Raw genomic sequence first — 57,120 nt, forward strand, 5'->3', positions numbered from 1 at the left:
GTCTACTATGTCGGCGAGCAGGACATGTATGTGCCGCGCGACGAGAAGGGCAACTTCAAGTCCTATGATTCGCCGGGCGAAGCCTTCACCGAGACCGAAGAGGTGATGAAGAAGCTGATCCCCTCCCACGTCGTGTTCAACGGCAAGGTCGGCGCGCTCACCGGCAAGAACGCGCTGACGGCCAAGGTCGGCGAGAACGTGCTGATCGTGCATTCGCAGGCCAATCGCGACAGCCGTCCGCATCTGATCGGCGGCCATGGCGATTATGTCTGGGAGACCGGAAAATTCTCCAACGCGCCGGAGACCGGGCTCGAGACCTGGTTCATCCGCGGCGGCTCGGCGGGCGCGGCGCTGTACAAGTTCCTGCAGCCCGGCATCTACGCCTATGTCACGCATAATCTGATCGAGGCCGCCGACCTCGGCGCCACCGCGCACTTCAAGGTCGAAGGCAAGTGGAACGACGATCTGATGACCCAGGTGAAGGCGCCCGCGGAGATACCGGCTCCCAACACCAACTAGACGCGACAGGGGGCCGGTGATCACCGGCCCCCTCTTCCTTTCGGGGGACGACCATGCTGATCGCATTCAAGCTGAAACTGCTGCTCGCCTGTGCCGCCGGACTCGCAGGGCCGATCGCGATGGCGCCGCTGGTCTCGGACATGGCGGTCCATGGCACGGCGACGGAGCCTGCCATCGTCAGGGTCGCGCCGGGTAGTCTCTCCTATCGCGAGGCCGGCGATTTCACCCGCGCGGGGCTGCAGGCCGAAGTGCCGCTGCGCGCGATGCGCTTCAACCGGCCGCTGCACATCATGCGGCACCAGGTCTCGTCATCCGACTATCAGCTTTGCGTGCAGGATGGCGCGTGCCGCGCGCTCGATCGTGGCGTCGCAATCGCGTCCGATCGTCCCGCGGTCCAGGTGAGCTGGCACGATGYGCAGGCCTATGCGGGCTGGCTGTCGCGCAAGACCGGCCACACCTATCGCCTGCCGAGCGACGCGGAATGGGCCTTTGCGGCCGGCTCCCGGTTCAGGGACGACGGCGCGCCTGTGGACGCAGACGATCCTTCAAAGCGCTGGATCAGCCGTTACGAGCGTGAATCCGAGCGCGACCTCTCCGACACGACGGCCTATCCGTTCGGCAAGTTCGGCACCAACGAGCACGGTATCGAAGATCTCGCCGGCAATGTCTGGGAATGGACCTCGACCTGCTTCGTGCGCTCGCGGATCGACGCAGCCGGCAATGCGGGCCGCCCGACCGTGAATTGCGGCGTGCGCGTCGCCGAGGGTGCGCACCGCGCCTACGTCACCGACTTCATCCGCGACGCTCGCGCCGGTGGCTGCGCACAGGGCGTGCCGCCCGCCAATCTCGGCTTCCGCCTGGTGCGCGAGGAGCCGTCATGGGTCGCGAGCGTGTCGGCGCGGTGGGGCAAGGCGTGGGCGGCGAGGTCGTAGGTATCGCCGAGTAACCCGGATGGAGCGCAGCGCAATCCGGGATCGGACCATCCACGAGCACCCCGGATTTCGCTACGCTCCATCCGGGCTACGGCGCATCACATCGTTCGCGCAAACATGCGAAATCCGGGCGCGCCGATGATCGCCTCGAACGCGGGATCGCGCTTCTCTTCGACGAAGACAAATCCTGCCTTGGCGTAGGCGCGTTCGGCCGGCTGATTGCCGATCAGGAACGATATCGTCGCGCGGGCAAATCCGGCCGCTCGTCCCTTATCCAGAGCGTGCGCAAGCAACGCCTGCACGAGGCCGCGACCGCCATAGGCAGGATCGGTCGCGACGTGCTCGATCATCCAGTCGCCCTCGCCGCCCTGAACCCAGCAGGCGCGCGTGTAGGCGCCGCGGCGACGGATGGCTTCCAGCTCCGGCGCGGCAAGCCCGGTCGCGGCACCGACCTCCTCGATGGCACGCCAGGCGGCAGGTCCCGTGCCGGCCGCCGGCAGTGCGCACAACGCGGCAGCAGGCTTGCCATCGATCTCGGCGATCAGGAATTGCGAGACATGCCACATCGACACCGCGTGTGCGGTCGTGATGCGCGTGATGAAATCGCGGCACTGAGCCTGGGGCAAGCCGAGCGCGACGTCGAACCAGCCGCGCGGCCGATAGCCGCGCTGCGACGACTGGATGGTTTGTGCGATGAAATCGGCGTCTTCGGGACGCGCAGACCGTATCGTCATGCGCGCCCCCGTTGCGACGACCTTACGTGTTCTTCAGCGCGACGCGGAATTCGGCTTCGGTCTTGGCCTTGACCTCGTCGAGCGAGACGCCGTCGGCGAGCTCGATCAGCGCCATGCCGCCGTCGCCATGCTTGTCGATGGTGAAGACGGCGAGATCGGTGACGACCATGTCGACCACGCGCTCGCCGGTCAGCGGCAGATTGCACTTCTTCAGCAGCTTCGAGCCGTCTTTGGCCGAATGCTCCATCACGACGACGACGCGCTTGACGCCGGCGACGAGATCCATCGCGCCGCCCATGCCCTTGACCATCTTGCCGGGGATCATCCAGTTGGCGAGATCGCCGTTCTGGGCCACCTGCATGGCGCCGAGGATCGACAGGTCCATGTGGCCGCCGCGGATCATGCCGAAGGAATCCGCGCTCGAGAAATACGAGGTCGAGGGCAGCTCGCTCACGGTCTGCTTGCCGGCATTGATGAGGTCGGCATCCACCTCGTCCTCATAGGGGAACGGGCCCATGCCGAGCATGCCGTTCTCGCTCTGAAGGCTGACATCGACGCCGTCGGGGATGAAGTTCGAGACCAGCGTCGGAATGCCGATGCCGAGATTGACGTAGTAGCCGTCGCGCAGTTCCTTGGCGGCGCGCGCAGCCATCTGTTCACGGGTCCAGGCCATCTTAGTCTCCTGATCTCAAGCTGCCGTGCGCGGGCGGGTGTTACGGAATTCGATGCGCTTCTTGGCCGTACCGACCTCGACGATGCGCTTCACGAAGATGCCGGGCGTGTGGATGTGGTCGGGATTGAGTTCACCGGCCGGAACCAGATGCTCGACCTCGGCCACCGTGATCTTGGCGGCAGTCGCCATCATCGGATTAAAGTTGCGCGCGGTCTTGCGGTAGATGAGGTTGCCGGCGGTGTCGCCCTTCCAGGCGTGCACGATGGCGAGGTCAGCGAACAGGCCGCGCTCCATCAGGTACTTCTCGCCATCGAACTCCTTCACTTCCTTGCCTTCGGCGATCAGCGTGCCGACGCCGGTCTTGGTGTAGAAGGCCGGGATACCGGCGCCGCCGGCGCGGATGCGCTCGGCCAGCGTGCCCTGCGGGTTGAATTCGAGTTCCAGCTCGCCGGCCAGGAATTGCTGGGCGAACAGCTTGTTCTCGCCGACATAGGACGAGATCATCTTCTTGATCTGGCGGGTTTCGAGCAGGCGGCTGAGGCCGATGCCGTCGACGCCGGCATTGTTCGAGACGACCGTCAGGCCCTTGACCCCGGACTCGCGGATCGCGTCCGACAGCTCCTCGGCGATGCCGCAGAGGCCGAAGCCGCCCGACATGATCATCATATTGTCTTTCAGAACGCCTTCGAGAGCCGACTTGGCGTCGGGATAGACCTTGTTCATGCAAATAACCTTCGGGTGAACCTTCGGCTGGCAGGCGTCGCGCCTCATTGGCGGCGATTATTAGGCGAAATCCTCCAAAGCCGTCAATGATACGGGGTTCTCCGTTCCGCCCTCCGGTGATAGAAGCTGCCCACGCCGTGGGCAGACCTGTCCGCGGCCTTGAAAGCGACAAGAAAACCCATCAAGTTGCGGGGGTTGGGCGTGGGCACGCAGGTTTCCCGGTCCGCTCTTCTGGCTCCAGCGACCAACCCGATCAGGACATGCCATTGACCATGGCCCAAGGAATGAAGCGCCTCGGGACGCCGATCGCGGCGCTGCTCGGCCTCGTGCTGATCGCCCTGATCGCGACCTCCTGGCTCATCAACCGCGACGCGCTGCGCAAGGCGGTGGAAACGCAGATCCGCGACGTCACCGGGCTCGAGCTCAGCGTGGCAGGCAGCATCGACATTTCGCTGCTGCCGGCGAGCTACATTTCCTTCCATGACGTCGGTCTGAAGGGCGGCGGCACCAGCGATCCCGCGCTCCATGTCGACGTGCTCACCGCCAACCTTCGGCTGCTGCCGCTGCTGCTGCAGCGGTTCGAGATCGCCGACCTGACCCTGCTGCGGCCGCGCATCCATGTCAGCCTGAAGCAGGATGGCGAAAGCAACTGGACGCCCTTCATCCAGACCATTGCGCGCACCATGAAGCCGGGCGCCGAGAACCAGGTGTCGTTCTCCGAGATCAGGATCCAGGACGGTGTGCTCAATTACGAGGACGCCACCACCCACGCCGCCGAGAAGTTCGAGGACATCGACCTGTCGCTGGCCTGGCCCTCGATCTCGCGGTCCTTCGCCGCCACCGGACAATTCGACTGGCGCGGCGAGCGCGTCGACGGCTCGATCAGCTTCGCCGATTTCGTCGCCGCCCTCTCCGGCGACCGCTCCGGGCTGAAGGCGAGGATCGCCAGCGCCCCGCTCAAGCTTGCCTTCGACGGCAGCGTCGCCAACCGCACCAGCCCGATGATGGAAGGCACGCTCACCATCGACAGCCCGTCCTTGCGCAACGCGCTGCGCTGGACCGGTCAGCCGCAGCCCGGCAGCGGCGGCTTCGGCCGCTTCGCGCTGAAGGCGCGCGCCAATGTCGTCGGCGCCTCGATCGCGCTCACCAACGTCAATGTCGAGCTCGACGGCAACACTGCCGAGGGCGTGATGACCTACGCCAATAACGGCCGGCAGACGCTGCAAGCGACGCTTGCCGCCGACGCGCTCGACTTCACACCTTATATCTCGACCTTCCGCCTGCTCGCCAGCGGCGCCCGCGACTGGAACAGGCAGCTGTTCGATCTCAACGGGCTTTCGACCACCGACCTCGACATGCGCCTGTCGGCAGCCAGGCTGACAGTCGGGTCGTCGAAGCTCGGCCGCACCGCGATCGGCGCCAACTTGCGCAACGGCACGCTGGCGCTCTCGGTCGGCGAAGCTCAGGTCTATGGCGGCATCGCCAAGGGCTCGTTCGGGATCGCGCGCTCCGACACCGTCGCCGACGTCAAGGCGCAATTCCAGTTCACCGATGTCGATCTTCAGGCCTGCGCCTCCGAATTGTTCGGCCTCAACAAGCTGTCCGGCCGCGGCAACATCAACGTCTCGCTGCTGGCCTCCGGCTCCAGCCCGTTCGGCCTCGTGCAGTCGCTCGACGGCACTGCCACCGTGACCGGGCACGACGGTGCGATCTCGGGCTTCAACGCCGAGCAGCTCCTGAAGCGGCTGGAGCGGCGGCCGCTGTCGGGTGGCGGCAATTTCCGCAACGGCTCGACCCCTTATGACACCCTCACCGTCGCGGTGAAGTTCTCCGATGGGATCGCCACTGCCGAGGACATCCGCATCGAGGGGCCGGCTGCGAAGATCACGCTGACGGGCACTGCCTCGGTGCCGACGCGCGAATACGACATGAAGGGCGTGGCGAGCCTCAACACGACGTCCGGCTTTCAATTGCCCTTCATGGTGCAGGGTCCCTGGGACGATCCGCTGATCTTCCCCGACCCCGAAAGCCTGATCCGCCAGTCACCTGCGGCGTCCCCCTTCCTGGACCTCCTGAAGCGGCGCATCACCGGCGAGAAGCACCCTGCGCCGCCAGATTCGCCGACGGCCGAGAACGCCAAGGAAAACGCGAAGTCCAACTGAGGACGGCGATCGTCCGGCGCTGCCGGACCATCGCGAATTGATCCGGCCGAATTGATGCGGCGATTGGATCGATGCGCGGATTAAGCATCTCCGCTGGCCCGACACCCCACGACCTATGTCTGACAAGATGCCGCTAGATCGGCTGACGGCCATGCGCTAGTGTTTTATACGACCGGTTAAAAACACCGGCCGTTTGAGGGAGAAAAACGTGAGATCCAAGGTTATTGGCGCAGTTTCATTGGCGGTCGCTGCGGTTGGGCTTTTTGCGGCCACTGCACCCGCCTTTGCGCAGCAGAAAACGATCACGGTCTGGTGGGGCAAGGGCTTCTATCGGTCCGAAGACGACGCACTGATCGAGACGATCAAGAAGTTCGAAGCCAAGACCGGCATCAAGGTCGAATTGTCGCAGTACGCGATCCAGGACATGATTCCGAAGACGGTCGCCGCGCTCGATGCCGGCACTGTGCCCGATGTCGCCTATTCCGATTCCTACGACGTGCAGGCGCAGGGCAAGTGGGCCTATGAGGGCAAGCTCGAGGACCTCACGGACGTCATGGAGCCGATCAAGGGCCGGTTCGTGCAGAACACGCTGGACGCGTCGATCCTCTATAACGACGTCACCAAGAAGAAGGCCTATTACGGCTTCCCGCTGAAGCAGCAGAGCATGCATGTCGAGATCTGGAACGACATGCTGGAGAAGGCCGGCTTCAAGCTCGCCGACATCCCGACCGACTGGGCGGGCTACTGGACGTTCTGGTGCGACAAGGTGCAGCCGGGTATCCGTAAAGCCACCGGCCAGCGCATCTACGGCGTCGGCCAGCCGATGGGCGTGGAATCCACCGACGCCTTCCAGTCGTTCTACACCTTCATGGACGCCTACCACGTCAAGCTGGTCGACGACGACGGCAAGCTCCTGGTCGACGATCCCAAGGTGCGCGAGAATCTGATCAGCGCGCTGAAGGATTACACCGACACCTATATCAAGGGCTGCACGCCGCCCTCCTCCACAACCTGGAAGGACCCCGACAACAACGTCGCCTTCCACAACAAGACCATCGTGATGACCCACAACTTCACGATCTCGATCGCGGCGAAGTGGTTCGAGGACTCGCAGAACCAGGCTCTCACGCAGGAGCAGCGCGACGCCGGCAAGAAGGCCTATGAGCAGGACATCGTCACGGCGTCCTTCCCGAAGGCGCCCGACGGTTCGACCATCCGCTACCGCTCCGACGTCAAGACCGGGCTGGTGTTCACTGCGGCCAAGAACAAGGCCGAGGCCAAGCAGTTCATCAGCTTCCTGCTCCAGGAAGAGAATGTTCGCCCCTATATCGAGGGCGCGCTCGGCCGCTGGTTCCCGGTGACCAAGGAAAGCCAGGCCAGCCCGTTCTGGCAGGCCGACAAGCATCGCAAGGCGGTCTACGCCCAGTTCACCGGCGGCACCGCCGCGTTCGACTTCACCAAGAACTGGAAGTTCACGATCCTCAACAACGAGAACGTCTGGGCCAAGGCGATGAACCGGGTCGTCAGCGAAAAGGTCCCGGTCGACAAGGCCGTCGACGAGCTGATCGTCCGCATCAAGCAGGTTGCAGGCTAAATCTTCTTTCTTCCTCTCCCCGCTGGCGCGGGGAGAGGCGAAACGCTAATACCGGCCGCCTCGTGCGGCCGGAAGTCCTTTCAAAGAGTCCTGAAGAATGGCGATTACGCTCTCTGGCGATCAGTCGATGCCCGCTCCGCCCTTGTCGTCGCGGCTGACCCCGGCGCAGGTCTGGGGCATCGTGCTGCTCGCGCCCTATCTGCTCGTCTTCCTCGCCTTCGTCGTCTATCCCGTCTGCTACGGGCTGTGGCTGGCGCGGGCCCCGTCGAATTATGTCGCGCTGTTTCACGATCCGATCTTCGCGCGCGCCGCGGTCAACACGCTGATCTTCCTGGTCATCGGCATCAACATCAAGATGCTGATCGCGTTGTTCCTGTCCGGCTTCTTCGCGCAGCAGCGCACCTGGATCAAATGGCTCTCGGTGATCTTCATCCTGCCCTGGGCGGTGCCGTCGATCCCGACCATCCTGTCGGTGCGCTTCATGTTCAATCCCGAATGGGGCGTGGTAAACCACCTCATCTTCTCCCTCACCGGCGATGACGGCCCGAACTGGCTGAACGACCCCGCCGTGGCGCTGAGCATGGCCATCGGCGTGCACATCTGGAAATCACTGCCGTTCTGGACGCTGATCCTGATCACCGGACGCCTTGCGATCGCGCACGATCTGTTCGAGGCCGCCGAGGTCGATGGCGCGAGCTGGTGGCAGAAATTCCGCTACATCACCTGGCCGTCGATGCAGACGCTCTACATCACCTGCACGCTGCTCTCGATGATCTGGACGCTCGGCGATTTCAACAGCGTCTATCTGCTCACCGGCGGTGGCCCGGCTGACCTCACGCACGTGCTGGCGACGCTCGGTATCCGCTATCTCCGGCTCGACCAGCTCTCGCTCGCGATGGCCTCCATCGTCTGCGCGATGCCGTTCGTCCTGCCGCTCGTGTACTTTATGATGAAACGGTTGTCGCGATGAAGCTTCCCGGCGTAAGCGAATTTTCCTGGCGCGACGTCGCGATCGAAGCGCGGCTGCTGCTGATCGGTATTCCCGTCTTCCTGTGGACGATGATTCCGATCTACCACATGTTCCTGTTCGCGATCTCCCCGAAGGAGGACGCGTTCTCGGGCAAGCTGTGGCCGGATCACCCGACGCTGCACAACTTCGAGATCGTGTTCAAGCAGCAGCACTACTTCCTGCGCGACTTCTACATCCAGTTCTGGAACTCGACGGTGATCGCAGTCTCCGTCGGCGTGCTGACGCTGTTCATCGCCACCGCGGCGGCGTTCGCGATCTCGCGATTGAAGGTGCCGGGCGGCCGCACCGTGTTGAACCTCGCGCTCTTCACCTATTTCATCCCCGCGGCGTTCCTCGCCGTGCCGATGTACCGCACCATGGGCAATTACGGCCTGCTCAACAATCACTGGTCGCTGATCCTGGCCATGGTGACGATCGCCAGCCCCTACGCGATCTGGGTGCTCAAGCAGGCCTCCGACAAGCTGCCGGTCGAGCTGGACGAGGCCGCGGTGATGGACGGCGCCACGACGCTCCAGATCTTCCGCCTGGTCTACCTGCCGCTGATGATGCCCTCGCTGGTCGCGATCGGCACCTATGCGGTGCTGCTCGCCTGGAACGAATATCTCTACGCGTTCCTGCTTCTGTCCAATGACCGCGAGATCACCCTCCCCGTCGCGCTCGGCAACTTCCTCGCTGCCGACGATTCGCCCTGGGAGCTGTTGATGACCACCGGCTTCATTTACGCGCTGCCGCCGGCCGCGGTCTATTACGCCTTCCGCCGCTACATGGTGGGCGGGCTCACGGCAGGCGCGGTGAAGTCCTGACAATCGAGAGCCTCGTTCCGATGGAATCGGAACGGGGCTCTCGATTCTTGTTTTGACGCGTTTTCTTTACGCGAACCGGTATCCACTTCGCTCGAAATCGCTCCCGGACGCACCGCGTTGCCGCAAGCAGGGCGTTCGAGCGACGACGTGGACAATTGCGGGTTGTCCACGCCTGCTCTAACCTCGCAGCCCTGTCACGGGGCACGTCACCATGCGCGGCAACGACGCGATCCATCTCGGCCTGATGCTGCTGGCGTTCGCGGCGTCCTATCTGGTGCCGTTCGAACTGCTGCTGCTGGCCTATGTCGTGCTCGGCCCGGCGCACTACTTCACCGAGATCTCGTGGCTGCACGATCGCAGCTATTATCTGCCCCACCGCGGGATCGCGGCGGTCCTCGCGATCATCGCCGTGATCGCGGCGCTGATCGACAACGCCTCGTGGTTCGGCCTTGCGATGTGGGGCGCGCTGGTCGTCTGCGCCATGCTGGCAGCCACCACCTCCGCGATCGAGAGCATGCTGCTGTTCATGGTGGCGATCGCCCTGTCCGCGATCATGTATTCGAGCGGATCGTCGCTTGCGGTCATCGGCATCCTGATTCCGACCCTGATCCACGTCTCGCTGTTCACGCTGATCTTCATGGTGCTCGGCGCGCACCGGTCGGGCAGCCGCGTGCAGGCTGCCCTGGTGGTCGTCTATCTGCTTGCGGTCGCCACGATCCTGTTGCTGCCGCCAACGGCCGAAATCCGGATCTCGAGCTTTGCCCGGGTCGGGCAGGACTATTTCGGCAATGTCGGTCCGGCGCTGGGCCGGCTGTTCGGAGTCCCCGGCCTCGTCCTCGACACCCGGCTGACGAGCCTGCTCGCTTTCGTCTACACCTACCACTACCTCAACTGGTTCATCAAAGCCGACGTCATCCGCTGGACTGAGGTGCCCAAGGCGCGGCTGGCGGCGATGGCAGCCGCAAGCGCCGCCTCCACCGCGCTGTACTTCTACGACTACGCGTTCGGCTTCACCTTCCTGCTGGCGCTGAGCCTGATCCACATCCTGCTCGAGTTTCCGCTCGACAGCCTTGCGCTGCGGCAGCTCGGTGCCGCGATGCAGGGCGCGGTGCGCGCGCGATACGCGGGGCCCATCGCGGCCTCCGCGACGCGGTCGCGTTCTACGGGCACCAAGGCCGCGAAACGCGCAACCCGGTCACGCTGATCATCTCTCCGCGCTCTTGCGTCGATACGCGACCAGCAGGGCGATCGTCGAGCCGATGAAGTAGCCGGCGGTCGCGCCCGAGATGGCACGGCCGCCGACGATCGCCAGCGCGCGGTCGCCCGCATCGATCGCCGAGATCACGCCGACCGCATATTGCGAGGCGAAGACAATCAGGTTGCGGACCAGACCAAATGGACTGCCCGGACGGATGATCTGCCCGGTCGGGTGATCGACGTCGAACGGGCGCGGCGTCAGCACGCCAAGCGGCAGCAGCGCGAGCGCGGCCGCGATCCATGCGACCAGCGGCCAAACGCTGTCTTGGTGGCCGAAGCCGAGCCGCGAAATCCCCCAGACGATGAACACGACCGGCACGATCAGCGCGCGCCAGATCGGCGTCGTGCGCGGCTGCATCGCCTGAACGCCCTGCCACACCAGATAGGCGAGCAGCATCCAGACCCAGACCGGCGTGTGGATCAGGATCTGGTAGGCGAAAGTCATGATTGCTCCTCGCCTACAGCGGCGCCGCGCTCTCGCCCTGCGAGCTCGAGAGTTTCGAGGCAAGCGAGGCGATGACGATGACCACCGCGATCAGGGCGATCACCAGCGTGCAGATCGCGTTGATCTCGGGCTTCACGCCAAGCCGCACCTCCGAATAGATCCGGATCGGCAGCGTCGCCGAGCCGGGGCCGGTGGTGAAACTCGCGATCACGAGATCGTCGAGCGACAGCGTGAAGGCCAGCATCCAGCCCGCCACGATCGCGGGCGCGATCAGCGGCAGCGTCACGGCGACGAAGCCGCGAACCGGGTTGCAGCCGAGATCCATCGCCGCCTCCTCCAGCGAACGGTCGAGCGAGCCGAGGCGGGACTGCACGACCACCGCGACGAAGCACATCGTCAGCGTGGTGTGGGCGATCGTCACCGTCCAGAAGCCGCGCTCGGCGTTGAGCGCGACGAACAGCAGCAGTAGCGACAATCCGGTGATCACCTCCGGCATCACCAGCGGCGCGTAGAGCATGCCCGAGAACAGCGTGCGACCGCGAAACCGCTCGCCGCGCGACAGCGCAACGGCTGCGAGCGTGCCGAGCAGCGTGGCGATGGTCGCTGAGGAGACCGCGACCCGCAGGCTCATCCAGGCCGCCTCGATCATGGCGCGGTCGTTGAAGAACTCGTGGTACCAGCGCAGCGACCAGCCGCCCCACACCGTCACCAGCCGCGAGGCATTGAAGGAGTAGATGACGAGGATGAGGATCGGCAGATAGAGGAATGCCAGGCCCAATGCGAGCGAGGCGATGTTGAAGCGGGACAGGCGGGAGACCTTGCGCATCGCTTCAGCGCCCCTGTTCCAGCTGCCGCTTCTGCAGCCGCTCGTACAGCAGCAGCGGCACCAGCAGCACCACCAGCAGCACGATCGCCGCAGCGGAGGCCACCGGCCAGTCCTTGTTGGTGAAGAATTCGAGCCAGAGGGTCTGGCCGATCATCAGCGAATTGGAGCCGGCCAGAAGGTCCGGGATCACGAACTCGCCCACGATGGGGATGAAGCACAGCAGCACGCCCGCGCCGACGCCGGGCAGCGACAGCGGAAAGGTGACGAGCCAGAACACCTGCCAGGGCGGCGCGCCGAGATCAGAGGCCGCCTCCTCCAGCACCGGCTCCATTTTCGCGAGCGTGGCGTAGAGCGGCAGGATCATGAACGGCAGATAGGAATAGACGATGCCGATATACATCGCGGTGTCGGTCGAGAGCCACACCACCGGCTGGCTGACCAGATGCAGCGCGAGCAGGATCTGGTTCAGCAGGCCGTCATGCTGGAGGATGTTGATCCAGGCGTAAATGCGGATCAGGAACGAGGTCCAGAACGGCACTATCACCAGCACCATCGCCACCGCCTGCCAGCGCTTCGGCAACCGCGCCATGCCATGGGCGATGGGATAGCCGATCACGAGCAATAGCGCAGTCGCGGTGACGGCGACGGTGAGGCTGCGCACATAGGCGAACACGTAGATGTCGTCTGAGGCGAGCAGCTTGAAATTGTCGATCGACAGCGCGGCGAACGCTGCCTTGAGCGCCTCCCATCCCGCCATCAGGTCGAACACCGGCTCGTAGGGCGGCTGCGCGATCGCCGTCTGCGACAGGCTGATCTTGAGCACGAAGCCGAACGGCACCAGGAAGAACAGCACCATCCAGACATAGGGCGCGATCGCGGCAAAGCGCGCCGGCCTTGCGAAGATGCGGCGCGAGCTCATGATTGCAGCACCACACAGTCGTCGGGCGTGAACCAGGCGACGACACGCTGGTTCAGGCTGTAGGCGTCGACGTCGAGGCGCGCGCTGTTGGGGACCGACGCCTGCACGATTCCGCCTGCATCGAGCTTCACCTTGTAGGTGGTGGTGCCGCCGAGATAACAGATGTCGGCGACCACGCCGTCCAGGCTGTTGATCGCCGTCTCACGACCGGCCTCGCTCACCGGGCCACGGCGCGACAGCTTGACCTTCTCGGGGCGGATCGCGACCGACAGTTTTCCCGCGCCGACGCCTTCGCGCGGCTCGGCCACCACCAGCGCACCCGCATCGCGCGTGCCGATGATCAGACGATGGCCGTCGCGCAATTTGGACTCGCCGTCGAACAGATTGATGTCGCCGACGAACTCCGCGATCCATCGCGAGCGCGGCGCCTCGTAAAGCTCGCGGGGRCTCGCGACCTGGGCGAGCTTCCCGGCCCTCATCACGCCGATCCGGCTCGCCATCGTCATCGCCTCTTCCTGGTCGTGAGTGACGATGATGAAGGTCATGCCGAGCCGGCGCTGCAGCTCCATCAGCTCGCCCTGCGTGCTCTCGCGCAGCTTCTTGTCAAGCGCCGCGAGCGGCTCGTCGAGCAGCAGAAGCTGCGGCCGGCGCGCCAATGCACGCGCCAGCGCCACGCGCTGACGCTGACCGCCGGAGAGCTGGTCGGGCCTGCGCTTCTCCAGCCCCTCGAGCTTCACCAGCGCAATCATTTCCGCCACGCGCGTGGCGATGTCGGCACGCGCCATGCCGGCCCGCTTCAGGCCGAAGGCGATGTTGTCGCGCACGGAGAGATGCGGAAACAGCGCGTAGTTCTGGAACATCATGTTGATCGGCCGCTCATGCGGCAGCGCCTGCGCGATGTCCCGGCCGCCGAGCAGGATGCGCCCCTCGTCCGGCGCCTCGAACCCGGCGAGCATGCGCAGCAGCGTGGTCTTGCCGCAGCCGCTGGGTCCGAGCAGCGCGAAGAACTCGCCGGCCTTGATGTCGAGCGACACGCCGTCCACGGCCCGGAACGTCCCGAACGTCTTGGTGACGCCCTCAATGCGCAGCAGCGGCTGCCCCGCCGCGGGAAGCGCATCCGCGCCGGCGTCTATCTTGGGCAATTCGTCCGTCATGGTCCCTGCCAACCCCGATTCCRCCGCACGCTAGCGGCCGATCGTCCCCAGCTCAACCGGTTCGGGGCGCGTCGTTCACATCACATTCGCCGTGAACACGGCCAGCGCGTCGCGGTCCGCGGCCGGCATCGTCAGGCCGAGCTTGGAACGCCGCCACAGAATATCCTCGGGAAAACGCGCCCATTCGCGGGTCATCAGATAGCGCACTTCGGCGCCGGTCAGCTCGGGGCCGAAGGCGGGGCCGATCTCGTCGCGGGTCTTCGCTTCGCCCAGCACGGCCGGCAAGCGCGAGCCATAGGCCGCGACCAGACGCTGGGCCTGCGGCTCCGACAGAAAGCGCCAGCGGTCGCGGGCGAGGTCCACTTCAGTGTCGAAACGATCCCAGGCAAAGTCTCCGCCGGGCAACGCGGCGCGAGCCGTCCAGGGCGGCGACATCGGATAGAACGGCGTCAGCCTCGTCACCGCCCGCTCGGCGCGCAGGCGCGAGGTGGTGACGTCGCCGCCGAACATCGTGATCAGCGGCGCCTTGCGCCGGCGCGCGTGGAACAGCGTCGTCCCGTCGCGCCGCCGCACGGACGCCAGCGTCAGGTTGACACCGGAGACCGCGCGCACCACGTCGGTGGGCGCGACGCGCTCGCGGAAATAGCGGCTGGCGGCCTCGCAGAGATAGCTGACGTCAGCCCCAGGCATCGCCACGATCGCGGGATCACCGGTGAAATCACGAGTGACCGTGCCGATCAGCGTGAAATCGCGCTCGAAGGGGCTCGCGAAGATCAGCCGCCCATCCCTGTTCTGGAAGACGTAGACGTTATCGGACTCGAACAGCCGCGGCACGATGATCTGGCTCATCTGCATGGCCGCCATGGCAGGCTGCGGCTGGCGCAGCACGGTCTCTGCGACGATCGACGTCCAGCCGCCGGTGGCATTGGCCAGCGCCCGGGTCGTGACCACGCGGCGATGGCCACGATCGACCACCGCGAGGCGCCATGTGTCGGTTCGATCGGCGCGGACACAGCGCGCCCCGGTCCGGATCGCAGCGCCGCGTTCGGCGGCGTCCAGCGCCGTCAGCACCACCAGGCGGGAATYATCGACGACGCAGTCCGAATATTCGAAAGCCGTTCCGAACGGGCGCTTCAGCGCGTTGCCGACCGGATGATGCGTGATGTCGAGGGTCGTCGCGGCAGGCAGGCCGCTCCGACCGGTGAGGCCGTCATAGAGGTATAAGCCGGCGCGCAGCAGCCAGGGTGGACGCTCCTCGGAATGGGCCGGGATCACGAAGCGCATCGGCCGGACCAGATGCGGCGCGATGGCAAGCCACGTCCGGCGCTCGGCCAACGCCCGGCGCACCCGCCGAAAACCGCGGCGTTCCAGCACCGACAGATCGCCATGGATCAGCCGTGGCGTCGCGGATGACGCCGCGCCGCCGAGATCGCCCTGCTCCAGCAGAATGACCCGCAGGCCGCGGCCGGCCGCATCGCGGGCGAGGCTGACACCGTTCAGGCCACCGCCGATGATCGCAAGGTCGTAATCCGCCATGAAGCCGTCGAATGGGAGCTAGCGCCCGCCATCACTAGAGCCATTTCCATTCCGATGAAATCGGAACGAGGCTTTGGATTCTTGTTTTGACGCGTTTTCTTTGCGCGAACCGGTATCCGCTTGGCTCGATAACGCTCTAGCCGGTCTTCAGCGCAAGCTCCATGGTCTCGGCGCGGCCGACGAGGCCGGCATATTTGCCGATCGGCAGCGGCTTGCCGAGCAGGTAGCCCTGCACGCCGTCGCAGCCCTCCTTGGCAAGAAAGACGAGCTGATCGAGGGTCTCGACGCCCTCGGCGATGATCGACATTTCGAGGCCGTGGCCGAGATCGATCACGGCGCGGACGATAGCCGCCGATTGCGGGTTGCGGCCGAGATTCATGATGAAGGCGCGGTCGATCTTGATCTTGTCGAACGGGAACGCCTGGAGATAGCTCAGCGAAGAGTAACCGCTGCCGAAATCATCCATGGAGATGCGCACGCCGAGTGCCTTCAGCCGGCGCAGCAGGGCGAGGCCGCGGTCGAAATCCTCGATCAGCACCCCCTCGGTGATTTCCAGCTCGAGCCGGCCGGGTGCCAGGCCCGTCTCGATCAGGATTGAATGGACCAGCCCGACCACGTCGCCGTGCATGAACTGCGCCGGCGACAAATTGACCGCGACCTGGAGCGGCTTCGGCCAGGACGCCGCCTCGCGGCAGGCCTCGCGCAGGATCCACTCGCCCATCTCGACGATCAGGCCGCTCTCCTCCGCGATCGGGATGAACTCGGCCGGCGAGACCTGGCCGCGCACCGGATGCTGCCAGCGCGCCAGCGCTTCGAAGCCGATAATCTCGCTCTCGGCGACGCTGTGGCGCGCGATGCCCTGCGGCTGGAACGCGAGCGACAATTCGCCGTTCTTGATCGCTTTCGACAGGTCCTGGTGCAGCACGCGGCGGTCGCGGATCTGCTGGTCCATCTCCGGCTGGTAAAGGCCGATCGTGCCGCGCGACTTCTGCTTGGCGCGGAACAGCGCCGCGCCGGCATTGGCCAGCAGCGATGCGCCGTCGGCACCATTATGCGGGAAGATCGACATGCCGGTGGTGACGCCGGCGCGGACCGCCCGGCCGTCGATCTGAAATTCCTGGGCAACGGCCTCGCCGAGCTGCTGCGCCAGCGCAAGGCCCGCCTCCGGCTGCTTGCCGTCGATGATGAGGCCGAACTCGTCGCCGGACAGGCGCGCCACCACGCCGCCGCGCGCGGAATCCTGAAGCCGCTGGGCCACCTCGATCAAGAGCTTGTCGCCGAGCGCATGACCGAAGACGTCGTTGACCTCCTTGAGGCCGTCGAGGTCGAGGCAGAGCACGGCGAACTCCTCGCTGGTGCCTTCGCAGGCCTCGATCATCTGGGTCAGCGCCTGAAGGAAGGCGGCGCGGTTCGGCAAATCGGTCAGGCCGTCGTGATAGGCCATGTGCGCCATGCGCGACTCGGTCTGCCGGCGGTCGGTGACGTCTTCGTGGGTCTTGATCAGATATTGCGGCTCGCCGGCATCGCTGAGCACGGTCGCCCGCCGGGTCAGGAACAGCCGCAGGCCGTCCTTGGTGGAGATCGGGTGCTCCTCGGTAATCATCCCGCGCTTCTTGATCGCGGCCTCGTCGCGCGCGATGATCAGCTTGGCTTCCTTGGGATTGAAGATGTCGGAGGCGGTCAGGCCCGTGGCCTCTTCGCGCCGGCGGTTGAGGATCGTCTCCGCGCTGCGATTGGCGAGCAGGTAGCGGCCGTCCTTGACCTGCTCCACGATCAGCGCCACCGGAATGTTGTCGACCACAAGCTCCAGGAACTTCTTCGTGCTCTCCAGCTCCTGCGACAGCGAGCGACGGTCGGTGATATCCTCGAACACGAGCATCAGGAATTCGGGCTTGTTGCTCTCGTCGCGGACCACGATCCGGATCGAGGCAACCATGCGCCGTTCACCGGCGCGGTCGACCTCGAATTCATTGCGGAACTGGCCGTCCGGCGAATTCAGTGCCGCCTTGTCGGCCGCCTCGATGCTGGCCGTCGAGATGGGCGCGAACAGCTCCCGCGCATTCTTGCCGACGGCGTGGTCGCGCGAGAACCCCCAGAACCGTTCATAGGCGCTGTTGGCGAAGATGTAGCGACCGTCCTCGATGTTCTTCGCGGCGACGCAGGCCGGCACGTGGTCCAGCACGGTTTCCAGGAATTGCTTGGTGGAGGCGAGCTGCCGTGACAGCTTGCGCTGATCGCTGACGTCCAGATGCGTCGCGACCGAGCCGCCGTTCGGCAACACGAAATATTTCACCAGGATGGCGCGGCCATCAGGCAGTTCGGTGATCAGGCCGTTGGGGCTCGCCGCCTTCTCGTAGAACTCATCGTCGGAGACACCGCCGAGGACGTCGCGCTTGCGCCTGAGTTCGAGGATGTCGTAGCCGGTCATCCCGGTCCACAGATCCGAGCGCGCCAGGCCGTAGATCTCGAGATAGCGGTCGTTGCAGAACATGATGCGTCGTTGCGCATCCGTCATCACCACGCCCTGGTTGAGATTGTTCATGGCGGAGGAGACGAAGGCGTTGCGCCGCAGCTGCAAGCGCTTGGTGCGGCGCAGCGAGGAATGGATCCACAGCGCGATGGCGGCCAGGAACGCACAGACGACGATGCCGCCGATCAGCGCTTCCCAGACCAAATTGGGATCGAGCTTGCCTGGCGGCGCGAAGCTGTCCGAGAGCGCAAAGGCGCGCGCAGGCGCGACCGCGCTGCCCAGGCACACGACGGCCTGCACAGCAATCGGAAGCGTGCTGCCCACGTGCCAGTTCTTCTCAGCCATCAGCCACCCGCGCTTTCAACGTCGGATTGTCTGGCTTCACGGGTTTGGATCGGGTAAACGCCTGTACGCGCAACAGAAAAATGTGACGCCAAATACGGCAATTGCCCTGACATGATAAATGCTTCCTTAATGGAAAACGGCCCGGTGCCGTGGTTCTCAGGCCTGATGCCACCGTTGCTTTCAATGGATACACTGCACAACCATGGATAGGGTCGACTGCGTCGTCATCGGAGCCGGCGTGGTCGGGCTCGCGGTGGCTCGAAAGCTTGCCCAGGCCGGGCGCGAGGTGATCGTGCTCGAGGAAGCCGAGGCCATCGGCACCATCACCTCCTCGCGCAACAGCGAGGTGATCCATGCCGGGATCTATTACCGCGCCGGCAGCTGGATGGCGCGCATGTGCGTCAGCGGCAAGCATGAGCTGTACCGCTACTGCGGCGAGCGCGGCATCCCGCACAAGAACTGCGGCAAGCTGATCGTCGCGACCAGCGCCAAGGAGACCGAGAAGCTGCAATCGATCAAGGCGCATGCCGAGGCCAATGGCGTGCTCGACATGCAGCTGCTCACGGGCGAAGCCGCACGCGCGCTGGAGCCGGCGCTCGCCTGCGATGCCGCGCTGCTCTCGCCATCGACCGGCATCATCGACAGCCACGCCTACATGCTCTCGCTGCGCGGCGAGGCCGAGGCGGCCGGCGCGGCCTTTGCGTTTCACACCCCGCTGATCCGCGCCAAGGCAGCCGGCGATGTGATCGAGATCGAGGCCGGCGGCGAAGCGCCGATGACGCTGCAATGCGGCCTGCTCGTCAACGCCGCCGGGCTCTCGGCGACAACGGTCGCACGCCACATCGACGGCATGCCGATCGACCGGATTCCGCCGGCCTATCTCGCCAAGGGAAACTATTTCAGCTGCAACGCCAGGGCACCGTTCTCGCACCTGATCTATCCGGTGCCCGAGCCAGGCGGGCTCGGCGTGCATCTGACGCTGGACATGGCCGGGCAGGCACGCTTCGGCCCCGACGTCGAGTGGATCGAGACGATCAATTACGAGGTCGATCCATCACGCGCCGAGCGCTTCTATCCGGCGATCCGGAGATACTGGCCGACGCTGCCCGACGGCGCGCTGATGCCGAGCTATTCAGGCATTCGCCCGAAGATCGTGCCGCCGGCGGTGGCCACGCAGGATTTTCTGATGCAGGGCCCGCGCGATCACGGCGTCGAAGGCCTGATCAACCTGTTCGGCATCGAATCGCCGGGACTGACGTCATCGCTCGCGATCGCGGATCACGTCGCCGAGCTCGCAGGCATCTAGGGGATTTTCCATCGGAGCGGAAAGGCTCCAAGCGCCGCGCAAATAACTTTGCACGCTGCGCACCTTCATGCAGGGATGAGCGCAATAGCTCTCACCCCTGCATGAAAGGGTAAGTTCAACTCTACACTGTTACAGGGGTTACTAGTGGAGCGTGTCGCCGGTGTGCTTCAAACGCTCGATCTGGTCCTTGACCATCAACTTCCGTCGCTTCAACTCAACAATTTGCAGGTCGTCTGTTGAAAGGTGCACGAGAGCTTCGTGCAATTCGTTTTCAAGCGTTTTGTGCTTCCGTTCCAATTCAACCAGATGTGCCTGAATTGTCATTCGAAACCTCCTCGGTAGGGGGAAACCTTGGATTCGATCCGGACAAACAAGTGTACATCACCGATTCGTTCTGTCGATATGTATCCGTCGTCGCAGCGTCATTTTTGAAAATTCATATGTAACGAATCGTGAGTAAGGAACCACGCTGGAAAAATCCATGATATCAATGTGCTTGCGCAACGCCGCAACGAATCGTCGAAATATCTTGCGAGAGTTCGGTGAGCGGCGGCCCGAGATCGCTTGCGATCACGGCGCGCAAGGACGATAATTTCCACAGGGCATCCACAGCCTTGAATCTCACGCCCATCGGGTTTTCGGCCACCGCGAACATGACCAATGAAGACGAGCGTGAGCTCGAAGCCGAGCTCACCCGGTTGCAGCAAGAACACCGAGATCTCGACGCCGCGATCGATGCGATGCATCAATCGCCTGCCCCCGACCTGTTGCGGTTACAACGGTTGAAGAAGCGCAAGCTGTTGTTGCGCGACCGTATCGCGTTCATCGAAGACCAGATCACGCCGGACATCATCGCCTGAACCGCGAGGCCCTTTTCGTGGCAGCTCGCCGCATCCGAATCCGCTTGACTCGAAAAGAACAAAATAGGAACATTTGGGCATCCCACCGCCCCAAGAAACGCCCAGGAAACCTCCGAGGACAACGCAGATGTCGGCAACCGCCCTTCTCGACAACAGCCATTATGAACAGGCCTGCGACCAGGCGATCGCGATGTGCGACGGCAATCTGCGCAGCACCATCAAGGCGCTGATCATGGCCAACGAATATCTGGAAGCAGAGCTGGAAGAATTACAGGCGGCGATTTCAGCCGGCTGCATTCCCGAGACCGCACGCAGCAAGGTGCGGAGCAACAGCAGCGCCGCCTGAGTTCAACATCGGAGCAACGCCATGTCGGATGTGACCTACTACGTTGCAATGCCCTTCCTGATCGATGCCGACGGATCGCCTGTCGCGGGCGCCGCGGAGGAATGCCAGAGCTCGGCGGCCGCGTTGCGGCGCGCCGAGATCCTGGCGCACGGTGCCGGCCATATCGGCGCGGTTGCGTTCAGCCGCAGCGGCGATCCCATGACCGGCGAATTCGGCGACGCCACGCTGCTGCGCAAATTCGGCAACGTGCCGGAAGATCTGGCCACGCTGTAAGGGTTGTTGCTTGAGCATGATCTCCGCGCAACGCGGTCCGCGCTTGTCGCGAAGATCGTGCCCTAGTTGCTGACCAGCCTGATCAGCGGCTCGTGCCGCCGGTGCGCCTTGCGCACATACATGGCGGCATCAGCCTCCTCCAGCGCGCGGCCTGCATCGGACTGTGCCCCCAGCAGCGCGACACCTGCGGAGGCGCCCGCGGTCACGCGCTGACCGCGAAAGGCAAACGACAATTCGTCGATCGCCTGCTCGAAAGTCGCGGCCTTCGCCTTGGCGTCGGTCTCGCTGAGATTCCAGAGCAGCAGCGCGAACTCGTCGCCGCCAAGCCGGCCGACCACGTCCGAGGCGCGGACCTGCCGCGTCAGGGTGGCCGCAATCGCCTTGAGCACCTCGTCTCCGGCGGCGTGGCCGAAGGAATCATTGATCGGCTTCAGGCGATCGACGTCGAGGACGATCAGCGCGCCGCTGGCGCGGTAGCGCTTCATGTAGGCGATGGCGCGCGCGAGCTCGCGCTCGAAGCCGCGCCGGTTCGGAATCTCGAGCAGGAAATCGGTGTCGGCCGCAGCTTCCAGTTCCGCGACCCGCCGCGCCGCCTCCTTGAGCTTGCTCCGCAAGCCGCGGATGGTCGCCCTGGTGTCGGCGGCGGCCGGCGCTCCGCGCCGCGCCGGCTTGGCCGAGCGCTTCGCCAGCCGCCTGGGGGCGGCTTTGGAGCGGCTGGCGCTGGCTTTCCGGCCCTTTTTGGCCTTCGCAGCGCTTGCCCTTTTTGATTTCTTCATGGGCATCCTGCTCAATGAAGGCTTGCGGGGATTCACCAAGACAGGATAGTGCATTCCCTTCTCCTTGCCACCGCCTTGCGAGYCACCGGCCGGAACCGTTAATCTGGCCTATCTTTCTGTTTTCCGAGCACAATTGACGTCATGACCGCGCCGATCGCCATCATCATGGGAAGCCAGTCGGACTGGGAGACGATGCGGCATGCCGCCGACACGCTCGCAGCGCTCGGCGTTGCCGCCGATACCCGCATCGTTTCGGCACACCGCACCCCCGACCGGCTGTTTGCATTCGCCAAGGGTGCCAAGGCGGCAGGCTACAAGGTCATCATCGCCGGCGCGGGTGGCGCTGCGCATCTGCCCGGCATGGCGGCGGCGCTGACGGAACTGCCCGTGTTCGGCGTTCCCGTCGAATCCAGGACGCTCAAGGGCATCGATTCGCTCTATTCGATCGTGCAGATGCCCGCGGGCATCCCGGTCGGCACCCTCGCCATCGGCAAGGCCGGCGCGATCAACGCGGCGCTGCTTGCAGCTTCAGTGCTCGCATTGTCCGACCCGGCCCTGTCCGACCGCCTCGCCGCCTGGCGCAAGGCACAGACCGAGGCGGTTGCGGAGCGCCCGGAGGACAAGGCGTGACTGACGCAAAGCAGGTGAAGCTGAAGCCCGGCGACACCATCGGAATCCTCGGCGGCGGACAATTGGGGCGGATGCTCGCCATGGCTGCGGCGCGGCTCGGCCTGCGTTGCCAGGTATTCTCGCCCGATCCGGACTCGCCCGCCTTCGACGTCGTGCTGAACGCGACCTGCGCCGAATATGCCGACGTCGAAGCGCTCGAGCTGTTCGCCAACGACGTCGACGTCATCACCTACGAATTCGAGAACGTGCCGTCTGCCGCCGCGATGGTGCTGGACGCGCGCCGCCCGGTGCTTCCCAACCGCAAGATCCTCGAGACCACCCAGGACCGGCTCGCCGAGAAGGATTTCGTGACGCGGCTCGGCATCGGCACCGCAGCCTATGCCGACGTCACCTCGGTCTCCTCGCTGCGCGAGGCGATCGCCCGGATCGGCCTTCCGGCCGTGCTGAAGACCCGCCGCTTCGGCTATGACGGCAAGGGCCAGGCCATCATCCGCGAGGGCGACGACATCGCCAAGGTGTGGACCAGCCTCGCCACCAAATCGGCGATCCTGGAAGCCTTCATCCCGTACGAGCGCGAGATCTCCGTGATTGCGGCGCGCTCGGCGACCGGCCAGGTCGAGTGCTTCGACGTCACCGAGAACGAGCACCGCGACCACATTCTGAAGATATCCCGCGCGCCCGCACAGATTCCGGATGCGCTCGCGGAAGAAGCGCGCAGCATCGCCGGCAAGATCGCCGGCGCGCTCGATTATGTCGGCGTGCTTGCGGTCGAGATGTTCGTGCTCGCCAACGGAACCGGGCCGAAGGTGCTGGTCAACGAGATCGCCCCGCGCGTGCACAATTCCGGACACTGGACGCTCGACGGCGCCTCGGTCTCGCAGTTCGAGCAGCACATCCGCGCCATTGCCGGCTGGCCGCTCGGCAAGGCCGTGCGCCACGGCGAAATCGTCACCATGACCAATCTGATCGGCGACGAGATCAACGATTACGAGAAGTGGCTGAGCGTGCCGGGCGCGACCGTGCACATCTACGGCAAGGGCGCACCGCGCCCCGGCCGCAAGATGGGCCACGTCACCGAAGTCAGGCCGACGAAGGGCAAGTAGCGGGACCGCGGCGCATGCCGCAATCCCGCCTCTCGATCAGGCCGTCTTCACGCCCGCGACGACGCCAGAGGGCTCCTCGCTGAGCCAGCGATAGAGCACCCCGCCCAGCGCGCCGCCGATCAGCGGCGCGACCCAGAACAGCCAGAGCTGCGCCAGTGCCCAGCCGCCGACGAACAGTGCGGGCCCCGTGCTGCGCGCCGGGTTCACCGACGTATTGGTGACGGGGATGCTGACGAGATGGATCATCACCAGCGCGAGCCCGATCGCGAGCGGGGCGAAGCCTGCGGGCGCGCGGCCATGGGTGGCGCCCATGATGACGAACAGGAACATCATGGTCATCACCACCTCGGTGACGAAGCAGGCGATCAGGCTGTACTGGCCGGGCGAATGCGCGTCGTATCCGTTCGACGCAAAACCCTTGCTGACGTCGAATCCGGGAGCACCGCTGGCGATTATGTAAAGCAGCTGGGCGGCAACGATCGCGCCGCAGACCTGTGCGATCACGTAAGGCAGGATCTGTCCCGCCGGGAAGCGTCCTCCGGCGGCAAGCCCGACGGTGACGGCCGGGTTGAGGTGGCAGCCCGAGATGTGCCCGATCGCATAGGCCATGGTGACGACGCTTAAGCCGAACGCAAGGGACACGCCGACCAGGCCGATTCCGACCTGCGGAAAGCCGGCGGCGATCACCGCGCTGCCGCAGCCTGCGAATGTGAGCCAGAATGTGCCGATCGCCTCGGCAGCGTATTTCTTCATATCCATGTGACGTCTCCCCTAATTCCAGGAATTTCCGGAGCAAAGCTCCGGGAACTGCCCCACCCTTGGCGCCGAATCACCCAAATCGGGGCCGCACGGAGGTATTTTCGCCTTATTTAATGGCTGAACTTGGCCCGAAAACCTGCTTGGCAGGTGGACATCGCGGGTTTTGTCTGATACATCCGCGCCCTCAAGGTTAAGGGCTTGTGCGTTTCGCCATCCCCTTTGACTTACCAGAATTCAAATCCGATCCACTGAAGAGGATGCCGCGTGCAGGTTCTCGTTCGCGATAACAATGTCGATCAAGCCCTCAAGGCGCTGAAGAAGAAGATGCAGCGCGAGGGAATTTTCCGCGAGATGAAGCTCCGCGGTCATTACGAGAAGCCCTCCGAGAAGAAGGCCCGTGAAAAGGCCGAGGCCGTGCGCCGCGCGCGCAAGCTGGCTCGCAAGAAGCTGCAGCGCGAAGGCCTGCTGCCGATGAAGCCGAAGCCGGTGTTCGGCGCCGGTCCCGGCGGTGATCGTGGCGGCCGCAGCGGCCCGGGTGCAGGTGCAGGTCCGCGCGGACCGCGCTGATTCCGCCTGACTTGCAAGACTTCAGTTTTCGATGACGCGGGCCCTTGGCCCGCGTTATTGTTTTGTGAGCGGTGCCTTCTCTGGGACGGGGGCACTACCGATGCGGCACCAGCGCGAGCGAACCGTAGATGGCCTCCCCTTTCCCCGAACGCCGCTTGGCGCGGCTACGCCAGATCTGGCGACAGCCGTTCGCGCTCGGCTTGATGGGGATCGTGCTGTGCGGCTGCTCCTTCGACCTCGGCTCCATGATGCCCGAGAAGGAGAAGCCGCAGGAGGCGCCCAAGGCGGCTGCGACGGCCGCCGACAGCGCGGTCGTCGCCGGCAATGTCAGCGAGGCCCAGGCTCACACCGCAAAAGGCCAGACCCTGGCAAAGGCGGGGGAGACGGCTGGCGCGCTGGACGAGTTCAACCGGGCCGTCGCACTCGATCCCTACAACGCACAGGCACTTTATGGTCGCGCCCTGATCTATCAGGGCAACAACGAGCATAATTTCGCCATCGCCGATTTCAGCGCCGCCAACGGGCTCAATCCGCAAAAGGTCGAGCCGTTGCTCGGCCGCGCCATCAGCTATCTCGCCATCGGCAAGGTCAAGGAAGCGGCGGCCGATCTCGATGAGGCCTCCGAGGTCGATCCGCACAACGCGCAGGTGTGGACCGCGCGGGGACAGGCCTATGAGCGGCTGGGTGACAAGGCCAAGGCGGCCACGTCCTACAACAAGGCGGTCGTGCTACGTCCACGCGACGATACCGCCCGCAGCGGCCTCGCCCGCGTCGGCGGCTGACAGCGCGGCTAGAGCTTCTTGTTTTGACGCGTTTTCTTCACGCGAAGCGGTGTCCACGTCGCTCGAAAACGCTCTCGGCCACCGCCTTAATCGGGGGTGGCGCTCTTCGGCAGGACGGAGTGGAACATCGACTTCATGCCCGACAGCATCTCGTCGGCGACATTGGTCTTCTTAGGCCGCGGCATGGTCGCGCCGGCATCGGCACGGAGGTCGAGTGGCGGGGCGATCACCGGCACCGGAATGTCGGCCGGCGGCGTCATCCGGTTCGGATCGTCGTTGCCGATCGAGGCGGTGTAGGGCGGATTGACCGGCGACGCGCTGCCATTGCCATAGGCTTCGGACGAAGGCGTCGACACCGTGATCGGCGGCGGCAGCGGACGGAGCGCGGACGGCTCCGCAGGAATGACACGCGGGGCTTCCGGGGTACGGGAGGCTTCCCGAACCGCAGGCTCCGGCGACCTCTCGGCCGACTTGGTTTCAGCCGGCCGGGTTTCCGAAGGCTTGGTTTCGGAAGATCTGGCCTCGGCGGCCTTGCCCTCAGGCGACTTGCGCAGGCGCTCGATCGCGGCGCGCGCGAGATCGTTGGCGTCGGGCGTCGCAGCCGGGGACGCCGGTGCCGAATTGGCCTCGACCACCGGGGTGGTGGCGGGAGCCGTGACAGCCGGAGCGGACTTGGCGGCCGCCTTCTCACGCGCCGGGTTGCGGCCGCGCGGGCCGGCCTCGGCGGGAGCAACGTCCGCGGCCTTGGTCTCGGCCGGGTGTTCGCCGGATTTGTCGGCCGGCTTCTCGGCCGCCGCCTTGTCGGTCACGCTCTTCTCGGAGACGCCTTTGGCCTTGACGCCGGGCGCCGGGAGGTTGGCCACATCGGAGGGCTTGCCGCTCTTGCCGGCATCGGCAGGCGCTACCACGGCCGCGGGGGCATCGGCCGCCGGCTTGGCGTTGATGTAGTGGTTAACGATGTACGCCCCGATGATCGTCGCGAGCACCGAGGGGAGAATATCCATCGAGATTTTAGCGAGGTATTTCAGCATTTCTCGGCCACTCCCCGCGCGATCAGATGCGGGAACTTTGGGGCATTGTAAGGGATCAACTGCGACGGATCGATGGCAAAGGGTTCGCCCGCCTTACGGCTTCAGCTCGATCTCAAGGAACACGATCTCGGTTGAGGTTTCGTTAAGTACGTCGTGTTGGACGCCGGCCTTGCGAAAGTAAGATTTTCCGGCCGCGAGCTGCGCCTTGGAACGCTCGCCGCCGGGCGCCACGATGGTCATCTCGCCGGCGACGACGGGAACAATGACATAGTCCATGCCGTGGGTGTGATGCCCGGTCGCGCTGCCCGGGGCGAGCCGCCACTCGGTCACCCGGACCTGCTCGTTGTCGATCTGAACCTCGGATTTGGCGGCAAGCATCGGGCAATTCCTTCTACGGCACGAAAACCATGAACACGTAGACGGCAAATACCACCATATGGACCAGCCCGAACAGGACATTGGTCCTGCCGGTGCCGAAGGTCAGCATGCTCAACAAGAATGTCAGGAACAGGAGTGCGGTGTTCGCCGGGTTCAGGCCCAGCACGAGCGGCTGGTCGAGCAGGTAGGTGGCGATCCCGACCGCCGGAATGGTCAGGCCGATGGTTGCGAGCGAGGACCCGAGCGCCAGGTTGATGCTCTTCTGGAGGTCGTTCTTGCGCGCCGCCGCAATCGCCGAGACACCCTCCGGCATCAGGATCAGGAGGGCGACGAGGAGGCCCGCGAACGCCGGCGGGGCGCCGATCTGAACGGCGACCGCGTCCACCACCAGCGAGAACTTCTTGGCGAGGAGGACGACCGCCAGCAGCGAGATCAGCAGCAGCACGATGCTGAGCACCAGCATTCTGCCCGACAAATGCGCCTCGCCGCCCTCGCCGTCCGCCCTCTCGTGGACGAAGTAGTCCTTGTGCAGGACGGTCTGGGTGTAGAGGAACACGCCGTAGAGCACGATCGTTGCGAGATCGACGAAGCCGAGCTGGAGCGTCGAATAGATCGGGCCCGGCGTCGTCAGCGTGTAGTTGGGCATGATCAGGGTGATGGTTGCCATCGCAATCAGCACGCTGAGATAGACGTTGGCGCCCGAGACCTGAAAGCCCTGCTCGCGATAGCGCATGCCGCCGATGAAGACGCAGAGGCCGACGAGGCCGTTGCAGACGATCATCACGACGGCGAACACGGTATCGCGGGCGAGCTCCGGAGCCGGCTTGTCGCCCAGCATGATCGTGGTGATCAGTGCGACCTCGATGATGGTCACCGCCAGCGTCAGCAGCAGCGTGCCGTAGGGCTCGCCGATGCGCTCCGCGATCACCTCGGAATGATGAACGGCCGCGAACACGGTGCCGAACAGGATCACCAGGAGCACGATCGCGAACAGGGCTCCGCCCGCCGTTAGCGTAAAGCTGTAGCCGGTCGCGGTCACGATCAGGAACAGCAGCACCGCCAGAGCGGGGAAGATGCAGGACGACCGCGGCATCGGTCCGTGTGCGCTCATGCGGGCGATTCCTTCAAATGGGAGACCGATTATGCGCGAGAAGATCGCATCCGTCAGCCCTCAGGACCCATTGATGAAGTTTCGTGCGATCTCGATGGCACCAAAGCTGCCGAGATCGTCGTGCCCGCCGCCGGGAATGCGGACGAACTGCTTCGGCTCGCGGGCCAGCGCAAACAATTTCTCGCCGAATGCGATCGGGATGGTCTGGTCCTGCGCGCCATGCATGATCAGGAGCGGAGCCGTGACGCGTGCGATGCGCTCATCCGAGTGGAAGGGGTCGCGGATCAGGAGGCGAACCGGAGCGAACCAGAAATGCGCGGCGGCGACGTCGGCGATCGACGAATAGGGCGCCTCGAGGATCAGCTTCCCGACCGGATGTTCGGAGGCGACGGCGACCGCAACGCCAGTCCCGAGCGAGAAGCCCCAGGCGACGAGGCGCCGGGCGTCATAGCGCGCCACCGCGAACGCGTACGCGGCCGCGCCATCGCGCAGCAGGCCATCTTCGCCCGGCGCGCCGCTGGAGCCCGAATAGCCGCGATAGGACAGCGCGACGAGACCGGTGCCGTCAGCCGTGATCGCCTTGAAGTGGCCGGCAAGGCCGGCCAGAGAATCGCCGTTGCCGTGGAAGAACAGCACCACGGCACGGCCAGGCTTTGGCGGCACGTGCCAGACGATGACCTTCTCGCCGTCAGACGTCGTCAGGACATGCTCTTCGGCGTCTGGAAGTCCCGCGGCGGCAGGCGCCGTGCGCTCGGCCGTCGGAATCGGAAACAGCATGGCGCGCTGTTTGGCAAACARCAGGACGAGACCGGCGAGGTAGCCGGCCGCGAGGATGGTGGCGGTCCATTTCAGGAATGTCATCGCGGCCCGCCATTCCGGAGTTCAGGATTTGCGGCGGCTCGTGAGCAGTTTGAGGACGTCCGGCCGGATGCTCAAGGGAATCTCGCGGCAGCCGCACGCCGCCGCATGGGCGGCGTGCCATGCGACACGCTGCTCGCGTGTCGCCGTCGGTGGCATGCGATGGGACCGGTGCCACTCCTTGTTCAGGGCCACGGTCCGCTCGCCTACCCGCCCTACATCGCCTTGACGATGTTCTCGGTGACCTTCTTGGCGTCACCGAGCAGCATCATGGTGTTGTCGCGATAGAACAGCGGATTGTCGATACCGGCATAGCCCGAGGCGAGCGAGCGCTTGATGAACATCACGGTGCCGGCCTTCCAGACCTGGAGCACGGGCATGCCGTAGATCGGCGAGGTCTTGTCCTCTTCGGCCGCCGGATTGGTGACGTCGTTGGCGCCGATCACGAAGGCGATGTCGGCCTGCGCGAATTCGGAGTTGATGTCCTCGAGCTCGAACACCTCGTCGTAGGGGACGTTGGCTTCGGCGAGCAGCACGTTCATGTGCCCGGGCATGCGGCCCGCGACCGGATGAATGGCGTACTTCACCTCGACGCCTTCCTTCTTCAGGATGTCGCCCATTTCGCGCAGCGCGTGCTGGGCCTGCGCCACCGCCATGCCGTAGCCGGGCACGATGATGACCTTCTGCGCGTTCTTCATGATGAAGGCGGCGTCGTCGGCCGAGCCGAGCTTGGCGGGCTTCTGCTCGCCGCCGCCAGCGCCGGCCGCCGCGGTCTCGCCGCCGAAGCCGCCGAGGATGACCGAGATGAAGGACCGGTTCATCGCGTGGCACATGATGTAGGACAGGATCGCACCGGACGAGCCGACCAGCGCGCCGGTGATGATCAGCGCGGAATTGCCCAGCGTGAAGCCGATGCCAGCCGCGGCCCAGCCGGAATAGGAGTTCAGCATCGAGATCACGACCGGCATGTCGGCGCCGCCGATCGGGATGATCATGAGCACGCCGAGCGCCAGCGCGATGATGACGATCAGCCAGAAGTCCAGCGCGCTGCCCGACATCACCAGCCCGACGATGAAGACGACGAGCAGAACTGCAAGCACGATATTGATGACGTGGCGGAACGGCAGGATGATCGGCGCGCCGCTCATGCGCGCGGACAGCTTCAGGAACGCGATCACCGAGCCGGTGAAGGTCAGCGCGCCGATGGCGACGCCGAGCGACATCTCGACCAGGCTCTGCGGATGGATGTTGCCGGGGGTGCCGATGTCGAAGGCTTCCGGCGCGTAGAACGCGCCGGCGGCGACCAGCACCGCGGCCATGCCGACCAGCGAGTGGAAGGCGGCGACCAGTTCGGGCATCGAGGTCATCGGCACGCGGCGGGCAATCACCGCACCGATCGCGGCACCGATGGCGATGCCGACGATGACGAGCACCCAGGCGAGGCCGTCTGCCGGCGGATGGTTGGCGAGCGTGGTGGCGACCGCGATCGCCATGCCGATCATGCCGAACAGATTGCCCTGGCGCGACGAAGCCGGGCTCGACAGCCCGCGTAGCGACAGGATGAACAGCACTCCCGCCACGAGATACAAAAATGCAGAGAGGTTGGCGCTCATCTCAGGTCCCCATTGATCCCATCAGCCCGAGGTGGCCGCTTACTTCGACTTCTTCTTGTACATCGCCAGCATGCGCTGGGTGACAAGGAAGCCGCCGAAGATGTTGATGCAGGCGAAGATCAGCGCGACGAAGCCGAAGGCGCGTGCCCAGCCCGAGCCGCTCGAGACATTGGCGACGCCGCCGGCGAGCAGCGCGCCGACCACGATCACCGAGGAGATCGCGTTGGTCACGCTCATCAGCGGCGTGTGCAGCGCCGGCGTCACCGACCACACCACGAAATAACCGACGAAGACGGCGAGGACGAAGATCGACAGCCGGAAGATGAAGGGGTCGACGACCTGTGCTGCATGCTCCATGGCGGCTCTCCTTAAACCTTCGGCTGGAAGTTCGGGTGGATCACGACGCCGTCCTTGGTCAGCGCAGTCGCCTTCACGAGTTCGTCGTCCCAATTCACGGCAAGGGCTTTGCTGCCCTTGTCGATCATGGTCTCGATGAAATTGAACAAATTGCGCGCGTAGAGGCTGGAGGCCGAGGCTGCGACACGACCGGCGACGTTGGTGTAGCCGACGATCTTGATGCCATCGACGTCGGCGACCTCGCCCGGCCTTGCGCCCTCGACATTGCCGCCGCGCTCGACGGCGAGATCGACCAGCACCGACCCCGGCTTCATCGACTTGACCATTTCAGCACTGATGAGCTTCGGCGCCGGCCGGCCCGGAATGAGCGCAGTGGTGATGACGATGTCCTGCTTCTTGATGTGCTCGGCGGTGAGCGCGGCCTGCTTGGCCTGGTATTCCTTGGACATTTCCTTGGCGTAGCCGCCGGCGGTCTGCGCGTTCTTGAACTCCTCGTCCTCGACGGCGAGGAACTTCGCACCGAGCGATTCCACCTGCTCTTTCGTTGCGGGCCGCACGTCGGTCGCGGTGACGATCGCGCCGAGACGGCGCGCGGTCGCGATCGCCTGCAGGCCGGCAACGCCGACGCCCATCACGAACACCTTTGCGGCGGGCACGGTGCCGGCGGCGGTCATCATCATCGGGAAGGCACGGCCGAAGGCCTCGGCCCCCTCGATCACGGCGCGGTAGCCGGCAAGGTTCGCCTGCGACGACAGCACGTCCATCACCTGCGCACGGGTGATGCGCGGCATCAGTTCCATCGCGAAGGCGGAGACGCCGGAATCGGCGATCGTCTTCAGCGCGGCCTCGTTGCCGTAGGGGTCCATGATGGCGATGACGAGCGCACCGCGCTTGTACTGCGCGAGCTCGGAGGCTTCGGGACGCTTCACCTTGATGATGATGTCGGCGTCCTTCAGCGCATCGGCGCTGACGGTGGCGCCCACGGCGGTGAATTCGGAATCCGGCAGCCCCGATTTGAGGCCGGCGCCCGGCTCGACGGCGATCTCGGCGCCCAACGCCTTGAACTTCTTCACCGTATCAGGCGAAGCGGCAACACGCGGCTCCGACGGATCGATTTCCTTGGCAACGGCGATCTTCATAGGCCCTCCGGCGACGCGGGACAGCGCGCGCGCAAACTTAAGCGTTACTCCCGCAGCGTTCGATACCGGTTTTGGGACCGGCTTGGATGCAAATTTTGTAGGCGGCAGCTGCTGCTGGCGTGTGCAGCTGCCGATAGGTCAGGTCAGGAAGATCGCCATCAGGATTACGATGAGCGCGACCGAGGCCGTGCCGTACTTCACCAGCTTGATGAAGCCCTCATAGGTCTGCTCGTGGGCAACGTAGTCGTTGCCGTCGGCGGTGGTGTACGCCACTTCGCTATGGTCAGCCATGTATTGTCCCCAGTCGAAAGTCGAATTCTTGGGCTGGGATACCGCAAACCTTCGGGCAGGGCAACGGCACCGATGGCCGGTTTTCGGGCAAATCAGGTGATTTGGAATTCCGATTGCCGGGAATCCGGCTGTCGCGCTGCTCAGCCCTGATCGATCATCGTGGCGGTGACGCTCGCAGTTTGCCGCCGAGGTACCGGAAGACCGAGCGCCTCGCGGACCGCGTCGATCGCCGGCTCGCCCGCTTCAGTGAATCGGGCCATATGCGGATCGACGCCGGACCCGACCGCGACCGGATTGTCACCGGACAGGAAACCGTGCGCCATGTGGAAGCCCAGCGCGCGGTAGACCTCGAACTGCTCCTCCGAGAAGAACTGGTCACCCGTGGTCTCGTGCGGGAAGCGGTCGTTTCGCCGCGCGTAGTCCCGGATGTAGTCGTTCTCGTCGCCATTGAGCGACGATTTGACGTAAACGAGATAACCCTGCTCGTCGCCTCCGTAGTCGATGGTGCCGATCGCGACGTGGACGTGGTCTCGCGCAATGTCGTCGCGCTCGTCGGCCGCGCCGGGATCACCCGCCTTGTCGGCATTGCGCGCCATCAGCGCACGCGTGCGCTCGCGAATCGGCGTCCATGGCAGGTCGATGCGGACGCCGAGATCGATGCGGGCGTAACGCTGCAACGTCATCAGGGAACCGAAATTCATCGGCGCATCGGCTTCCGCATCGACCGCGATGATCACCTTGCAGCGGCGGCGCAACAGCTCGTAGACGCCGAGATTCTCGATATGACCGCCGTCCGTCAGATAGACGCTGTCGCTGTTCTCGTACAGGCGCCCCGAGATCTCCGACCAGAAATAGATCGGCGTGGAGCGGCGCTGCGGCCGGACACGCTCATCGACGTAACGCGGGTTCTTCAGCCAATAGCCGAGCCGGACGTTGAGGAGCGCAAGCGTGGGCGTCAGCGCCTTGATCGAGCTCGAACCCATGTTCGAGGAGGCCGCGGCTCCGGAAATCGCCATTGCGGTGGCGAGATCGAGACTTTGCTCGTCGTCCTGCACCAGATCGGTGGGCGCATAGCCCGTCGCCTCGCTGCCGACGTTCAGGGCGGAGAACACGAAGAAGTCCGCGTTGCGCCCGCGCCGGTTGGCAAAGTCGGAGCCCTGAATATTCAGCGCCGTATTGATGAGCTGATAGGGCGCGTGCAGCTTCGGCGCAGCCGGCTGCCCTGGAATCCGGGCCGTCGCGGCCGGAGCGGCGTAGAGATCCGTCAGCTTCATGCGATCGAGCGCCTTGAAATCGCGCCCCTGGTCGAGACTGGCTTCGGCGGGCGCGACGCGCCCGTCGGCCGAACGCGTCGGATCGAACAGGAAGGCCTTGCTCAGGCGATCGCGATAGAGCCGGTGCAACGAGTTCGCATTCGGCGTCAGGCAGAACGAGATGGCGAACAGCAGGGCGCCGGCGAACGTGTAGAGGATCACCATGTGCAGGCTGTAGGAGTAGGCGAGCTCCGAAGCATTGCCCTGGAACAGGCTGGGAAAACGAACCTGAACCACCTGCCCCGCTTTCTGAGCCAGGAACAGGAGCCAGGCGGGCGTGTGCCAGATCGGCGTCAACTGCTCGGCATCTGCCACGACCTGCGGTGCGGCTTTCGGCGTGATTTCCGCCGACAAGGTCCCCTTGCTGACATCGAACTGAATCCTGCCTGCGAGGCTTCCGGACGGCGCGTTCGATTTGGCATTGACCAGGCACTCTCGCTGGGAGGTTGCGCCCATAACGGACGGGCACCTCTCGAACAGATCGTTGGCGATGCCCCAATAGGATAGATAGAGGTATGCGACCCAGATGACGAGCGGAAGCGCAAGGCCCGCGATCCATAGCGCGACCTTGGCCACGACCGCGAGCACAAGCGAACCCCATTGCGAGGATGCGCTGTTGCCCTTCAGCAATTCCACGAATTGCTGCCTGAACGCGGTGACGAAGACACCGATTGGCGCAGCCACTGCCGCGAGCGACTTGATCCAGGTGATCGCAACCGCAGCAGCCGGTCCACCGATTGCGCTGCTCTCGGCGACATCGAACATCTGCTCCAGCATGAAGGGTTGAAACTCGAAGAAGGCGATCACCGCCAGCAGCACCAGGAAGGTCGCGCCCATGCTCGGCCAGTGCGAACGGAACTCCTGCCGCTTGCCGGGGCTCGCGAGCGACTGCTTGAGCGCCCATCCGAAGAACAGGACGCCGCCGATGATTGCGATCGACAGGCTCAGCGCAAAATGCTGGACCTTGAGAAACCTCGCGAAGTCGCACGCGACGCCCAGCAACAGCGCGATCCCGCCAATATAGGCGAACACGACACTGGGACCGCTGCCGCGGACCGAGCGGGAGGTGAAATAGGCGAGCCCGCTGCAAGCGAACATCACCAGCGCGACGACCAGGCCGAATGTGCTGAAACCGTAACGATCGATGTCGCTGAAATCATGCAGCTCGCACAACGACCTGTTGTTGAGACTGATGCCGAAGATGTTCGCATCCGTCAGGCAGCTCCGCAGCGGCGTTGACCAGATGGTGATGGCGGCAAGCAGCAGCACGATGGGCAACGTCAACCCGATATTGGCGACCAGTCCCCGCACGACGATCGCAACTCCGGTCAGGAGATCGCGGGCACCGGCGGGGATCAGATAGTTGGAATAGTTGCGCAGGTGTCCGACCGACGGCGTATCGCTGATCTCGGCGGACGTGACGGTTCCGCCGGCGGGTCTCTCGCCGAACACAAAGCGCCGTGCGGTCGTCATGGTGGCGCTGAGCGAGGTGCCGATATAGCCGCCGCCCGACACCGTGGAGAGATAGTCGATCCGGCCGATCAGGTTGTGGTGGTTCAGTGCCTGGAGCACGCCGAGGCAAACGGCCGACGAGCGAATGCCACCGCCGGACAACGCAAGTCCGACGACGTCGAGCAACTGGCAGGGTTGCAGGCCGTCGGCGTCGAGGCGCCGTTCCGGCTCGCGGCGGGTGTTGATCGCCTCGATCTCATCGCAAACGATCTGATGGTGCTTCTCGCACCAGGGCGTTTCCTGATCGACGGCGGCAGCATTTCTCGCCATCGGAACCGGCGTGGCGGGCCCTTGATGGAGCATGGGTGCCTCCCCAGGGAGAAACCGATCAATCCACAATCAATAGTAGAAAATCATTTCCGAGTATCTGTTGAGTTAGTCTTGCGGGCCGCGCGAACGTTCAATCGCACGTAGCGAATTGCCGGCCTCCGCCGCGAAGGTCGCCCGCGCGCATGGATGGAACTGGGGGCCACAAAAACTTGCGACACCCGCATTCCGTGCGCCGGGAAGGAACTCGCGCTTTACCTCAGCCCATCGCCTCGAGCTCGTCGATCATCCCGGCGATGACCGAGAGACCGCCGTCCCAGAATTTGGGATCCTTGGCATCGAGCCCGAACGGCCGCAGCAGCTCGGAATAATGCTTGGTGCCGCCGGCGGCGAGCATGTCGAGGTAGCGCTCGGCAAAGCCCCCGGCCGCATTCTCGTAGACGGCGTAGAGCGAGTTCACGAGACAATCGCCGAAGGCATAGGCGTAGACGTAGAACGGCGAGTGGATGAAGTGCGGGATGTACATCCAGTAGTTCTCATAGCCCGCCTTGATCTCGATCGCCGGCCCGAGGCTCTCGCCCTGCACCGACAGCCAGATCTCGCCAAGCCGCGTCGCGGTGAGCTCGCCGTTCTTGCGCTCGGTGTGGACCGCGCGCTCGAACGAATAGAACGCGATCTGCCGCACCACGGTGTTGATCATGTCCTCGACCTTGCCGGCGAGCAGCGCCTGGCGCTGCCTGGCGCTCTTGGTCTGCGCCAGCAGCCGGCGGAAGGTCAGCATCTCGCCGAACACGCTCGCGGTCTCGGCCAGCGTCAGCGGCGTCGGCGCCATCAGCGCGCCGTTCTTCGCGGCCAGCACCTGGTGCACGCCATGGCCGAGTTCATGCGCGAGCGTCATCACGTCGCGCGGCTTGCCCTGGTAGTTCATCAGCACGTAAGGATGCGCCGACGGCGTGGTCGGATGCGAGAACGCGCCCGGCGCCTTGCCGGGGCGAACCGGCGCGTCGATCCAGCGATCGGTGAAGAAGCGCTCGGCGATATCGGCCATTTTTGGCGAGAAGCCGCGATAGGCCGTCAGCACCATGTTGCGCGCATCGGGCCAGCCGATGACGTCGGTCGCAGCGAACGGCAGCGGCGCGTTGCGGTCCCAATAAGCCAGCCGCTTCTTGCCGAACCACTTCGCCTTCAACGCATAATAGCGATGCGACAGCTTTGGATAGGCCGCGCGCACCGAGGCGACCAGCGCGTCCACCACCTCGCGCTCGACGCGATTGCTCAGATGCCGAGAATCCGCGACGTCCTTGAACCCGCGCCAATTGTCGGAGATGTCCTTGTCCTTGGCGAGCGTGTTGGTGATCAGCGCAAAGGTGCGCTCATTGGCCTTGAAGGTCTTTGCCAACGCTTCGGCCGCAGCCTTGCGCTTTGTGCCGTCACGGTCCTGCAGGAAATTGAGCGTCGGCTCGATCGCGAGCTCTTTGGCGCCGACCTTGAAGCGCAGGCCGGAGATGGTCTGGTCGAACAGCCGGTTGAAGGCGGAATAGCCGGTCTGTGACTTCTCGAGGAAGAGCTGCTCGAGCTTGTCGTCGAGCTGGTACGGCTTCTCCTTGCGCAGATCCTCGATCCAGGGACGGTAATGCGCGAGCTCCGCGGCCTGCATCGCGCGGTTCAAAATATCGTCATCGACGCGGTTGAGCTCGAGCGCGAAGAACAGGAGATGCGTGGACGCCGCCGTCAGCCGCTCCGAGACATCGCCGTAAAACTTTGAAATCTTGGGATCAACGCTGTCGCCGGCATGGACGAGACCGGCATAGGAGCCGAGACGCCCGGCGAGATCGTCGATCGCCTCATAGTGTCGCACCGCCTCGGCGAGCCATTTTCCGCCATCTTCGTTTGCTGTCCCTGTGGCGAGCTTGCCCTTGTAGTCGGTCTCGAACGCGACGCAAYCGGCGTCCATCCTTTCGAGATCGCGCGCCACTTCCGGCGCATCGATCCCGGAATAGAGGTCGGCGAGGTTCCACTCCGGAAGCCTGCCGGTCTTGCCCGCAGGCTTTGCGGGCAAAGATTTGGAGGACTTTGCCTTGGCGGCGGATTTCCTGGTGCTTGGCTTGCGGAGAGCGGGCTTGCTGGAGGCAGACTTCTTGAGAGCAGATTTGGGGCGCGAATTCATTGTGTGGGAAACCTGTGTTCAACAAGCGCGACGGCGGGCGGGGGCATCAAGGTTTAAGAGTGCGTTAATCGGCTTCGGCCAGAGTGACCCGATTCGAGACAGATAGTAGTAGCGTGCGGGGAACACCATGGCTGCCTGTATTTTGATCGCCGACGACGACGCAGTAGCCCGCCGGCTGGTCGAGAACATGGTGCAGAAATGCGGCTATGAGACGGTCGTCGTGGACTCCGGCGACGCCGCGATCGCCGCCCTCACCGCCCCCGATGCACCGGCGATCGACGCCGTCATCCTCGATCTCGTGATGCCCGGCCTCGACGGCATGGGCGTGCTGGCGAAAATCCGCGAGGCCGGCCTCGGCGTCCCCGTCATCGTGCAGACCGCCCATGGCGGCATCGACAACGTGATCTCGGCGATGCGCGCGGGCGCGGCCGATTTCGTCGTCAAGCCGGTTGGCTTGGAACGGCTCCAGGTCTCTCTGCGCAACGCACTCAATGCCTCCGCGCTCAAGGGCGAGTTGCAGCGTATCCGTCACAGCCGCGAGGGCCGGCTGACTTTCTCCGACATCATCACCCGCGCCGAGGCGATGGCGGCCGTGATGCGCGCCGCGCAGAAGGCCGCGGGCTCGTCGATCCCCGTGCTGATCGAAGGCGAGTCCGGCGTCGGCAAGGAGATGTTCGCACGCGCCATCCATGGCAGCGGCGAGCGCAAGACCAAGCCGTTCGTCGCGGTCAATTGCGGCGCGATCCCCGACAATCTGGTTGAGTCGATCCTGTTCGGCCACGAGAAGGGCGCCTTCACCGGCGCCACCGAACGACACACCGGCAAGTTCGTCGAGGCTCATGGCGGCACGCTGTTCCTGGACGAGGTCAGCGAGCTGCCGCTCACCGCGCAGGTCAAGCTGCTGCGCGCACTTCAGGAAGGCGCGGTCGAAGCAGTCGGCGGGCGCAAGCCGTTGAAGGTCGACGTCCGGATCATCTCCGCGACCAACCGCAGGCTGCYGGAGCGGGTGAAGCAGGGCCATTTCCGCGAGGACCTGTTCTATCGGCTCCACGTGCTGCCGCTGACGATCCCCTCGCTGCGGGCGCGGCGTGAGGACATCCCGCATCTGCTCCGGCATTTCCTGGCGCGCTTTGCCGCCGAGGAGAACCGCCTCATCACCGGCATCAGCGGCGAGGCCGTGGCGCACCTCGCCCAGCTCGACTGGCCCGGCAACATCCGCCAGCTCGAAAACGCGGTCTACCGCGCGGTGGTGATGAGCGAGGGCGACCAGCTTGACCTTGCCGACTTCCCCCTGCTCACCCCGCAGCCGCATCTCGAGACCGACATCCCGACCGCGCCGCTGATGCTCGAGCCGATCGCGGCGCCCTCGGTGGTGTCGGGTGGTGAAATACCGATCGCGCCGCTGCCGCTGGCGGGCACCCTTTCCATGCTGACCCCCACCGGCGACGTCCGCCCGCTGGACGACATGGAGAACGAGATCATCCGTTTCGCGATCTCGCATTATCGGGGACAGATGTCCGAGGTCGCCCGCCGCCTCAAAATCGGCCGGTCCACGCTCTACCGCAAGCTCGACGAAGCCGGGGTTCCCGGACATGGCGGCAAAAGCGGTGAGGAGACGCCCTGAGCCTCATGCGAACGGAGGTTCGCCTGGCGTTGCGATGACGCCGCAAGCCCTTCGCATTACGGCAAAATCCGGCTGCGACGTGAACCGTGACTTGGAAGTGACAGACACATGGAAAAGCGTCTGCCAAAGCCGCACAATCCGTTGCAAACGGGCTTTCTTGAAGTCAGTTTGTCGTGAGTTGTCCCGGGTAGCGCTGGCCGCCCAAACGGGGCCTGTATATCGTCTGCGTAGGATTCGTTCGTCCGCGTATGAATCGTTGCGTGCAGGCGTGCAACTTTCGAGCGGCCGGCGCAGTTTAGCCCGAAGCTCATTAGGCGATAATGAAGCTGTTCCACGAGGGACAGTTCACCCGAGGGGTGCGACACAATGCGTGACTGTTTGAACCACCGTGCGGGCTTTGACCGCGTCTTGATGACGGTCGCGGCGACCTTCCTCACGGTATCGGCCAGCTCGGCCCTGGCGCAGGATCAGGCGCGCAGCAGCGCCGCCGAACTCGCGATCGAAGCCGCGATCCCGCGCCCCGAGCCCGCCAACGTCCCGCCCCCGACCGCATCCGACATCAAGCTCGACACCACCGCGACGGTTCAGGATTCCGCAAAGGAGCCGACCAAGGAACCGGTGAAGGCCGAAGCCGCACCGGCCCCCGAAAAGGTCGAGACCAAGCCTTCCGACGTCGCCACCACGCCTGCACCTGAGGCGCCGAAGAGCGAAACCGCCAAGATCGAGCCCGCCAAGACCGAGCCCGCCAAATCCGAACCGGCAAAGGCCGACACCGCGACGGCAACGCCGGCCGGGCCTGCGGCCCCCGCTGCGGCTCCGGCCGCCGAGCCCGTGAAGGCCGCGAGCAACGTTCCCGCTGCCGACCAGCCGGTCGCCGACAAGCTCAAGGACATCATCGGCGCCAAGACCTCGCGCCATTTCGACCGCAAGAACGAGCGCGCCGCGATCGAGAAGTTTTACGGTGCACGCGACTTCGCGCCGGTCTGGACCCAGGCCGGCAGCCTGACCGCCGCGGCCAAGGGCGTGATCGCGCGGCTGAAGGATGCGGCCTCCGATGGCCTCAATCCCGCCGACTACCCGGTGCCGGATTTCGCCGCCGCCACGACGCCCGATGCGCTCGCCGATGCCGAGCTGAAGCTCACCGCCAGCATGTTCGACTATGCGCGCCAGGCCCAGAGCGGCCGCATGCACTGGTCGCAGGTCAGCGGCGACATCCTCTATCCCGAGCATCCGGTCGATCCGAGCGACGTGCTCGCCAAGGTCACGACCGCAGCCGATGCCTCCGCAGCGCTCGACAGCTACAACCCGCCGCAGAAGCTCTACAAGGAGCTGAAGGCCAAGCTCGCCGAGCTGCGCGGCCAGGGCAGCGGCCCGGTGATCGAGATCGCCGACGGTCCGGCGCTGAAATACACTCCGGCCGGCAAGAAGCAGGCTGAGATCGTCGTCGAAGATCCGCGCGTGCCGCAGCTCCGCGCCAAGCTCGGCCTCGCCGAGAACGCCAGCGACACCCGCTATGACGCCACCGTCGCCGAAGCCGTGCGCAAATTCCAGAGCGGCGTCGAGATGAAAGCGACCGGCATCCTCGACGACAAGACCGTCAAGGCGATCAACACCCCGAAGCGCGACAAGCAGATCGACACGGTGCTGGTGAACATGGAGCGCTGGCGCTGGCTGCCGCGCGACCTCGGCGTTCCCTCGCTGGGCGATGCCTATGTCATCCTCAACATTCCCGACTACACGCTGAAGGTGATGCAGCGCGGCCAGCAGGTCTGGACCACCCGCGTCGTCACCGGCAAGCCGGGCACGCATGCGACCCCGCTGCTCACCGAGACGATGAAGTACATCACGGTCAATCCGACCTGGAACGTGCCGCCGTCGATCGTCTACAACGAATATCTGCCGGCGCTTCAGCAGGACCCGACCGTGCTCCAGCGCATGGGCCTCAAGCTCGAGCAGAACCGCGACGGCTCCGTGCACATCTCGCAGCCGCCCGGCGAAGCCAACGCGCTCGGCCGCATCCGCTTCAACTTCCCGAACAAGTTCCTAGTCTATCAGCACGACACGCCGGACAAGAACCTGTTCGCCAGGGACGATCGCGCCTTCAGCCATGGCTGCATGCGCGTGCAGAACCCGGATCAGTACGCCTCCGTTCTGCTCAACATCGCCATGCCGAACGAGAAGTACACGCCGGAGCGCGTGCGCAGCATGTACGGCAAGAGCGAGATCGACCTGAAATTCCCGACGCCGATTCCGGTCAACATCACCTATCAGACCGCGTTCGTGGACGATGGCGGCAAGCTGCAAATCCGCAAGGACGTCTATGGCCGTGACGCGACCATGATCAACATCCTGAAGAACAGCCGCGGCAAGGATCTCGAGAACGTCGTCGCACACTCCCAGCCGAGCTATTCGCGCCCGGCGACGACGCTGCCCTCGGGCGTTGCGGTCGCCAACAACGGTGGCGGCGGCTTCGGCTCGTCGGGTCCGAACTTCTTCGAGCGGCTGTTCGGGGCGCCGACCCCGCCGCCGGCTCCGGTCGGCCGCCGGCCGCAGCAGCAGCGGGTGTTTACCCGCTGAGGCCTCCCCGATCGGTCTTTGTCGGAAATTCTCTAGTAAGATCAGTGACCTCATCCCCCTGGATGGGGTCGCTTAACGTTAACCATTCTCCACCCGAACTCCGGCAGCGGGCGTTTTTTTGCCACACTGAACCGCTTAGGTTCGTACTCTGACTTGGTTTGGGGTCGAAAAGGTCAACCTCGAATTAACCTTCTCGCTTTAAGAAAGCGTTCATCCTCTTTCGCGCGCTAACGGGGTTGCCGGGAGAGTCCATTTTGAACGCTCGTCGACTGGGTGGGCTCATTCGTGCTGACAGGTTTCGCACGCAAATTCGCAGTGCTGTCGTTGTCCCATGCGGGAGTGAAGGCCGGATCCCGGATTGGCCTCGCTTCCGCACTGCTGCTTGCTGCCRCGGGCTCGGTCCATGACGCCGCCGCGCTGAACGAGACCAAGACGCTCTCGTTCCACCACACCCATWCCGGCGAAGACCTCACCGTCACCTTCAAGCGCGATGGCCGCTTCGACGAGGCCGCGCTAAAGCAGCTCAACCACTTCCTGCGCGACTGGCGGACCCAAGACGAGACGGTCATGGACCGTCGCCTGTTCGACATCCTCTGGGAAGTCTACCGCGACGTCGACGGCAAGCAGCCGATCCAGATCATCTCCTCCTACCGTTCCCCCGCCACCAACGCGATGCTCCGCCGCCGCTCCTCGGGCGTGGCGCGCTTCAGTCAGCACATGCTCGGGCATGCGATGGACTTCCACATTCCGGGCGTGCCGCTGGAGCAGATCCGCTTCGCCGGCCTGCGCCTGCAGCGCGGCGGCGTCGGCTTCTATCCGACCTCCGGCTCGCCCTTCGTCCATCTGGATACCGGCAGCATCCGGCACTGGCCGCGCATGACGCATGACCAGCTCGCCCGCGTGTTCCCGGATGGCCGCACGGTCCACGTTCCGACCGACGGCACGCCGCTGAAGGGCTATGAGCTGGCCAAGGCCGACATCGAGCGCCGCGGCGCTGGCGACGATTCCGGCAGCAAGCCGAATTTCTTTGCCGCCCTGTTCAAGAGCAAGTCGGCTCCGGCCGCCACGAGCAACGACGAGGATGACGAGGGCGCGCCCGCCCCCGCCGCGAAGCCTGTTGCGCCGACCGTGGTTGCCGCCGCGGTCAAGCCGGCCGATCCGGTACCGACACCGCGCGCCAAGCCGCAGATCGCCGCCGCGATCCAGCTCGCTTCGGCCGATGCACAGCTCGTTGCACCGCCCAAGCCGAAGCCCGCGCCCGTGGCTGACAAGCCGACAGCCGGCAAATCTGTTGAGGGCAAGCCCGAGACCCCGGCCGACATCATCAATGCACGCGGCTTCTGGGATACCCCTGCGACCCCGCAGCAGGCGACGCCAGCTCAAGTGGCTGCGCTGAAGGCCCGCCAGGCGCTCGCCGCCGCCACCGAGCCGCAAGCGACCGCGAGCGTCTCCAGCGCGGCCTATCAGGCGCTGGCCTATGCGCCGGCGTCCGCCTCCCCGGTCGACCGCGCCAACGTCGTCGCCGCCTCCGCGCCGCTCCCGCGCACAGGCCGCCCCGTTGCCGCGACGCGCGGCCTTGCGCCCGCGACCGAGATCAACACGGTGGTCGGCAAGAGCATCGACGGCAGGATCGCAACCGCGACCCGCCTCTCCGCCGCCAGGGGCGAGAGCATCTGGCTCAAGATCGTGATGCTGTCGCCGAGCGCCAGCCGCGCGATGTCGGTGACGCTGATGGGCGAGCTGGATACCGTTGCCCTGCGCGGCTATTTCGTCAAACCGCAGGCCGTGATCGCGATGGGCTTTGCCGACGATCCGATGCAGGGCCTGTCCTGCGACAGTTTTACGGGCAGCGCGACCGCGAAGCTCGAGACGACGTCGTTCGTCATGCGCACCGCGGCGCTGCGCTGAGATCTTTCCCCTCACGCCGTTCGGTAGTCCCGCAAGCCGGGATGAAGCGCAGCGCAATCCTGGGGCACGACAGCGCCACACGCTCAAGTGTCGTCCCGGCCTGGTGCGCATCCGCACTAAGGGAGATTCCCCCACTTCCAACGGGTAATCCACCCGGTATCGCTACGCATTCCAAACGCGCATTGTGGCAATGCGCCCAGAACGGACGCGATGACAAAGTCCGAGGACGCGATTGCGTTTGCCTTGGTGTTCCGCGTTTCCGCAGCGGCGCCGCATCTCAAGGGAAGTCGCCACAGCGAAGTAGGAGCATGCGATGTCAGTTCCATGCAAGTCTGAGCTCAGCCTTCTGAATCACGACGAGCGCGAAGTCATATTGAGTACGCACCATCCCGTGGTCGGAGAGATGGAGCGCGATGGACTTGAGAGCCTTCGCGCCCGACTTCGGGATCTGCGCGACAGGGAGCGTACATTGTCGCGGCATCGACGCCGCGAAACAAAGGGAACAGCCGACCCGCGCGGCAAGAGTTTCTCCGGCACGGCAGAGCATGCAAACCGGCGCCAATCGGTTTTCGCTGCCGCCATCAAGCGCGTCAAGAACGAGCTGAGGCGCATCCGAAAGTTTGAAGCACGACGGGAGCTCGGGGAAGCGGCGCGACGGGCGTTAGCACTCCGTCGGGCGCGTCAGTTTTCTCGCCCGCAGACGACCCCAACTTCGCATGACGGCATGCGGTCCATCCAAAGCCGTCGCCGGATCAAGAAACTCCCACCGGAAAAAATCGGAAGAGTCTCGCAGGCCAACAAGCGGGCGCAGGCCCGACGAGACGCCAAACGCGGACGCGGCAATTGAGACCGAGACCGACAATCCTGCGGATCGAGGCTGCGTGCCGGACCGGCGCAATGGCGTCCTCGCCACTTCCAAGACTACAGTGTCGAAGCCTGCAGCTTCTATCTCGCTTTCCTGACCCGCCGATCCAGATGATATGTCAACGCCAGCGAGAGGCAGACGGTGAGCTCCTGCTTCGGYAGCGCGCCGGATAGGGGCAACAGCAAAGCCCTGGTCTGCCGATATTCGAACTCATCGGGAAAGCGCTCGCGGAACGTATCGACCAGCGTCGTCTTGCAGTTGAACAAAATGGCGGCGTGCTCGGAGTCCTTGAGGCGGCCGAGCCGGATCGTGCTGCCGCTGCCGGTCTCATCGGTCAGGTAAGCCGGCTCGCCCCATTTCAGGGTCTCGGTGAGCTCGCCAACGGCTTTATGCGCCGCAGCGGTCGCGAAGATCAGCGCACGCACCTGGAGCAGCCGCTTGCCGATCGGCGCCGGAAGAGCGCCGAAGGCACGGTTCACCTCGCGCGGCAGCGGCGGCGCAGTCACGACGGTCTCCGTTCACAAACGAAGTGCAACACGCCACGCTTGTAGCCCGGATGGAGCGAAAGCGTAATCCGGGGACTACCCGGATTTCGCTGCGCTCCATCCGGGCTACGGCAGCAGTGCTAGAGGCGCATCGCCTCAGAGCATCCCCAGCGCCTGCATATAGGTCTCGAGGATGGTCTCGGCCTCGGCGCGCTCGTTCGGGTCCTGCTTGCGCATGCGCACGATGGTGCGCAGTGCCTTGACGTCGTAGCCATTGCCCTTGCTCTCGGCATAGACGTCGCGGATGTCGTCGGAGATCGCCTTCTTCTCTTCCTCCAGCCGCTCGATGCGCTCGATGATGGATTTGAGCTGGTCCTTGGCAAATTTCGTCGCGGGCTCGTCGTCGCGGACGGCGGCGGTGGTGGCCATCTTGGTACTCCAAATGGAACTGGCAAAACGAGGTGACGCCGGCATCCTCACCGCGCGTGCTGCCAGAACCCTTAGGGTTGGCGCCGACTGCGTTCAAGCAAGCATCGCGCTCGTCCACAGCGCGCCCACACCTTCCTGCGGCGAGGCCAAGAAAGAAGTTGTGTGGTGCGACTCACCGCCGGACTGCCGGCGAGGCCGTTCAGTGCCCGGGGTGAACCTTCTTCATCGCCTCGACCTGCTCGGGCGTGGCCGTGCCCTGGTATTTCGACTTCCAGGTCTCGTAGGGCATGCCGTAGACGGCCTCACGGCTCTCGTCCTTGCTTAAGCTCACGCCCTGCGCGTCGGCGGCGTCCTTGAGCCAGTTCGACAGGCAGTTGCGGCAGAAGCCGGCCAGATTCATCAGATCGATGTTCTGGACGTCGGTCCGCGTCTTCAGATGATCGACCAGGCGCCGGAAAGCGGCCGCTTCGAGCTCCGTTCTGGTTTTGTCGTCGATTGCCATGGCTGGATCCCTTCGGCCTGAATTGGTTCTGCCCCCGATGGGGGTCACCCTTACGGGATCAGGTGGGCCCTTGTCACAGATTTTGCCATATCACGGCGCAAACGGCGCCAGAGCCAACCCGAAGGCCGGTTCCCCGGCCCTACGCCAAATCGTCAATCATCTGGTATACGTTCCGCGACAATGATCGCCGAATCTCCCCGCGTCCCCCTTCGCCTGCTAGCCCGGTTGGTCCCGGTGCTGGTGGTTGGCCTGCTGTGCCTCTGGGCCAGCCCGGCCTCCGCCGACTTCCGGCTTTGCAACAACACCTCGAGCCGGGTCGGCATTGCGCTCGGCTACAAGGACGCCGAGGGCTGGACCACCGAGGGCTGGTGGAACATCTCGTCCCGCTCCTGCGAGACCCTGCTGCGGGGAACGCTGGTCGCCCGCTACTATTACATCTACGCGATCGACTACGACCGCGGCGGCGAATGGTCGGGCCAGGCCTTCATGTGCTCGCGCGACAAGGAATTCACCATCCGCGGCACCGAGGATTGCCTCGCGCGCGGCTACGACCGGACCGGCTATTTCGAGGTCGATACCGGCGAGCAGCGGGCCTGGACGGTTCAGCTCACCGACGCCAACGAGCAGCCGTCACAGCAGCAGCGCGTGCCCGGCCTGCCGGGCCCTGTCGGCCCGGGTGGTGGCGTTCCGGGTTTGCCCAATAGTCCGCCCGGTGGTACGCCCCCCGCCGCGCCTGGCCTTCCGCCAGCCCCCTCGCCACCGTCTGGAAATAAGCCATGAGGCGTCTTCGCCGTATCAAGATTCTCGCGACCCTGGGACCTGCCTCTTCGGACCTCGCGATGATCCGCCGCCTGTTCGAGGCCGGCGCCGATCTGTTCCGCATCAACATGAGCCACACCCCGCATGACAAGATGCGGGAGCTGGTCGCGACGATCCGCAACGTCGAGAGCAGTTATGGCCGGCCGATCGGCATCCTGGTCGATCTCCAGGGCCCGAAGCTTAGGCTCGGCGCCTTCGCCGAAGGCGCGGTCCAGCTCCAGAACGGCCAGATCTTCACGCTCGATTCCGACAAGACGCCGGGCGATGCCACGCGCGTCAATCTCCCGCATCCGGAGATCCTGGCAGCACTCAGGCCCGGCCATTCGCTGCTGCTCGACGACGGCAAGGTGCGCCTGATCGCGGAGGAGACCTCGAAGGAGCACGCGGTGACGCGTGTCGTGGTCGGCGGCCGGATGTCCGACCGGAAGGGCGTCAGCCTGCCCGACACCGATTTGCCGGTCTCGGCGATGACGCCGAAGGACCGCGCCGACCTCGAGGCCGCGCTGGTGACCGGCGTCGACTGGATCGCGCTGTCCTTCGTGCAGCGCGCCGACGACGTGATCGAGGCCAAGAAGATGATCCGCGGCCGCGCCGCGGTCATGGCCAAGATCGAGAAGCCGCAGGCGATCGACCGCCTCGCCGACATCATCGAGGCCTCCGACGCGCTGATGGTGGCGCGCGGCGACCTCGGCGTCGAGCTGCCGCTGGAACGCGTGCCGAGCCTGCAGAAGCAGATGACGCGCATGGCGCGCCGCGCCGGCAAGCCGGTGGTGATCGCGACCCAGATGCTGGAATCGATGATCCAGTCGCCGGTGCCGACCCGCGCCGAGGTCTCGGACGTCGCCACCGCCGTCTATGAAGGCGCCGACGCCATCATGCTGTCGGCGGAATCGGCGGCCGGCAAATTCCCGGTCGAGGCGGTCTCGACCATGAACCGCATCGGCGAAGAGGTCGAGCGCGACCCGATTTATCGTTCCGTGCTCACCGCACAGCGCCCCGCGCCGGAATCCACCGCCGGCGACGCCATCGCGGACGCCGCCCGCCAGATCGCCGAGACGCTCGACCTGCCGGCCCTGATCTGCTGGACCAGCTCGGGCTCGACCGCGGTGCGCGTCGCGCGCGAGCGGCCGAAGCCGCCGATCGTGGCGATCACGCCCAACATCGCGGCCGGACGCCGGCTGGCGGTGGTCTGGGGCGTGCATTGCGTGGTGGCGGAAGACGCGCGCGACCAGGACGACATGGTGAGCCGCGCCGGCCAGATCGCCTTCCGCGACGGTTTTGTCCGCGCCGGCCAGCGCGTGATCATCGTCGCCGGCGTGCCGCTCGGCATTCCCGGCACCACCAACATGGTGCGCATCGCCTCGGTCGGCCCCGAGGGCGGCGCGGATATCTAGCCGGCCGGAGCCCGGCAAACAAAAAAGACGAAAACAACCCCATGCACAGTAGCCGGCGTTGCCGGCGAAGGTGCTCGGGTTTTGCGGAAAGGCGCGCTCGGGCAATGACCTGAGCGGAATCAGGTCTCGGCCCCGGCCGCGACCTGCTCTTCAGGCCCCGACCAGCGCTTTCGCGGTCGGCAGCAGCGTCTGCTGCACCACCAGACCGCGGGCGCGGGCGTCCATCACGCCGACGGCGCGCAGGGCCAGCAGCGTCACGGTCTGCACCGCATCGCGCATCCTGGCGGGATCGTCGAGATTGTCGGGCGCGAGCGGCCCGACCAGGGCCTCATGCAGCGCCCCCAACAGCGCGGTGGCCGCCAGCGCGGTATCCTGCGCCGGCAAATGGCCGGCACGCACGGCGGCGTCGATCCGCGCGGCGATCTCGCCGGCGATCTCGCGGCGACTGGCCAGGCGGGACGCGCTGACATCGACGTCGACCGGCTCGGCCAGGATGCCCCAGGCCAGCCTGCGCTGCGACAGCGTATGGACCGCCACGGTGGTGACGGCCGCCGCCAGCGCCGAGGATGGGCCGGGCGCGGCATCAGCCGCCCGGCGGATCGCCGCGAGCTCGTCGCGCGACACCTCGGCAATCAATTCGGAGATCAGCTCGGACTTGGACGGGAAGTAGCGGTAGACCGTTCCGGCCGCGACACTGGCCCGGACCGCAACCGGCGCGATCTGCACCGCCGCCATCCCGCCTTCCGCCGCAGCTTCCCGCGCCGCAGCAAGGATCGCACTGCGCCTGGCCGCAAGGCGCTTCACCACTTGATGCGTTCGCCGATAAACCATGGCGCGCTTCCTGTCCCACACGCCAGCCGCACGCCCCGCGCGGCCGAACGCGTCGTCCCTGCAATAGATGCAAATCGTCCCGCAAGGACTGAACAACTATTCAAAGTGAATGACAAGATGCAAATGCGTAGAACGTCACGCCGGACGGACGGGAGCGCCAAGCCTGGCGACACCAGCTGGCGGGCTTTGAAGAAGAACGTGCCGRGAAGCTTGCCTGCGGGCCATCCTTCGAGACGCCCGCCTCCGGCGGGCCCTCAAGGATGAGGTCGCGTTTCGCGGCAAGATATCAGACCCTCATGGTGAGGAGCCCGCCAAAGCGGGCATCTCCGGACGATGCTCTGCATCGCCGGGCCAACCATGCAGGCCGAGCAGCCTCCGGCTCACTCCACCGCCCAAAAGAAAAGAGCCCCGTCCGGGACGGGGCTCTCGAAACTCTCAGATCGTCCGGTCTTACTTGAGGCTGGACGAGATCGAGCCGAACTTGGTGTTCAGCGAGCTGCCGAGGTTGTTGACGACGGTGATGATCGCCAGCGCGATGCCGGCAGCGATCAGGCCGTATTCAATGGCGGTGGCGCCGGATTCGTCCTTCACGAAACGCGAAACGAGGTTCTTCATAGACTGCTCCCAAAGAGTACACGTGGCTTACAAATAGTCTGGTCTTCTCGGCTTCCCAGCGCCGCCCGACCATGGAACCGAACCTAGAGGCAAAGAATTGCGCCGCAGTTAATTCGACTGCGGAAACACGAAGCGGATTGCACGTATTCGACGATGGTAAAGGAGAATTGAAAACAATCCGTTAAATCGTAGCTATCCGCGGCAATGCCGCGGAGGCGCGATTTACCCGAAGTTATGACCGCGCATGGTCCAATGCCGCCCGCTCGGCCTGAAGCACGACGAGATGAATCGTTCATCGCGCTTCAGGTTATTGTTTGAGCATGATCTTCTCGGAAAACCGCTACACACTTTTCCGGATCATGCTCCGGCCGACAAGAACAAACAGGACGACGAGGCGGCATGTCCCTTTCCTTTGCCAACAGCATTGCGATGCAGAGCCGCGCGCGAGCACTGCTGCCGCTCTGCGTCGGTGCCGGCACCTATCTGTTCTTCCTCTTCGTCGGCGACACGCTGCTTCAGGACTCCGACTCGTTCTGGCAGATCAAGATCGGGCAATGGATCCTCGATCACGGCGCCCTGCCCTACACCGACTTCTATTCTTTCACGCGCCCGGGGGAATCCTGGATCTCGACGTCGTGGCTGTCGCAGGTGCTGTTCGCCTGCTCCTACGCGCAATGGGGCTGGGCAGGTCCGGTCATCCTCACCGCGACCGGGATGGCGCTCACCGCTGCGGTCTTCGTCTATCTGCTCGACGCACAGATCGAGGCGCCGCGCGCGGTGCTGTTCGCGATGCTGGCGCTGCTGCTGTCGATCCATCACGTGTTGGCCCGTCCGCATATCCTGGCGCTGCCCGTCATGGTGACGTGGGTCGGCCTGCTGATGGCGGCGGCCAACCGCAGAAGCGCGCCGTCCTGGTATTGGCTGCCGCTGATGGCGCTCTGGGCGAATCTGCATGGCGGCTTCGTGCTGGGCCTCGCACTGATCGGTCCGATCTCGCTCGAAGCGGTCGAGCATGCCGAGAAGGGACAGCGGCTGAAGCTGTTCATCCGCTGGGTGCTGTTCGGCGTCGGCGCGCTGATCGCTGCCTGCTGCACGCCTTACGGCTGGCGGACGCTGATGGGCGCGACCAACATCCTCAGCCTCGGCGAATTGCTGTCACTGATCTTCGAATGGATGCCGGCGAACTTTGCCACCTTCACCGGGTTCGAAGGCGCACTGCTCGGCCTGATCGCGCTCGGCTATTATCGCGGCCTCGTGCTGTCGGCGCCGCGGATCTTCCTGATCCTGTTCCTGACCTGGAGCGCGCTGACCCATGTCAGGAATATCGAGGCCTTCGCCTTCCTGGTGCCGCTGGTGCTGGCAAAGCCGCTCGGCGAGATGTTCCCGCGCCCGCCGGCGGACACAGCCGGCGCCGACCGCTGGCCGGCCCGCTATGTCACCGCGCTCGGCGCGCTCATGATCGTGGCCGCGAGCTGGACCTCGACCTCGCTCTACATGGGACACCATCGCTTCACGTTCACGATGACGCAGACGCCGGTTGCGGCGGTCGACCTGCTCGAAAAACTCGGGGTGAAGCGCATCTTCAACGCCTATCAGTTCGGCGGCTATCTGATCTCGCGCGACGTCCCTGTTTACGTCGACGGCCGCGCCGAGCTCTATGGCGAAAAATTCGTCATGGACTTCTTCAAGGCGACGGAAGGCAAGAAGCCCGAGCTGCTGCCGCGCCTGCTCGACCAGTACAAGATCGACGCGACGCTATTGGTCGCCGATGCGCCGGGCCCGCAAATCCTCGATCAAATCAAGGGCTGGAAGCGGATCTATACGGATGACATCGCCGTCATTCATGTGCGGGACAATGCGGACGGCGCGGCGCTGCCGTCGAAGTGAGGACGTAGCTTCAGGCGTGTCCTCTCGGATGCGACGTTCGCTTGAAGATGTGAAGCGGACTCAGGCGCGCACTCCGGCCATTTCGCCGTTTGACCCAAGGCGGTCGTCAAGCGGCAATGTCAATTGCTGTTATTCGACTTATGCGCCCGGAGTCAGGATAGCAGCGATGACAAAGGCTCGCGCGGTTCTCGCATGAGTTTGAACCATCTGCCTCGTGTCAACGACCAAGAGCCATTCATGTTCGACGATCTGATGACCCTCCTGGTTATTCTGTCCTTCGGCTTTCCCGCCATTCCATGGTTTTTGGGTGCGCGATGGGGGTCGAGAGGAGTTTGGCTCAGTACAGGATTTGCCGTAGTCATCCTGCTATGTTTTTTTCCAATAGTGTTTTGGGTTGCATGCGGTGCCTGTGGGCAGGGCGCGATAGCCATCTTCGTGCTGGGGCCGATCTGGATTGCTTCGGCATTGCTTACGGTCACTTCGGCGGCGTTCGCTTACTACAAATTCGCGCGCTGATTTCCGCAAGACCGCGAAGGCGCTGGGGGTAACGATACCGCCCACGCTGGGCATCGCAGACGAAGTGATTGAGCAAAGCATCAGCGAAGTCCGCTTGTGGCCCATCAACGAAGTGGCGACACCTTTCATTGAGGTCCGCTTGGTGGCGTAGAGCGGACTGACTTTACTCACTCTGCGTTCTTCGCATTTCGACCCTTAGCGGACAATCTCCAAGTGGGATTGCTGGGTCGAAAAGCTATCTTTTTCCCARGTCTTGCGCGAAACGCAGAAGGTAGCCGTCGGGGTCCTGCACCAAAAACTGCCTGTTGCCTCGCTCCTCACCGGCGATCCGATACCAAGCATCGTGACATTCCCTGAAGAGCGGCCATTGTGCCTTTTCCAAAGCATCGAGAAGTGGCGCGACGGAGCCGACAAAGATTTGGAAGTTGATACCGCGCCCCAGTGGTCGTTCTAAAGCACCAGTTTGCCAATGGCCGCTGTGCTGTCTGAGCATGACCTGCGCACCCTGAAACTCCAGGTACACAAATCGACTTTCAGGCCGCTGATAGGCGATACGGAAACCAAGGAGGTCGCACCAAAAGGTCGTGCTCTGYTTGAGGTCGAACACATCCATTTCAGGGACCAAGTGAGCAAAACCGCCAGTCGGTAATCTGTCTTCTGACACAGCCATAGCCTGCAACATCCTCACTCGTGTCGTGCTCGCAAAAGATCGACCCAATTCTGATGATGGGCAATTCTAACATATCTTCCCGTGTTGGGACTGTCTGATAGACAAGCGGCTGTCGAGGCGATGTCTGCTTTTGGCCCGTATGAGACCTGGCGAGGGGTACTAAAGATGTCCGCTCACTGGGGCTGACCGGAAGTCGTCTCGGGAGAACCAAACCGACGCGATTGACCCAACTCGGACATTGGTCCTGGCCGGACACCAGCCCACGATGCTGCTATGATGGACATCTAGCTTCCCGAGCCCGGGGGTGCGTCTTGAGCAGCGAGCCCGTCGAGCGGCGACTGACGGCTATCCTGGCGGCGGATGTCGCCGGTTATAGCCGCTTGATTGGTGCCGACGAGGAAGGCACGCTGGCGCAACTGAAGGCTTTTAGAAAAGCGCTTGTCGACCCCACAATCGCCAAACATCGCGGCCGCATCGTCAAGACCACTGGCGACGGTATGCTGGTCGAATTTGCCAGTGCCGTCGATGCAACGCGATGCGCCATCGAAGTTCAGCGCGGCATGGCTGACGAGAACACGGAGATACCCCAGGCCGAGCGGATCGAGTTCCGCATCGGCATCCATCTGGGAGACGTCATCATCGACGACAACGATATCTTCGGCGATGGCGTCAATATTGCAGCGCGGCTCGAAAGCATCGCTGTGCCGGGAGGCATTTCGATCTCTCGTGCTGTTCACGATCAGGTCCGTGACCGGATCAATGTGTGTTTTGACGACAAGGGCGAGATCGCGCTGAAGAACATCGCGCGACCGGTGCAAGTGTTCGCGGTTTCTGGCGCGAAGGAATCGAAAACGACAGTTTCGCCAGAATCGAAGCCAGCCCTTGCCCTTCCTGATAAGCCCTCCATCGCTGTTCTGTCATTCACCAACATGAGCGGTGATCCGGAACAGGACTACTTTGCTGATGGAATGGCCGAAGACGTCATCACGGCGCTGTCTCATTTCAAGGCGCTGTTCGTCATCGCCCGCAATTCGAGCTTCACTTACAAGGGGCGCGCCGTCGACGTGAAGCAGATTGGACGCGAGCTTGGGGTGCGCTACGTGCTGGAAGGCAGCGTTCGCAAAGTGGCAAACCGAGTGCGCATCACAGGACAGCTCGTCGATAGCGCCACCGGAGCCCATCTTTGGGCAGATCGGTTTGATGGTGGCCTCGGCGACATCTTCGCTCTGCAGGACCAGGTGACCGAGAGCGTTGTCGGGGCGATCGCGCCAGCGGTGGAAAAAGCCGAGATCGAGCGTGCCAAGCGCAAGCCGACCGAGAGTCTCGACGCCTATGCCCTCTACTTGCGCGGTTTGGCCGGATTTTATCAGTTTGCCAACCGGCAAGCTAACGACGAGGCATTGCGCCTGTTCAACAGTGCGATTGAGCTCGACCCAGACTTTGCGTCCGCCTACGGTCGTGCCGCCTCTTGCCACGTCTATGCAAAGGGCGAAGGCTGGATTTCAAACACAGCGAACGAGATTGCCGAAGTGACGAGGCTCGCTCGGCGGGCGGTCGAGTTGGGCAAGGACGACGCGATCGCGCTCGCCGCGAGCGGGTGGGCGTTAGCGTATGTTGTTCGCGATCTCGGGGTAGGCGCCGCCTTAATCGATCGCGCGCTTGTGCTCAATTCCAATTCTGCCGACGCATGGTATTGCGGCGGCTGGGTGAAACTCTGGCTCGGTGAACCGGAACTGGCGATCGAGCGCTTCGCGCATGCCATGCGTCTGAACCCACTTGATCCGTGGGCGATGGCAATGCGAAGCGGGACCGCGCATGCACATTTCTTCCTGGGCCGCTATGACGAGGCAGCATCGTGGGCGGCAATGGCATTGCAGGACAAACCGGACCATCAAGCGGGATTACGCATCGACGCCGCAAGCAACGCAATGGCCGGACGGCCGGAGCAGGCACGTAAGGCAGTGGCTCGGCTGCGGCAACTAAATCCCGCGCTACATGTTTCCACTCTCAAACACGTGCTGGGCCCTTATCGGCGTGCCGAAGACGTCTCGCGATATGAAGAAGGATTGCGGCAAGCCGGGATGCCCGAGTGACCGTCGCAGCCAAGGATTTCGCCCGTGGCGACGAGGTGGACGAATAGAGATGCCGTTTGCTGCAGTGCATGAGTCTGCTTGTGGCCCGAAGCCGAAACTCGCCCGAACACGTGTCATGTCGGCTGTCGGAGGTAAACCAGACGCCTAAGCAGCTTGGCGTCTACCGCCGCTTCTGACCCGTCTCCGACATCACCCCTCTGGCACCCCGGCCATGCGCATGCCCTCACAGAAGCGCTCGCGTCCAGCGAGGTAAGTCGGATGGTCGCTCGGCACGTTGGCGCGGAAGCGGGAGATAGTGAAAGTCGGGTCGAGCGCAAGCCCTGCTTGGGCCGCGGATCGCGCCTCATCAAGCTGACCGAGGTGCGCTAGCGCGGTGGCAAGATAGATGTGCGCGCGTGGATGATTTCGGTTGATCTCGACCGAGCGACGGAACCGTGCGACCGCCTCCTGATCGGCGCCGAACTGCAGCTTGGCGAAGCCCGCGAACATCATCCAAACAAAAGCCTCCGTATCACGAGGACTGAGGCGGAGTGCCTCTTGGACATGGGCCTCAGTCTCCTCGCCGCGACCGAGAAGATACTTGGCGCGACCAATGTAGGCGTGCGCATTAGCTAGGTTTCGATCCAGCGCCAATGCCTGCTCGCATTCAGCAATGCCTTGGGCCGCGCGGTTTGTGAACATTTTGATGTTTCCGAGAAGCCAGTGGGCGCGTGCGTGCTGGGGGGCCAGGGACAGAGCCTTGATCAAGGCCGTCTCAGCCGCTGCGAGACGCGCGGCCCGCTCAACGGTCAAAGCCATGCCAACAGCTGCCGCATCAACAACTGCCAATCCGACCAGCGCTTCGACATTTTTGGGATCGAGCGCCAAGGCGCGTTCAAAAAAGCTGCGCGATTGCGCAAGATACTCGGAAGTCCTTCCCTTGTTTAAGCAAGCCATGCCCTGGAAAATAAAATCCATCGCATCGGGATGCAGCGAACGCTCCGCCCGCCGCGCCTCAGCTTCAACAAGTTGAGTATTTAGCGTGTTGGCGAGCCTCGATACGATTTCGTCCTGCATATCGAATAGATCAGCGACTGGCTTATCGAACCGTTCGGCCCACAGGTGTTTGCCAGTCTCGGCGTCGATCAGCTGAACATTCACGCGAAGCCGGTTGCCACCACGCTGCACCGAGCCCTCCAGTACGTAGCGGACGTTTAACTCGCGCCCGATCTGCTTGAGATCAACCGCTTTGCCTTTGAACGTAAATGCGGTGTGTCGGCCAATCACGAATGAGCCATTGATGCGCGACAAGTCTGTGGTCAGGCTCTCGGTCACGCCGTCAACGAAATAGTCTTGCTCGGGATCGCCACCAATATTCGCAAACGGCAGCACCACCATGGACAGACGCGGCGCTGAAAGCGAGCTTGGCGTCGTGCTGCCGACATTTGTCACCGGGCTAAGTCCCTCTCGGGCCACGGCATAGGCTCGGATCGGACGAGCAATATTCTTGAGGTTCTGCTCGCCCAGATCGGTGAACTCAACCCCGACCTTGCCTCGGACTTGATCGTAGGCAGAAGACGAGATGCAGATGCCGCCGGGTTCTGCGATGCTCTCAAGTCTCGCCGCGACGTTGACGCCATCTCCAAAGATGTCATGGGGCTCGACAATTACGTCGCCGATATTGACGCCCACGCGCAAAGCAATGCGTCTGTCTTCCGCGTCACCAATTGTAAGTTCCTTGATGCGGGTTTGAAACTGAACAGCAGCCCGAACCGCTTGGACCGCACTCGGAAAGTCCGCCAAGAACCCGTCTCCGGTGTTCTTCACCACGCGGCCACCGTGCTCGGCGATACTCGGTTCAACAGCGTCCGCTAGGAGTGCCGTCAGTTTGGCATGCGTCGTTTCTTCGTCATGGTGCATGAGCCGCGAATAGCCAGCCACGTCGGCGGCCAATATCGCCGACAACCTGCGCTCGACCCGGACCGGCCGCTCTTCTGCCATGGCACGCTATCCAACCCACAGCACACTGTATGACGGATCAGACGGCAGTGCCAAGCACGCCTTGACGGGATGCCAGGGGTTGATGTCGGCTCTTGGCCCATCAGCGAAGTGGCGAGACCTTTCATTGAGGTCCGCTTGGTGGGGTAGAGCGCACTGACTTTGCCCGCTCTGCGTTCTTCGCATTTTGATCCGTAGCGGACATTCCCATCGGGACGATGGGAGACCGAAATCACGCCGTTGCTGCCAGATCGTTAGCAACGACCGCCAATATTTCGGCGGCGTGTGAACTCGCAATAAAGTGCCCGCCATCAGCGACTTCGTGCCATACCGCTCCAGGCATCCGCTCACCCAGCGGTTTGTTTAC

General features: G+C 64.3%; 53 protein-coding genes and 1 pseudogene (1 of these 54 only partly in view). 24 read left to right on the forward strand and 30 right to left on the reverse strand.

What is annotated here, in order from left to right; genetic code table 11:
• Positions 1-519: pseudogene (locus AB4Z51_RS04955) on the forward strand (copper-containing nitrite reductase); the annotation flags it as partial.
• 53 nt (positions 520-572) lie between these two features.
• The gene (locus AB4Z51_RS04960) at positions 573-1,451 is read left to right on the forward strand and encodes an SUMF1/EgtB/PvdO family nonheme iron enzyme (protein WP_441497118.1); all 879 of its coding nucleotides are present in this window, start codon (positions 573-575) and stop codon (positions 1,449-1,451) included.
• A gap of 98 nt (positions 1,452-1,549) precedes the next feature.
• On the opposite strand, the gene AB4Z51_RS04965 is transcribed toward AB4Z51_RS04960, so the two are convergent.
• Genes AB4Z51_RS04965 through AB4Z51_RS04975 form a run of 3 tightly spaced genes read right to left on the reverse strand, consistent with a single transcriptional unit; the run spans position 1,550 to position 3,581 of the window.
• Positions 1,550-2,185 (reverse strand): GNAT family N-acetyltransferase, encoded by a 636-nt coding sequence (locus AB4Z51_RS04965; protein WP_441497119.1) that lies wholly within the window; start codon positions 2,183-2,185, stop codon positions 1,550-1,552.
• Positions 2,186-2,207: 22 nt separating this feature from the next.
• Positions 2,208-2,858 (reverse strand): 3-oxoacid CoA-transferase subunit B, encoded by a 651-nt coding sequence (locus tag AB4Z51_RS04970; protein ID WP_011089829.1) that lies wholly within the window; start codon positions 2,856-2,858, stop codon positions 2,208-2,210.
• A gap of 15 nt (positions 2,859-2,873) precedes the next feature.
• Complete coding sequence (locus tag AB4Z51_RS04975) at positions 2,874-3,581, reverse strand: CoA transferase subunit A (protein WP_028151658.1); 708 nt, start codon at positions 3,579-3,581, stop codon at positions 2,874-2,876.
• 272 nt (positions 3,582-3,853) lie between these two features.
• On the opposite strand from AB4Z51_RS04975, the gene AB4Z51_RS04980 reads away from it, so the two are divergent.
• The 5 genes from AB4Z51_RS04980 to AB4Z51_RS05000 all read left to right on the forward strand — a co-directional run bounded on the left by AB4Z51_RS04980 (position 3,854) and on the right by AB4Z51_RS05000 (position 10,374).
• Entirely contained in the window at positions 3,854-5,743 is a 1,890-nt protein-coding gene (locus AB4Z51_RS04980; protein WP_441497147.1) for an AsmA family protein, read from the forward strand.
• Between the two features lie 208 nt (positions 5,744-5,951).
• Positions 5,952-7,337 carry an ABC transporter substrate-binding protein gene (locus tag AB4Z51_RS04985; protein WP_071909773.1) on the forward strand — a complete coding sequence of 462 codons (1,386 nt, stop codon included), beginning with the start codon at positions 5,952-5,954 and terminating at the stop codon, positions 7,335-7,337.
• A 97-nt stretch (positions 7,338-7,434) separates the two neighbouring features.
• Complete coding sequence (locus AB4Z51_RS04990; protein ID WP_028151661.1) at positions 7,435-8,307, forward strand: carbohydrate ABC transporter permease; 873 nt, start codon at positions 7,435-7,437, stop codon at positions 8,305-8,307.
• The gene (locus AB4Z51_RS04995; protein ID WP_028151662.1) at positions 8,304-9,170 is read left to right on the forward strand and encodes a carbohydrate ABC transporter permease; all 867 of its coding nucleotides are present in this window, start codon (positions 8,304-8,306) and stop codon (positions 9,168-9,170) included. Before AB4Z51_RS04990 ends, AB4Z51_RS04995 begins: the two co-directional genes overlap by 4 nt.
• Positions 9,171-9,381: 211 nt before the next feature.
• Positions 9,382-10,374, forward strand: a complete 993-nt coding sequence (locus AB4Z51_RS05000; protein WP_135216406.1) for a hypothetical protein — start codon at positions 9,382-9,384, stop codon at positions 10,372-10,374.
• Here AB4Z51_RS05000 and AB4Z51_RS05005 read toward each other — a convergent pair whose 3' ends face one another.
• The 6 genes from AB4Z51_RS05005 to AB4Z51_RS05030 form a co-directional block, all read right to left on the reverse strand.
• Positions 10,375-10,872, reverse strand: coding sequence for a DUF6622 family protein (locus tag AB4Z51_RS05005; protein WP_135216407.1), 498 nt, complete (start codon positions 10,870-10,872; stop codon positions 10,375-10,377).
• Positions 10,873-10,885: 13 nt separating this feature from the next.
• Entirely contained in the window at positions 10,886-11,698 is an 813-nt protein-coding gene (locus AB4Z51_RS05010) for an ABC transporter permease (protein WP_135216408.1), read from the reverse strand.
• Positions 11,699-11,702: 4 nt separating this feature from the next.
• Positions 11,703-12,617: an ABC transporter permease gene (locus AB4Z51_RS05015; protein WP_441497120.1), complete on the reverse strand. Its 915-nt coding sequence runs from the start codon at positions 12,615-12,617 to the stop codon at positions 11,703-11,705.
• Complete coding sequence (locus AB4Z51_RS05020; protein WP_135216410.1) at positions 12,614-13,771, reverse strand: ABC transporter ATP-binding protein; 1,158 nt, start codon at positions 13,769-13,771, stop codon at positions 12,614-12,616. The genes AB4Z51_RS05015 and AB4Z51_RS05020 overlap by 4 nt, the downstream gene beginning before the upstream one ends.
• A 75-nt stretch (positions 13,772-13,846) precedes the next feature.
• Entirely contained in the window at positions 13,847-15,307 is a 1,461-nt protein-coding gene (locus AB4Z51_RS05025) for a glycerol-3-phosphate dehydrogenase (RefSeq protein ID WP_441497121.1), read from the reverse strand.
• 136 nt (positions 15,308-15,443) lie between these two features.
• Complete coding sequence (locus AB4Z51_RS05030; RefSeq protein ID WP_063981130.1) at positions 15,444-18,122, reverse strand: sensor domain-containing protein; 2,679 nt, start codon at positions 18,120-18,122, stop codon at positions 15,444-15,446.
• A gap of 202 nt (positions 18,123-18,324) precedes the next feature.
• Between AB4Z51_RS05030 and AB4Z51_RS05035 the strand changes: the two genes are divergently transcribed.
• Positions 18,325-19,428 (forward strand): NAD(P)/FAD-dependent oxidoreductase, encoded by a 1,104-nt coding sequence (locus tag AB4Z51_RS05035; protein ID WP_063981129.1) that lies wholly within the window; start codon positions 18,325-18,327, stop codon positions 19,426-19,428.
• Positions 19,429-19,569: 141 nt separating this feature from the next.
• Here AB4Z51_RS05035 and AB4Z51_RS05040 read toward each other — a convergent pair whose 3' ends face one another.
• A complete protein-coding gene (locus AB4Z51_RS05040; RefSeq protein ID WP_008131172.1) occupies positions 19,570-19,752 on the reverse strand; it encodes a YdcH family protein in 183 nt (60 codons plus the stop codon).
• A 329-nt stretch (positions 19,753-20,081) separates the two neighbouring features.
• On the opposite strand from AB4Z51_RS05040, the gene AB4Z51_RS05045 reads away from it, so the two are divergent.
• The 3 genes from AB4Z51_RS05045 to AB4Z51_RS05055 all read left to right on the forward strand — a co-directional run bounded on the left by AB4Z51_RS05045 (position 20,082) and on the right by AB4Z51_RS05055 (position 20,907).
• The gene (locus AB4Z51_RS05045; protein WP_063986093.1) at positions 20,082-20,288 is read left to right on the forward strand and encodes a YdcH family protein; all 207 of its coding nucleotides are present in this window, start codon (positions 20,082-20,084) and stop codon (positions 20,286-20,288) included.
• A 127-nt stretch (positions 20,289-20,415) separates the two neighbouring features.
• Complete coding sequence (locus AB4Z51_RS05050) at positions 20,416-20,634, forward strand: hypothetical protein (RefSeq protein ID WP_014492449.1); 219 nt, start codon at positions 20,416-20,418, stop codon at positions 20,632-20,634.
• A 21-nt stretch (positions 20,635-20,655) separates the two neighbouring features.
• Positions 20,656-20,907 (forward strand): hypothetical protein, encoded by a 252-nt coding sequence (locus AB4Z51_RS05055; protein WP_063981128.1) that lies wholly within the window; start codon positions 20,656-20,658, stop codon positions 20,905-20,907.
• A gap of 62 nt (positions 20,908-20,969) precedes the next feature.
• Here AB4Z51_RS05055 and AB4Z51_RS05060 read toward each other — a convergent pair whose 3' ends face one another.
• A complete protein-coding gene (locus AB4Z51_RS05060) occupies positions 20,970-21,596 on the reverse strand; it encodes a GGDEF domain-containing protein (RefSeq protein ID WP_244623366.1) in 627 nt (208 codons plus the stop codon).
• On the opposite strand from AB4Z51_RS05060, the gene AB4Z51_RS05065 reads away from it, so the two are divergent.
• The 3 genes from AB4Z51_RS05065 (at position 21,529) to AB4Z51_RS05075 (ending at position 23,416) form a co-directional block, all read left to right on the forward strand.
• The gene (locus tag AB4Z51_RS05065) at positions 21,529-21,732 is read left to right on the forward strand and encodes a hypothetical protein (RefSeq protein ID WP_244623367.1); all 204 of its coding nucleotides are present in this window, start codon (positions 21,529-21,531) and stop codon (positions 21,730-21,732) included. The genes AB4Z51_RS05060 and AB4Z51_RS05065 overlap by 68 nt on opposite strands.
• A 92-nt stretch (positions 21,733-21,824) precedes the next feature.
• Entirely contained in the window at positions 21,825-22,313 is a 489-nt protein-coding gene (gene purE, locus AB4Z51_RS05070; RefSeq protein ID WP_071909766.1) for a 5-(carboxyamino)imidazole ribonucleotide mutase, read from the forward strand.
• Positions 22,310-23,416, forward strand: a complete 1,107-nt coding sequence (locus tag AB4Z51_RS05075) for a 5-(carboxyamino)imidazole ribonucleotide synthase (RefSeq protein WP_014492444.1) — start codon at positions 22,310-22,312, stop codon at positions 23,414-23,416. Before purE ends, AB4Z51_RS05075 begins: the two co-directional genes overlap by 4 nt.
• Positions 23,417-23,452: 36 nt before the next feature.
• Here AB4Z51_RS05075 and aqpZ read toward each other — a convergent pair whose 3' ends face one another.
• The gene (gene aqpZ / locus AB4Z51_RS05080) at positions 23,453-24,175 is read right to left on the reverse strand and encodes an aquaporin Z (protein ID WP_071909765.1); all 723 of its coding nucleotides are present in this window, start codon (positions 24,173-24,175) and stop codon (positions 23,453-23,455) included.
• A gap of 264 nt (positions 24,176-24,439) precedes the next feature.
• Here aqpZ and rpsU point away from each other — a divergent pair, with 264 nt between their 5' ends.
• Both rpsU and AB4Z51_RS05090 read left to right on the forward strand, forming a co-directional pair.
• A complete protein-coding gene (gene rpsU / locus AB4Z51_RS05085; RefSeq protein ID WP_071909764.1) occupies positions 24,440-24,742 on the forward strand; it encodes a 30S ribosomal protein S21 in 303 nt (100 codons plus the stop codon).
• A 128-nt stretch (positions 24,743-24,870) separates the two neighbouring features.
• Positions 24,871-25,524, forward strand: a complete 654-nt coding sequence (locus tag AB4Z51_RS05090) for a tetratricopeptide repeat protein (protein ID WP_441497122.1) — start codon at positions 24,871-24,873, stop codon at positions 25,522-25,524.
• An 86-nt stretch (positions 25,525-25,610) separates the two neighbouring features.
• Here the strand turns inward: AB4Z51_RS05090 and AB4Z51_RS05095 are convergent, their stop codons facing one another.
• From AB4Z51_RS05095 to AB4Z51_RS05140, 10 genes are all read right to left on the reverse strand, one after another.
• The gene (locus tag AB4Z51_RS05095; protein ID WP_135216415.1) at positions 25,611-26,555 is read right to left on the reverse strand and encodes a hypothetical protein; all 945 of its coding nucleotides are present in this window, start codon (positions 26,553-26,555) and stop codon (positions 25,611-25,613) included.
• A gap of 93 nt (positions 26,556-26,648) precedes the next feature.
• Entirely contained in the window at positions 26,649-26,933 is a 285-nt protein-coding gene (locus AB4Z51_RS05100) for a cupin domain-containing protein (protein WP_038954861.1), read from the reverse strand.
• 13 nt (positions 26,934-26,946) lie between these two features.
• On the reverse strand, positions 26,947-28,044 hold the full coding sequence (locus tag AB4Z51_RS05105) for a calcium:proton antiporter (protein WP_441497123.1): 1,098 nt from the start codon (positions 28,042-28,044) through the stop codon (positions 26,947-26,949).
• A 60-nt stretch (positions 28,045-28,104) separates the two neighbouring features.
• Positions 28,105-28,905, reverse strand: a complete 801-nt coding sequence (locus AB4Z51_RS05110) for an alpha/beta hydrolase (protein ID WP_135216416.1) — start codon at positions 28,903-28,905, stop codon at positions 28,105-28,107.
• Positions 28,906-29,117: 212 nt separating this feature from the next.
• The gene (locus AB4Z51_RS05115; RefSeq protein WP_135216417.1) at positions 29,118-30,515 is read right to left on the reverse strand and encodes an NAD(P)(+) transhydrogenase (Re/Si-specific) subunit beta; all 1,398 of its coding nucleotides are present in this window, start codon (positions 30,513-30,515) and stop codon (positions 29,118-29,120) included.
• A 39-nt stretch (positions 30,516-30,554) separates the two neighbouring features.
• Positions 30,555-30,872 (reverse strand): proton-translocating transhydrogenase family protein, encoded by a 318-nt coding sequence (locus AB4Z51_RS05120; RefSeq protein WP_014492434.1) that lies wholly within the window; start codon positions 30,870-30,872, stop codon positions 30,555-30,557.
• A gap of 11 nt (positions 30,873-30,883) precedes the next feature.
• Complete coding sequence (locus tag AB4Z51_RS05125) at positions 30,884-32,011, reverse strand: Re/Si-specific NAD(P)(+) transhydrogenase subunit alpha (protein ID WP_135216418.1); 1,128 nt, start codon at positions 32,009-32,011, stop codon at positions 30,884-30,886.
• A 138-nt stretch (positions 32,012-32,149) separates the two neighbouring features.
• Entirely contained in the window at positions 32,150-32,302 is a 153-nt protein-coding gene (locus tag AB4Z51_RS05130; protein ID WP_008136857.1) for an aa3-type cytochrome c oxidase subunit IV, read from the reverse strand.
• 140 nt (positions 32,303-32,442) lie between these two features.
• Positions 32,443-35,430: a cell division protein gene (locus AB4Z51_RS05135; RefSeq protein ID WP_063981114.1), complete on the reverse strand. Its 2,988-nt coding sequence runs from the start codon at positions 35,428-35,430 to the stop codon at positions 32,443-32,445.
• 223 nt (positions 35,431-35,653) lie between these two features.
• Positions 35,654-37,561, reverse strand: coding sequence for a M3 family oligoendopeptidase (locus tag AB4Z51_RS05140; protein ID WP_441497124.1), 1,908 nt, complete (start codon positions 37,559-37,561; stop codon positions 35,654-35,656).
• 127 nt (positions 37,562-37,688) lie between these two features.
• On the opposite strand from AB4Z51_RS05140, the gene AB4Z51_RS05145 reads away from it, so the two are divergent.
• The 3 genes from AB4Z51_RS05145 to AB4Z51_RS05155 all read left to right on the forward strand — a co-directional run bounded on the left by AB4Z51_RS05145 (position 37,689) and on the right by AB4Z51_RS05155 (position 43,670).
• Positions 37,689-39,185, forward strand: a complete 1,497-nt coding sequence (locus tag AB4Z51_RS05145; protein ID WP_441497125.1) for a sigma-54-dependent transcriptional regulator — start codon at positions 37,689-37,691, stop codon at positions 39,183-39,185.
• Positions 39,186-39,551: 366 nt separating this feature from the next.
• A complete protein-coding gene (locus AB4Z51_RS05150; RefSeq protein ID WP_441497126.1) occupies positions 39,552-41,762 on the forward strand; it encodes a L,D-transpeptidase family protein in 2,211 nt (736 codons plus the stop codon).
• A 285-nt stretch (positions 41,763-42,047) separates the two neighbouring features.
• Positions 42,048-43,670: a DUF882 domain-containing protein gene (locus AB4Z51_RS05155; protein ID WP_441497127.1), complete on the forward strand. Its 1,623-nt coding sequence runs from the start codon at positions 42,048-42,050 to the stop codon at positions 43,668-43,670.
• 945 nt (positions 43,671-44,615) lie between these two features.
• On the opposite strand, the gene AB4Z51_RS05160 is transcribed toward AB4Z51_RS05155, so the two are convergent.
• The 3 genes from AB4Z51_RS05160 to AB4Z51_RS05170 form a co-directional block, all read right to left on the reverse strand.
• Positions 44,616-45,041 (reverse strand): DUF1801 domain-containing protein, encoded by a 426-nt coding sequence (locus AB4Z51_RS05160; RefSeq protein WP_135216423.1) that lies wholly within the window; start codon positions 45,039-45,041, stop codon positions 44,616-44,618.
• A gap of 135 nt (positions 45,042-45,176) precedes the next feature.
• Positions 45,177-45,449 (reverse strand): DUF2312 domain-containing protein, encoded by a 273-nt coding sequence (locus tag AB4Z51_RS05165; protein WP_094976882.1) that lies wholly within the window; start codon positions 45,447-45,449, stop codon positions 45,177-45,179.
• 199 nt (positions 45,450-45,648) lie between these two features.
• A complete protein-coding gene (locus AB4Z51_RS05170; RefSeq protein WP_028154102.1) occupies positions 45,649-45,951 on the reverse strand; it encodes a DUF1244 domain-containing protein in 303 nt (100 codons plus the stop codon).
• Between the two features lie 180 nt (positions 45,952-46,131).
• Here AB4Z51_RS05170 and AB4Z51_RS05175 point away from each other — a divergent pair, with 180 nt between their 5' ends.
• Together AB4Z51_RS05175 and pyk are read left to right on the forward strand one after the other, a co-directional pair.
• Complete coding sequence (locus AB4Z51_RS05175; protein WP_085400831.1) at positions 46,132-46,731, forward strand: DUF1036 domain-containing protein; 600 nt, start codon at positions 46,132-46,134, stop codon at positions 46,729-46,731.
• Complete coding sequence (pyk, locus tag AB4Z51_RS05180; protein WP_063981106.1) at positions 46,728-48,164, forward strand: pyruvate kinase; 1,437 nt, start codon at positions 46,728-46,730, stop codon at positions 48,162-48,164. Before AB4Z51_RS05175 ends, pyk begins: the two co-directional genes overlap by 4 nt.
• 150 nt (positions 48,165-48,314) lie before the next feature.
• On the opposite strand, the gene AB4Z51_RS05185 is transcribed toward pyk, so the two are convergent.
• Positions 48,315-48,995 (reverse strand): TetR/AcrR family transcriptional regulator, encoded by a 681-nt coding sequence (locus tag AB4Z51_RS05185; RefSeq protein WP_071909750.1) that lies wholly within the window; start codon positions 48,993-48,995, stop codon positions 48,315-48,317.
• A 450-nt stretch (positions 48,996-49,445) separates the two neighbouring features.
• The gene (locus AB4Z51_RS05190; RefSeq protein ID WP_014492421.1) at positions 49,446-49,610 is read right to left on the reverse strand and encodes a Flp family type IVb pilin; all 165 of its coding nucleotides are present in this window, start codon (positions 49,608-49,610) and stop codon (positions 49,446-49,448) included.
• Between the two features lie 399 nt (positions 49,611-50,009).
• On the opposite strand from AB4Z51_RS05190, the gene AB4Z51_RS05195 reads away from it, so the two are divergent.
• On the forward strand, positions 50,010-51,497 hold the full coding sequence (locus tag AB4Z51_RS05195; RefSeq protein WP_441497128.1) for a hypothetical protein: 1,488 nt from the start codon (positions 50,010-50,012) through the stop codon (positions 51,495-51,497).
• 237 nt (positions 51,498-51,734) lie between these two features.
• Positions 51,735-52,013 carry a hypothetical protein gene (locus AB4Z51_RS05200; RefSeq protein ID WP_135216425.1) on the forward strand — a complete coding sequence of 93 codons (279 nt, stop codon included), beginning with the start codon at positions 51,735-51,737 and terminating at the stop codon, positions 52,011-52,013.
• A 235-nt stretch (positions 52,014-52,248) separates the two neighbouring features.
• Here the strand turns inward: AB4Z51_RS05200 and AB4Z51_RS05205 are convergent, their stop codons facing one another.
• A complete protein-coding gene (locus AB4Z51_RS05205; protein WP_075019313.1) occupies positions 52,249-52,695 on the reverse strand; it encodes a bleomycin resistance protein in 447 nt (148 codons plus the stop codon).
• Between the two features lie 299 nt (positions 52,696-52,994).
• On the opposite strand from AB4Z51_RS05205, the gene AB4Z51_RS05210 reads away from it, so the two are divergent.
• On the forward strand, positions 52,995-54,776 hold the full coding sequence (locus AB4Z51_RS05210) for an adenylate/guanylate cyclase domain-containing protein (protein WP_223153860.1): 1,782 nt from the start codon (positions 52,995-52,997) through the stop codon (positions 54,774-54,776).
• A 189-nt stretch (positions 54,777-54,965) separates the two neighbouring features.
• Here AB4Z51_RS05210 and AB4Z51_RS05215 read toward each other — a convergent pair whose 3' ends face one another.
• Complete coding sequence (locus AB4Z51_RS05215; protein ID WP_441497129.1) at positions 54,966-56,756, reverse strand: tetratricopeptide repeat protein; 1,791 nt, start codon at positions 56,754-56,756, stop codon at positions 54,966-54,968.
• 229 nt (positions 56,757-56,985) lie between these two features.
• Positions 56,986-57,120, reverse strand: partial view of an alpha/beta fold hydrolase gene (locus tag AB4Z51_RS05220; protein ID WP_441497130.1) — the end only. Its footprint extends 777 nt past the window's final position; the window shows 135 of its 912 coding nt (coding positions 778-912); its start codon lies beyond the right edge, outside the window; its stop codon occupies positions 56,986-56,988.

Origin of the sequence: Bradyrhizobium sp. 2TAF36 (assembly GCF_052114925.1) — a bacterium.
In the GTDB taxonomy this organism is placed as follows: domain Bacteria; phylum Pseudomonadota; class Alphaproteobacteria; order Rhizobiales; family Xanthobacteraceae; genus Bradyrhizobium; species Bradyrhizobium barranii.

Excerpts from the sequence above, each read along its gene's own strand:
- AB4Z51_RS04965 (WP_441497119.1), bottom strand. The coding sequence starts at position 2,185 with ATGACGATACGGTCTGCGCGTCCCGAAGACGCCGATTTCATCGCACAA.
- AB4Z51_RS04970 (WP_011089829.1), bottom strand. The coding sequence starts at position 2,858 with ATGGCCTGGACCCGTGAACAGATGGCTGCGCGCGCCGCCAAGGAACTG.
- AB4Z51_RS04975 (WP_028151658.1), bottom strand. The coding sequence starts at position 3,581 with ATGAACAAGGTCTATCCCGACGCCAAGTCGGCTCTCGAAGGCGTTCTG.
- AB4Z51_RS04980 (WP_441497147.1), top strand. The coding sequence starts at position 3,854 with ATGGCCCAAGGAATGAAGCGCCTCGGGACGCCGATCGCGGCGCTGCTC.
- AB4Z51_RS04990 (WP_028151661.1), top strand. The coding sequence starts at position 7,435 with ATGGCGATTACGCTCTCTGGCGATCAGTCGATGCCCGCTCCGCCCTTG.
- AB4Z51_RS04995 (WP_028151662.1), top strand. The coding sequence starts at position 8,304 with ATGAAGCTTCCCGGCGTAAGCGAATTTTCCTGGCGCGACGTCGCGATC.
- AB4Z51_RS05000 (WP_135216406.1), top strand. The coding sequence starts at position 9,382 with ATGCGCGGCAACGACGCGATCCATCTCGGCCTGATGCTGCTGGCGTTC.
- AB4Z51_RS05005 (WP_135216407.1), bottom strand. The coding sequence starts at position 10,872 with ATGACTTTCGCCTACCAGATCCTGATCCACACGCCGGTCTGGGTCTGG.
- AB4Z51_RS05010 (WP_135216408.1), bottom strand. The coding sequence starts at position 11,698 with ATGCGCAAGGTCTCCCGCCTGTCCCGCTTCAACATCGCCTCGCTCGCA.
- AB4Z51_RS05015 (WP_441497120.1), bottom strand. The coding sequence starts at position 12,617 with ATGAGCTCGCGCCGCATCTTCGCAAGGCCGGCGCGCTTTGCCGCGATC.
- AB4Z51_RS05030 (WP_063981130.1), bottom strand. The coding sequence starts at position 18,122 with ATGGCTGAGAAGAACTGGCACGTGGGCAGCACGCTTCCGATTGCTGTG.
- AB4Z51_RS05035 (WP_063981129.1), top strand. The coding sequence starts at position 18,325 with ATGGATAGGGTCGACTGCGTCGTCATCGGAGCCGGCGTGGTCGGGCTC.
- AB4Z51_RS05040 (WP_008131172.1), bottom strand. The coding sequence starts at position 19,752 with ATGACAATTCAGGCACATCTGGTTGAATTGGAACGGAAGCACAAAACG.
- AB4Z51_RS05045 (WP_063986093.1), top strand. The coding sequence starts at position 20,082 with ATGACCAATGAAGACGAGCGTGAGCTCGAAGCCGAGCTCACCCGGTTG.
- AB4Z51_RS05050 (WP_014492449.1), top strand. The coding sequence starts at position 20,416 with ATGTCGGCAACCGCCCTTCTCGACAACAGCCATTATGAACAGGCCTGC.
- AB4Z51_RS05055 (WP_063981128.1), top strand. The coding sequence starts at position 20,656 with ATGTCGGATGTGACCTACTACGTTGCAATGCCCTTCCTGATCGATGCC.
- AB4Z51_RS05065 (WP_244623367.1), top strand. The coding sequence starts at position 21,529 with ATGGTCGCCCTGGTGTCGGCGGCGGCCGGCGCTCCGCGCCGCGCCGGC.
- purE (WP_071909766.1), top strand. The coding sequence starts at position 21,825 with ATGACCGCGCCGATCGCCATCATCATGGGAAGCCAGTCGGACTGGGAG.
- aqpZ (WP_071909765.1), bottom strand. The coding sequence starts at position 24,175 with ATGGATATGAAGAAATACGCTGCCGAGGCGATCGGCACATTCTGGCTC.
- AB4Z51_RS05090 (WP_441497122.1), top strand. The coding sequence starts at position 24,871 with ATGGCCTCCCCTTTCCCCGAACGCCGCTTGGCGCGGCTACGCCAGATC.
- AB4Z51_RS05095 (WP_135216415.1), bottom strand. The coding sequence starts at position 26,555 with ATGCTGAAATACCTCGCTAAAATCTCGATGGATATTCTCCCCTCGGTG.
- AB4Z51_RS05100 (WP_038954861.1), bottom strand. The coding sequence starts at position 26,933 with ATGCTTGCCGCCAAATCCGAGGTTCAGATCGACAACGAGCAGGTCCGG.
- AB4Z51_RS05105 (WP_441497123.1), bottom strand. The coding sequence starts at position 28,044 with ATGAGCGCACACGGACCGATGCCGCGGTCGTCCTGCATCTTCCCCGCT.
- AB4Z51_RS05115 (WP_135216417.1), bottom strand. The coding sequence starts at position 30,515 with ATGAGCGCCAACCTCTCTGCATTTTTGTATCTCGTGGCGGGAGTGCTG.
- AB4Z51_RS05120 (WP_014492434.1), bottom strand. The coding sequence starts at position 30,872 with ATGGAGCATGCAGCACAGGTCGTCGACCCCTTCATCTTCCGGCTGTCG.
- AB4Z51_RS05125 (WP_135216418.1), bottom strand. The coding sequence starts at position 32,011 with ATGAAGATCGCCGTTGCCAAGGAAATCGATCCGTCGGAGCCGCGTGTT.
- AB4Z51_RS05130 (WP_008136857.1), bottom strand. The coding sequence starts at position 32,302 with ATGGCTGACCATAGCGAAGTGGCGTACACCACCGCCGACGGCAACGAC.
- AB4Z51_RS05135 (WP_063981114.1), bottom strand. The coding sequence starts at position 35,430 with ATGCTCCATCAAGGGCCCGCCACGCCGGTTCCGATGGCGAGAAATGCT.
- AB4Z51_RS05150 (WP_441497126.1), top strand. The coding sequence starts at position 39,552 with ATGCGTGACTGTTTGAACCACCGTGCGGGCTTTGACCGCGTCTTGATG.
- AB4Z51_RS05165 (WP_094976882.1), bottom strand. The coding sequence starts at position 45,449 with ATGGCCACCACCGCCGCCGTCCGCGACGACGAGCCCGCGACGAAATTT.
- AB4Z51_RS05170 (WP_028154102.1), bottom strand. The coding sequence starts at position 45,951 with ATGGCAATCGACGACAAAACCAGAACGGAGCTCGAAGCGGCCGCTTTC.
- AB4Z51_RS05175 (WP_085400831.1), top strand. The coding sequence starts at position 46,132 with ATGATCGCCGAATCTCCCCGCGTCCCCCTTCGCCTGCTAGCCCGGTTG.
- pyk (WP_063981106.1), top strand. The coding sequence starts at position 46,728 with ATGAGGCGTCTTCGCCGTATCAAGATTCTCGCGACCCTGGGACCTGCC.
- AB4Z51_RS05185 (WP_071909750.1), bottom strand. The coding sequence starts at position 48,995 with ATGGTTTATCGGCGAACGCATCAAGTGGTGAAGCGCCTTGCGGCCAGG.
- AB4Z51_RS05190 (WP_014492421.1), bottom strand. The coding sequence starts at position 49,610 with ATGAAGAACCTCGTTTCGCGTTTCGTGAAGGACGAATCCGGCGCCACC.
- AB4Z51_RS05195 (WP_441497128.1), top strand. The coding sequence starts at position 50,010 with ATGTCCCTTTCCTTTGCCAACAGCATTGCGATGCAGAGCCGCGCGCGA.
- AB4Z51_RS05200 (WP_135216425.1), top strand. The coding sequence starts at position 51,735 with ATGTTCGACGATCTGATGACCCTCCTGGTTATTCTGTCCTTCGGCTTT.
- AB4Z51_RS05215 (WP_441497129.1), bottom strand. The coding sequence starts at position 56,756 with ATGGCAGAAGAGCGGCCGGTCCGGGTCGAGCGCAGGTTGTCGGCGATA.